Source organism: Flavobacterium endophyticum (genome assembly GCF_003634455.1).
In the GTDB taxonomy this organism is placed as follows: Bacteria; Bacteroidota; Bacteroidia; order Flavobacteriales; family Flavobacteriaceae; genus Flavobacterium; species Flavobacterium endophyticum.
Genome location: NZ_RBLC01000003.1, coordinates 1 through 57,671, shown reverse-complemented (window position 1 = coordinate 57,671; position 57,671 = coordinate 1). Strand labels below are relative to the sequence as shown.

Below are 57,671 nucleotides of genomic sequence, written 5' to 3'. Positions count from 1 at the left end.
GGAAATGTCTACAACAGGAAAACCGACTGAAGCTTCTGAGGCTTTAATTGATGAAGCAATCGTTACTTTTGATTCTTTGATCGCAAAAGTAAATGCAAAAAATGTAGAAAATAAAAAAGCGCATTTCAAGCAAATCCATACAGAATTAGAACAAGCTGCTAATCAATTGGTTGCTAAAATCAACGCTTTGTAGTCGAAAAAAGATAAAAAAAAGTGCAGATTTTTTTTGGAAAATTAAAATTCAGAACTATATTTGCACCCGTATTGAGATGCCGGTGTAGCTCAGTTGGCTAGAGCAGCTGATTTGTAATCAGCAGGTCGTGGGTTCGAGTCCCTCTATCGGCTCAATAAAAAACCATTTGTTAATTCAGATGGTTTTTTGCTTTTAAGGATTTTCCAAATTATAAAATGGATAAAAAAAACGTCTTGAATTTTCAAGACGTTTTTTTGTTTACTCTCCGCTCTTTTTTCTGTCGGCTATATATTTCGTAAGCATCTTTCCATATTTGGATTGGGCTACTTTTGGAGTCATCGATTTGTTGATCGTATCCAAGTATTTAATGTTGGCGTCATAAATGTCAGCCAAAGCAATATAAGGAGCGACTTCATGGTCTTTGTTGTTTAGCGCAAAGTTGATGGCAAACAGGTATTTCTTTTTGATGTTTTCGTCGTTTTTCTTTTCGATGTCTGCAGGGGCTTCGCGATTGAACTGCAAGGCACGCAGCTTCTGCTCGGTTAACGCGAGCTGGTTGCTCGTAAAGCGGCTCATGATCTTTTTGTAGTCTTCAAACAGCTTTTGGTTTTTAGAACCGGTTATCTTGGCATTAGCAAAGAAAGAAGCTAATGTAGTGTTTATGGTCATATTGCCAGGCTCGGCAAAAAACATCAGGTTGTTGTCGATACTGTTGGTTTCTCCGCGGTCTAGAAAAAGATAGAGCATTTCTGGCGAGTCGATCTGCAGGTGGCTTTCAAAATTGGAATTTCCTTTGATGTTAATCGTGTCGACCGGAACTAAGGTACTGTCGCCCATCTTTTGGATATAAAGCGTTCCTTGTGTGAGTCCTTCTACATTACCTTTGATGTGGAGATTTCCTGTTGCTTTTTTCTCTTCCTTACAAGAGATGATGGCTAATGCTGCTAAAGCAAACACTATTTTTTTCATAATTGGTCTGGGTGTTTTCTTATGGACAGCCTTTCAGGCAGTTTCCAAAATTTCTAATTCGCGGCAAAATAATAAAAAAATCCCCAATCTAGATTTTAAATTGGGGATTAGTTTTCTGACAGAGGCTAAATTATCCTTTTAGCCAAGCCTCTCTAAGTTTTGCCTTGCTGGCGTCAGTAGCCTGAAAGCCTTCAATTTCATCATGCGGAAGCTTTACGGTTCCTTTTAGCAGCATTTCTTTGCCGCCGCGCTTTATCTTTACTGTAATCGGGTCGTTTTCTTTCCACGCGATACTGCCAATAATCATGTCGTATATGTTATCGAGATTGTATTTGGTACCGTTGATTTCGCTTATGATATCGTTGGGCTTGATGCCTAGGCTTTTGTAGAAATCAAGATTCTCGGCACCTGGAAGGACATAGATTTCTTTGGTCTGCGGATTTATCGAGAAATTTGGCTCCTGTCCTTTGAGGAATACATTGCCGGCAACTTGGGTCATTGCTTTGGTAACGCCCATTTTGGCAAAATAAACATCGTACGGAATCGGTGTCGGTCCCGCTACATAGGTATCGAGGAACTTTCTTACTTCAGGAGAAGTCAGCGATTCGATCTTGTCGAAAAGTTCGGTGTCGTCAAATGCTTTTTGAGTTCCGTATTCGTTAGAAAGCTTCTGCATCAGGTCAAGAATGCCTCTTTGTCCGTTGCTATCTTGGCGAATCTGTATGTCAAGGCACATGGCAATCAGCGCACCTTTTTCATAGACGTTCTGGTATTGGTCTTTGTAAGGCTTTTGCAATACTGATGAGCTCATTTTGGTAAATGGCATCGTATCGTCCATAGTCGAAGCATTGGCAATCTTGGTAGCCATCCTTTGGTAAAATTCGTCTTCTGTAATCAAGCCTTGGTTGACTTGGAACAGGTTAGCAAAATATTCGGTAACGCCTTCATACATCCACAAATGTTCTGACATTTTTGGATTGTTGTAATCGAAAAACTGTATTTCTTTAGAGTGTATCGTCAGCGGAGTCACGATATGGAAGAATTCGTGCGAAACGACATCTTTCAATTGTTCTGCCAATTGTTCTTTTGGCATGGCTTCTGGCATTACCACAGTCGTAGCGGTAGGATGTTCCAGCGCTCCAAAACCTTGGGCGTCTTTTCGTGACGTATCTGACAAGTAGATCAGCACGCTGTATTTTTTAGTAGAATTGAATTTTCCTAAGAAATTTTTCTGGGCCGTCATCATCGTCTTCATTTCCGGCGTGATGCTTTCGGCTGTAAACACGCCATTTGGAGAATAAACAGCAATCAGGATTTCCATACCATTTACGGTAAACGTAGTGTAGTCTGGTTTGGAATACATAATTGGGTTCTCTACCAGCTCAGAGTATCTGGAAACCGTGAATACGTCGTTGGTGTCTGCAGCATCCTTGTCGGTCATCGATGTGGCGCCCCATAAGGTTGCCGGATGCGCAATGCTTACTTGGTAAGGTGTTTCTACAAATTCTTTGAAATAGCCGACGAAACCGTGGGTGTTCAGCATGATATTTTTTCCTGCCTCGATGTTGGTTCCGGCTGGCGAAAAGATATCGTGTGTTCCTTCAATATCATAGGTGTCATTTACCCAATAGGTCAATTTGGCCAGTTTTTTGGCATCGCTGATCGTCCATGAGTTGTCGTCTACTTTGGCTACAACCAAAGTATTGCCTTTGGCGTCGTAGGCTTTTACGTTTTCTAGGAACTTCCCATAATCATCTTCAGAATAGGTTCCTGGGATTATTTTCGGAAGATGATAGGCTATTTTTTCAGATTTAATCGCTGGCGGCGTGACCGTGACCATTACTTTATCGTCTTTGATATTGGTAAGGTCGATCTGTACCTGGACTTCATTTTTTGCAGTATTGGAAACTACATTTTCAGATGGCTTGCAGCTCCATAGCAATGCGGCAACGGCCAGTGAATAAACTATTTTTCTCATTATCTTTTATTTTGTCCTAGATAAGTGCCTTGAGCTTGTCTTTTGTTACAGCTTTAGGTTTTATTTAAGAAAGAATTACACTTTTTTGAGAAAGATAGTAATTTTTTCAATAAGTTCGGGCATCACCGGAAGGTCTGGATTGGTATAGCTTTGCATGTTTTCCGTCTCGTCTCCCTTGATTTCTTTAAAGATATGGTTCATGTTTTCGATTAGTACCAGTTCTGATTTAGGATTGGCTTTGTGCAACAGCTCGGCATCTTGAACCGAAACTTGAATGTCTTTGGTTCCGTTGATAATCAGAATAGGAATAGCAAGTTTTTTGATTTCTTCTTGCGGATTGTGTTTTAGCCAAGAAATCATATAAGGCTGTACGCTTTTTCTGAAAAGGCCTGCCAGCATTGGGTTTTTGGATTCAAAGGTTTCTCCTTTTTTGAGCAGCTCAAGGCTTTTGGCGGTTTCTTCTTTTAGCATAGGAGCCCTCTTTCCGATCTGTTCTACCAAAACCTCGTCAATAGGTCTTCCGGCGCCTGCCAGTGAAATAAAAGCATCGGTGTTGGCTGTGGCTGCATTCATCCCGATTAGTGAGCCTTCGCTATGGCCGGCAATGATAATCTTCCTGAACTGTTTTTTGGCCTTGAAATAGGAAACGATATCCTTTACGTCTTGGATCTGGATGTCAAAATTGGATTTGGACTCGTCAAGGTTTCCTGACTTTATTTCGGCAATCACTCTTTTGTCAAAACTGTAAACGGCGTATTCTTTTTTGGCCAATCCTTCGGCTAAAAATTTCAGGGAATTGCTTGAAGCTCCAGGCTGGTTTCCGTCCCTGTCTGTCGGTCCAGAACCTGCAATTAGGATGATAAGGTCTGTTTTTTTGGATGCCTTTTCCGGTTTGTATAAAGTTCCGTTAAGCATAGTACTGACAGCGATTTCTTCTGTTGTGAATTTGCTTTCTTGAGAAAAAGCAGCAATGGCCGAGAATAGGGCAAAGCTAAATGCAAGTATTTTTTTGATCATGATCTAATAGTTTAAAAGTGAGATGGCAATTCCGGAAATGATTTCTGCCGCAAGAATCGACAGTGCAAAATATACTTTATGCAGGCTTGTCTTGCTGTTGGCCGCAATCTTAAAGCCGTTGTACAGCAGGATGACAAACCAGATGATGCAGATAATGGCAAGCAGTGAAAACAGGGTGAGCATTAAAACACTTGAAGGCGCTATGTCTATATCAGTCGGCATATTTTTTAGGTCTATCTTTTCAAGCAGGCTTTCTGTGATGTCGGAAATAAAGCTGTTGAAGTTTGTAAGCGTCAATAGGTAAAAAGGCACACGGGCAATGAGCACCGGATTCAAGATGTCGATAAAACGGGTCTTTTTGTTGATTAGCTTTCCGGTAAGAAACAAGGCCGATGCTAGGCAGGCAATATTGATCAGGTTGTCTAGAAAAGGCTGTAATAAGGTTACGGTTCCGGTAAAATGGAGATCGATAACGCCGTCGTATCTTCCATTGAAAAGATAGGCGAGATAGCTTCCAGCAGCTGTCAGTGCTAATCCAAAGAAAAGAAGTTTTGTTTCGGAAGTATTTTCAAAAGGATTGAGTAGTAGTTTTTTCATGGGTTTTCAGATTTAAGTTTTTTTATCTTTTCAATAATATCGTCTAGCTTGTTCCTGACAGTGGGGTAGCTATTGCCCATCTGTACAGCCATTTCTTTAAGGCTGCCGCTGGTCAGGAAAAATTGGAGGATAAAGTTTTGTTCTTCTTCCGAAAGCTGGAGATAGAAGGGAAGCGAGTAGTGGCCCGAAACGGTAGTCTGGCAATTCTCGCATTTGAGCTGGGAGACCGAAAGGGAATCGCTGCAGCTGGGGCAATGAATAGGAAGCTTTGGCGTCATAAAACTAAAATTAATTAATATAAATATTAACTTTATTAATGCAAACTTAAATAAAATTAATTTTAGTTTCGAATTATTTTGCGATAAGGCAAAAAAAATATTCCGAAAAGGAATATTTTTAAGGGTAATATATGTTAATCAAATTTATTCTTGATGTAGTATTTGCCATCTAAATCATCGTCAAAATCATCAATTTTGGGCGGTTTTGGTTTTGGTTTGCTGGCCATTGCTTTCTTCTTCCACAGCTCGAATTTATCTGCGGTAAGTTTCTTTTTCATAATTTCGATTACCTCTTTTTCGGCTAATCCTAACTCTTTTTTAATAATCTCAAAAGGATTTCTTTCTTCTAAAGCCAATGTAACAAGCTTTTCATTTTCCTCCCAAGTCAGCTCAATGTTTTTGCCTTTCTTCATTACATGAAAATTAATTCAGATAAAATAGTTGTATACGTTTTTTAATTGTTAATCAATATTAAGAAAAAAAATAATTACTTTTTCAAGCAGGCATAAATTTTTTTATTTGGGATTGTTTTGAGGCGACCTGTGCTTTTGGAACGGGATTTTGATCAAATTAGAAAGACGGTTGTTTTCGGATGGCTGCATGTGCGTATCGACGCCATAGATGATCTCTTCTTTCGGAAGGGAGGTGAAAGTGCCGAAAAGCCTGTCCCAGAGAGAAAAGATATTGCCGTAATTCGAATCGGTATAAGGCAGCATATAATGGTGGTGCACCTTATGCATGTTTGGCGAAACGATAATATAGCTGATGTATTTGTCTAATTTTTCAGGCATCGAAACATTGGCATGATTGAATTGCGAAAAGACGACAGATAGGGATTGGTATAAAAAAGCAAGCCACATCGGAGCACCTGCAACCAAGACAGCCAAGGCGGTAAATACAAAGCGGATAAAACTTTCGCCGGGATGGTGCCTGTTGGCAGTAGTAGTATCTACCCAGGTATCTGTATGGTGTATGAGATGGAAATGCCACAGCCATCGGGTCTTGTGCTGTACTAAATGGGCAAGGTAGGCGCCGATAAGGTCTAGCAGCAGAAGGCCGATCAGCGTATAGAGCCAAAGCGGCAGTTCTGGTAGCCATTGCAAGACGCCAAAATCATTCTTTATGGCCCATTCTGAAGAAAGCAATAATATAAAAGCCAGGATGAAGTTCACGACGATCGTGGTCAGCGTGAAGAAGATATTGATTCCTGCGTGCTTCCATTTTTTATAATCGAACCGAAACAAGGGAAATGTGTTTTCGATCATCCAAAAGATAGCAATACCTCCAACGAGAATAAGGCCTCGGTGCAGTGAAGGAATAGTTGAAAAATAACTTACGATATCATTCATAGGCTGCAGTATTTAGTTTTTAGGTACCAAACATAACGGTAAACGTGGTGCCGATATTGACTTCGCTGGCTACTGAGATTTTTCCTTTCATGCTTTCTATCTGTGTTTTCGTCATGAAAAGCCCTATGCCTTTGGCTTCGGGATGGTTATGGAAAATCTGGTGCATGCCAAAAACTTTGTGGCCGTTCTTGGATAAGTCAATTCCGAGTCCGTTATCGATGACATAAAGATAAACAATATTATTTTTTCTTTCAGAACGAATCGTAATTTCGGGAGTCCTGTCTTCTGCTCTATACTTGATCGCATTGCTGATCAGGTTGTGGAAGATACTTTCTAGGTAGATTCTGGAATACGCAATTTCTTGAACTTCTTTGAAATCGGCCTTAATGATCGCGCCGGATTTCAGGATTTCGCCTTGAAGCGATTCGGTAATCTTGGAGAAAATTTCTTGGAATGCCAATAGTTCTTTTTCGACAATCTTATTTTTTTTGATATGGAGCACTTCCATCAATTGATTTAGAGAATCGTTCAGGTTTTGCGCTACTTTCTTGAGCATATCGAAAATCATTCGGTATTCTTCAACCGGACTGTTTTCTTCGATGGTAGCAATCAGGGCAGTAATGTTAGAGGCAGGCGATCTTAGGTTGTGCGAAGTGATGTTGGCAAAATCATTCAACTGTTGGTTCTGTATCGTAAGTTCGTCCATCAGATTTTCTTGGATAATCTTATCCAGAAGAAGCCTTTGCGTAGTCTGCCGGATTTTTATGTAGGCAAAAATCAAGATGATAAAAGTGATGCCTGTAAACAAAAAGAAATTATTATTTCGGGCCTTTACGTTTTCTTCTGTCTGGCTTAGATTTTCAGTCAATATCAAAACCGCTTGGTTTTGATAATCGCGTATGGACTTTCGGATTGAATCCATGACCTCCTTTCCACGGCCTTTTTTTACGATCTCTGCGGCCTTTTCCATTCCAGATTCTTTTCGGGCCTGGATGACCATTGCGCTGATCTTTTTCTTGGAATCAATCAGCTTTTCAAGCGTATCGAGCTTTTTGATCTGTAGTTCATCAGTTTCGTTCATGGAACGTAGCGAATCAATCCAAATTTCAAGATTTTTATGTCCGTGATTGTAAACTTCCAGATAATTCTCATCACCCGTAATGGTATAGCCGCGTGTTCCTGTTTCGATGTCTATCGTGCTTGAAAGTACTTTTTCTAATACGCTGTTGATGTTGCTGGTATGGTTTACAATAATTCTGTTTTGCTTTACAGATTGAGATCGGTTGTGGATGGAGTAGGCCAACATTGCAAAGCAAACGACAATAACGAGGAACGTTATGTCAATAGTGGTTTTTAGAGATAGTCTTCTCATTTTAAACGGTTTGTGGTATTTTTTTTTCAATTGGGGCGGCACGGTAAAATGCCACTGCAAAATAATGGAATTATTTTGTTGTATACGTTTAAAAAAGCAGGAAGGTTTTAAATATATAAATACGCCCAATAGATCAGCAGGAATTGCAACGGGATGCGTAGTATCAAAACCCATTTTGGCAATCCGAAACTAGCCTTTCTGTCTTGTAGCATGTGGATATGGGCGGGAAGGAAGACAATAAGCAAAAAGATGATACCGCAAGCTCCATACGTGGAATAATCAGGCAGGCATAAAAGCAGTCCGAAGCATATTTCTGCCAGTCCACTCAAGATATTTAGCAGTTTTGGGTTAGGGAAATAGGGAGGAATTATCCTGACATACATTTTAGGGTTTCTGAAATGATTCAGTCCGGCCAAAATATATAGAAAGGCCATCAGGTATAAATGCCAAGGTAAATCCATAAAAGCGTTTTTACGAATTTAGGCAATTTCTGGCTTCAAAAGGATTAAATTTCTTTCTTCTTGAATTTGACGTTCATGATGACGATTGCCAGAATGATAAGCACGATGCCTATCCATTGCAGCAATACGACTTCTTCATTCAGCAGGAAGAAGGCCATAAGCACAGAAACTGGAAGTTCTAGCGATGACACGATACTTCCCAATCCGATTCCCGTAAGCGGAAAACCCGCATTCAAAAGCATGGGAGGAATTATGGTACCAAATAGGGAAAGGACGATTCCCCATTTTAAGAATATGCTGACATCGAAAGGTGTATTTTGTGTAATCAGTGCAAAAGTGAGCACGATGATACCGCCTCCCAAAAGCATGTATAAGCTTCTTTGGGCCGAAGATATTCCTAAGGCTACTCGGTTTGCCGTAAACATAGTGGTCGTGAAAGAGGCCGCAGCCATTAATCCCCACGCAATACCGCGCCAGTCTAGGGTAGCTTCGGTATTGATAAGATTGGTTGCCAACGCAGTACCCGCCAAGACGATAATTACTGCTATTATTTTTGTTGTTGAAGGCAACTTTTTTTCTAGAAACATTTCAAGCAAAACGCCCATCCAGACCGTCTGCATAAGCAATACGATTCCGATTGAAACGGGAATGTAGCGAACGGCAAGGTAATAGAAGATGCTGGTCAGTCCTGTAGAGGTACCGGCAATCATCAGGTGGGTGATATTTTTGCGTGTCGCTTTGATAACGACATTGTCTTTTCTTGATTTTTGGAAAGCGTTTATGATAAGAATTCCGATAATCCCGAACAAAAACTGAGACGAAGTAACCTCGGCAGTCGTATAGCCTTGGTCGTAAGCCATTTTTACAAAAGTTGCCAGCATTCCGTAGCTTGTAGCGCCTAGGCCTACAAGAAAAACTCCTTTCAATACTTTATTTCCAAACATTCTTTCAATTTTTAAAAGCGGGCAAAGATAAAGCATAGTTTTTTGCTAAAAGTTTTTTTGCGATTAAAAGATACTATTTTAACAGGATTTTAGTTAATAGATAATAATGTACTTTCAACTTAAAAGCCCCCAATTTTGTATGATTCACAAAATCCTCTTGTTTGTCGCCTTGCAATTTATAAGCTGTGATAAATCTTCGGTAGCAGTTTCGGAGGAAATTGTCAAGAAGCGCGATTATGCCGCGTTTCATAAAGAGGCTAGGGAATTCTGCAAGGATAAAAAATTCAATGAAGGTTATTATTTTCTGATCGACTTGAGCATTCATTCTGGCAAGAACCGATTTTTTGTTTATGATTTCAAGACCAACCAAATCAGCAATGAGAATCTCGTCACGCACGGCAGCTGCGATGTCAAAGAAGATAACGATACTAAATGGGAAAAGGCAAAATTCAGTAATAAAGACGATAGCCATTGCTCTTCAAAGGGCAAATATAAAATCGGCAAAAGGGATTCTAGTACTTGGGGAATCAAGATTAAATATTGGCTGCATGGATTGGAAGAAACCAACAAAAATGCAGTAGATAGGGTGGTAGTGCTGCATTCTTGGAGCGCTGTTTCAGATAAAGAAATTTACCCAAAGTATGCTCCCTTAAGCTGGGGCTGCCCGGCAGTTTCGGATGATTTTATGAGGGTTTTGGATAAAAAGCTGCAGCAAACCGACAAGCCAGTTCTACTTTGGATTATTGAATGAATCACTTCTGGTTTGTTCATCTTATTTTGAATTAAAACCAAGCTAAAAAGAAAAAATCACAAACCTATTTTTATAAGTTTTATATTGAAAATGAAACAATTATAGTGGCTTCCTAGGCAACTATCGTGTTTTTTACAGTAATTTAATTTTAGACGACATATTGCTTTGTTTTGACTGTAATTTTAACTTTTTTGTGATTATAATTCTTATTGTAGGTTTTTGAATAAAATGTAGTTTTTTTTGATAAATAAAAGAATTAGTTTCGAGTAAATTAACTAAAAAGATGATAATTACAAGTCTTTATGGTTGATTTTTAATTCTTTCTTCAACCTAAACTTCTTTTTATGAAAAAAACTTTACTATGTCTTTCCTCCCTCTTTTTGACACTGTTTTCTCAAGCACAAGAATTTGTTGCCTTTCAGGTGAATTCAGGGTTTAATGCAGATGTTATAGCAAACGGAATAGGCTTATCGACATCCTCAACGACTATTGCGGTAGATAATGCAAATTTTGCCTTTATTACCGCAGATTTTCAAGCAACGGCTGCAGGAACTCCTTTGGCAACGGCTTTGCCAATCAATGGTTTGATAAACAGTACGGCAACTGCAGGCTTGCAATTTCAGATGGCTTCCTATTCGGCTAATAATGTGTTGCGAATTCCGACACAAAATGAAAGCGGTACTCTGGTTTTTGCAAATCCGCTTAGAGGATCTCGACTATTTTTACTCCTGACTTCTGGCAGCGGTACGGCGACAATTTCTGGAACAATTAACTTTTCGGACAATACAACCCAAGCATTGAGTCCTTCCACAGTTCCGGATTGGTTTAATTCATCTGCATTGCCTGTAGCAATTTCGGGTATCGGGAGAGTAAATTTGGCCAATGACGTTGTTGAAAGTCCCTCTGGAAATCCAAGACTCTATCAGATGGAAGTAGCCATCTTGCCTGCAAACCAGTCGAAGCAGATTTCTGGAATTACGATTACTAAAACTTCAATTGAAGAGGGTGTTCTCAACTTATTTAGCGCCAGTGCCGAAATACTGCCAACATGCCCATCTCCGACAGGATTATCAGCTGTAACTACAGCATCGGGAGCGACAGTTTCGTGGACGGCTCCTCCATCTGTGCCAAGCAATGGATATGACTATTATTATTCATTGACAGCTACTGCTCCAAATAACGATACGGAACCTACAGGCAATGTGGCGTCTACTCAAACAAGCGTGACGCTTAACGATTTAACCATAGGACAACTGTATTATTTTTGGGTGAGATCCAATTGTGGTGCAACAGACAAAGGAGTGTGGAGGCCTACTAGTTTTACGACAGGACAGCTCACTACAACCTATACCACTGGGGATATTCTTACGGATAAAACAACCAGCACAACCATTACTGTTTCCTCAAATACTGCCTGCCCTGGGGTAATGACTGTGAATGTTCCTGCTGGTTATCAAATTGCCTCTGTAGCGACTTCTTATTCTATGCAGACAGCTGCGGATGGATTTATGTCAGAACAGCGTTCCATCTTAGTGTGTAATACAACTGGTTTGAAAGAAGCTGCCATAACAAGTGGTGCGGGAGATACTTCAGGGACCTATCAATACAACCGCTCTAATCTTACTATTGCAAACGGAGCGACTGGTGCGGTACAATTTGAGCTAAGAGCCTGGAGAACGTATGGAACGACAGGCTGTAACGGAATATACAATCGCGTAGCGAACAATACGTGGAAGGTAACAATAACCTATCAGGCGGTTGTTTTAGGGACGGATGAAAAAGACGCCATCAAGTTTAAAGCTTATCCGAATCCAGTGGGCGATGTCTTGACGGTTTCTGGGGAGGCTGTTATTTCTGAAATAATGGTTTATAATTATTTAGGACAGAAAGTAATGCAACAAGCCGGAGATAGTAAGTCGGTTGACCTAAATACTTCTCAGCTTTCAGCAGGCAGTTATCTGGTAAAAGCAAGAGATACTGATGGAAATCAAAACACTTTAAAAATTGTAAAAAAATAGTTAGTTAAATTTCTTTAAAAAGGGCGTTCAGTTGGTTGGACGCCTTTTTTAATGTGTTAATGTAAGCAATAAAAAAACCTGCAATTTTACTTGCAGGTTTATTTTTTATAAGTAATCTAAAAACTATTTGATCAGTTCGAAACTTCTCTTTACAAAAGCGGTCAGCTCTTCGCCTTTTAATAGGTTTTGAGATAGTTTTGCCAAATCTAGAGCTTGTTTCACTAAAGCTTCTTGGTGCGACTTGTCAGTAGAATTTAAAATGTTAGAAGCCAATTCATGGTTGGTATTGACCACCAAATTGTACATCTCCGGCATATTGCCCATTCCGAACATACCGCCACCTCCAGTTTGGCTCATTTCTTTCATACGGCGCAGAAATTCTGGCTGCGTGATTACGAATGGTGCCGACTGGCTGTCTAAAGCTTCTAATTGTACAGAATATTTCTTGTCTGAAATAACGCTTTCCAATTCGGTTTTTAATTTTTCTTTTTCTTCCTCAGAAAGCTTAGAAATCGTTTCTTCGTCTTTCTTGATCAAGTTGTTGATATGATCAGAATCCACGCGTGTAAACGTCAGCTTTTCATTGTCAGCTTCCAGCTTTTGGATCAAGTGCGAAATAATCGGCGAGTCTAAAAGCAGTACTTCATAGCCTTTGGCTTTGGCCTCGGCAATATAGCTGTGCTGCGCGTCTTTGTTAGAGGCATAAAGAATCACAAGATTTCCGTTTTTATCGGTCTGGGCATCTTTTGTCTTTTCTTTTAGTTCGTCAAGCGTGAAATACTTGTCATCTACCGTAGGATATAAGGCAAATGCGCCAGCTTTTTCATAGAATTTAGGTTCAGAAAGCATTCCGTACTCCAATACGATCTTGATGTCGTTCCACTTTTGCTCAAAATCCTCACGGTTTTCAGTGAATAAAGATTTTAGCTTGTCGGCTACTTTTCTAGTGATGTAATTGGAAATCTTTTTTACTGCGCCGTCAGCCTGAAGGTACGAACGCGAAACATTCAGCGGAATGTCTGGCGAGTCGATAACGCCTTTCAGCATCGTCAAGAATTCAGGAACGATTCCTTCTACATTATCCGTTACATAGACTTGATTTTGGTACAGCTGGATTTTATCTTTCTGAATCTGCAGGTCGCCTGTCATTTTTGGGAAATACAAAATTCCTGTCAGGTTAAAAGGGTAATCTACATTCAGATGGATGTTGAAAAGCGGCTCTTCGAATTGCATCGGATACAATTCTCTGTAGAAATTTTTATAATCGTCTTCCGTAAGGTCGGTTGGCTGTTTTGTCCAAGCCGGATTCGGATTGTTGATGATGTTGTCCACTTCAATAGTTTCAGCTACATAATCTTCTGGAGCATCTTCTGGTTTTGGAAGCGTTTCCGTTGTTGTCCCGAATTTAATCGGAATTGGCATAAACTTGTTGTATTTCTGCAACAGTCCAGAAATTTTCCCTTCTTCTAAGAACTCTAGAGAATCTTCGGCAATATGAAGGATGATTTCTGTTCCGCGAGAAGTTTTGTCAGCAGGTTCAAGCGAGAACTCTGGACTTCCGTCGCAGGCCCAATGCGCGGCAGGCTCGTCTTTAAAAGATTTGGTAATGATTTCGACTTTTTCTGCCACCATAAATGCAGAATAGAATCCAAGACCGAAATGTCCGATGATTCCTGAATCTTTGGCAGAATCTTTATATTTTTCAAGAAATTCTTCAGCACCGGAGAAAGCCACTTGGTTGATGTACTTTTCAACTTCTTCCGCTGTCATTCCCAAACCTTGGTCGATGATATGGATTTTCTTTCCTTCTTTGTCGATTTTTACTTCGATAATCGGATTTCCATATTCAACTTTCGCTTCGCCGATGTTTGCCAGATGTTTAAGCTTCAAGGTAGCATCGGTAGCGTTCGATACTAGTTCGCGCAAGAAAATCTCATGATCGCTATAAAGAAACTTTTTGATAAGCGGGAAAATGTTTTCTACCGAAACATTAATTTTTCCTGTTGTCATAAACTATTGATATTAATATTGTTAATTATTTTCGAGATTTTTATTTTCAAATAGGATACCAAATAGTATTGGAATGACAAATTGGCTGAATTGTTAATTTTAAGATAATAAAATTGAAATTTTAACATTTCAAAATCATTCCATTGTATATTTGTACTATAATAAACTTTAAAAATACCAATCTATGAAAAAATTAATCTTATTAGGAGTATTTGCCGTGCTATTTGCATCCTGCAAAACTTCATCGATAACAAACACCAAGACGGATAGGTCTTCGCAAGTTGCGATAAAAGGAAATTGGGTTATTAGCTCTGTCAACTATCCGGGCTCAGAATACATTAAGGTAAATTCATTCCAGCTTGCAGATTCTCAATGTTTTGTAGGAAGTACTTGGAAATTTATCTCTAATAATAATAAAGGAGAAATGGCATTGACCAAAACGGGATGTCCAGCATTCAGTTCGCCAATCACATGGTTCGTTAACAAAGACGGACAATTTGTCCTTAAGGTTCTTGACGCTGGCGAAAAAGCAAAAAAAGTCAGAGACGGTTATGTATTGGCAGTCGCAAACCAGACTGAAAGTTCATTCCAATTGATTGACAAGATTGACGTAGGAGGAAAATTGACAGATGTCGTATATCAATTTACAAAAGTAAACTAACCCAAAAACAATAATCGATATGAAAAGAATTGCAATATATTCATTGGCATGCCTATTTGCTGTAGGTACATTTTTTACGAGCTGTGAGTCTGTAAAAAACACAAATAATACCCAAAAAGGTGCTGGAATCGGTGCTGTGGCAGGTGCCGTAATTGGTGGTGTCTTAGGGAACAATTTAGGTAAAGGCGGGAATACGGCTCTTGGAGCTGTTCTTGGAGGCGTTGTCGGTGGAACTGTCGGTGGCGTTATCGGAAACAAAATGGACAAACAGGCAAGAGAAATTGATAATGCCCTGCCAGGTGCTGAGGTAGAAAGAGTAGGTGAAGGAATCAAATTGACATTGAATGAAAATGCTGTGCGTTTTGATACGAACAAATCTACTTTGACAGCAACTGCAAAAGCTAATTTGGATAAATTGGTATCTGTGTTTAACTCATACCCTGACACGAATATCCAGATTTATGGTTATACAGACAGTACTGGTCCAGCGGATTACAATTTGAAATTGTCTGGAGAAAGAGCAGCTTCTGTAAAAAATTATTTAACAAGCAAAGGAATCTCGGCTTCAAGATTTAATACTACAGGATTAGGAATTGCCGATCCGATTGCGACAAACGATACTCCTGAAGGAAGATCACAAAACCGTCGTGTGGAATTTGCCATCACGGCAAACCAAAAAATGGTACAAGATGCCCAAAATGAGGTGAAAAACTAAATTTTGAAATCATAAATTTTAAAAGGCTGTCTGTAAAGGCAGCCTTTTTTATGCCTTAATCTATTTGGTTGTGAAATGAATAGTTCATTTTTTTTGAAAGATATTTAACAGATGTTTATATGTTTCAGAAATAATTGAAATGTATCTTTACTGTACAATTTAAAAGATAAAAGAATCATGGCAACAGCAAAGAATCCAAAGTCAAAAAAGCAGCTTATTGATGACGATCAATTGATAGAACTCTATATGAATGCTGTTCTAGAAAAGAACGAGGCTCCAAAAAATGTGTACCTTTTTTGCAAAGAACATGCGATAGAAGAGGCCGATTTTTACTCCTTTTTTAATTCGCTAGATGCTGTAAAAGAAGCTATCTGGGTCAAGTTTTTTGATAACGTAGTCGGTATGCTGCAAAAGGATTCTAATTACGCAAGCTATGAAAACAGGAATAAACTGCTGTCGCTTTATTTTACGCTGTTCGAAATTCTGACGCTGAACAGGAGCTATATTTTTTATACATTGAAAGACAACAAAGAAGGTCTCCGCAATTTAAAACAGCTGGCATCGCTTCGAAACCATTTTAAAGATTATATCGTAGATATATTAAAGTCAGGTGAAACCGAAAAAGACAGCAAGGTGAAAAAAATCACAAGGCCGGTTTTTTCTGAAGGTGCTTGGCTTCAGTTCTTGTTTATATTGAAATTTTGGCTGGAAGATACTTCAAAAGGATTTGAAAAGACCGACATCATGATTGAAAAAGCGGTAAAAGCAACTTTTGACATATTGGATACGACGCCGCTAGAAAGCCTGTTTGATTTGGGAAAATTTATCTGGAAAGAAAGAGCATAAAAACATGAAAACATTAGACAAGATACCTGTAAATAAGATCGAAAGGGCCGGACAGCTGGTCAAAACCGGATTCAAAGTGGGGGGCAACTATATCGCTTATTATGGCGAAAAAATCGTAAATCCTTCCCTGACGAAAGAAAAGCTGAATGAAAATAACGCAGAAGATATTTATGATGGCTTAAAAAACTTGAAAGGAAGTGCCTTGAAAGTAGCGCAGATGCTGAGTATGGATAAAAATATCATGCCAAGAGCTTACGTGGAAAAATTTTCATTGGCACAATTTTCTGTACCGCCATTGTCAGCTCCGTTGGTACGAAAAACGTTCAAGAAATATCTGGGCATGTTTCCCGAAGAATTGTATGATTCGTTTACGCCAGATTCAGTAAATGCTGCAAGTATTGGCCAGGTGCATAAGGCTGCAAAAGACGGCAAAAAGCTGGCTGTAAAAATCCAGTACCCGGGCGTAGCGGATAGCATCAGTTCTGATTTGGCAATCGTAAAACCATTTGCTATCAAGATGTTTAATCTCCAAGGCAAGGATTCTGAACGCTATTTTAAAGAAGTAGAACATAAGTTGCTAGAAGAGACCGATTATGAATTGGAACTGCGACAAGGCGTTGCTATTGCGGAAGCCTGTAGTGAGATTGTTAATTTGAAATTTCCGAAATACTATCCCGAACTATCTTCAAAGAAAATCATTTCGATGGATTGGATGGAAGGCGAGCATTTGTCAGAATTTGCGGCTCATAATGAAGATAGAGCTAAAGGCGACAAGATCGGGCAGGCGCTATGGGATTTTTATATGTTCCAAATGCACCAATTAAAACAAGTTCACGCCGACCCGCATCCAGGAAATTTTCTGATTGATGGAGAAGGCAATCTTATTGCAATTGATTTTGGCTGTATAAAACATGTTCCAGAAGATTTTTATGTTCCTTATTTTGAATTAGCGAAGCCTGAAATTATTGATAATCCGGTGCTTTTCTTAGAAAAATTATATGAATTGGAAATCTTGCGACATGATGATACAAAAGAAGAGATAGCCTATTTCTCTCAATTGTTCCACCAATTGCTTCATTTGTTCACGAAGCCTTTTCAAAGAGAAGCCTTTGATTTTTCTGATGAAGAATTTTTTGGCGAAATGACACAGCTTAGCGAAGAATACAGCAAAGATTCGAAGCTACGAAAAATGAATGGTAATCGAGGCTCGAAACACTTTTTGTATATCAATAGGACCTTCTTCGGATTGTATAGCTTGCTGCACGATTTGAAGGCCGGAATCGATACTGAGAATTATAAAAAATACATGAAGAATTAGTTTTTGTTTTTAATGGTTGGTTAGGTGGTAAGAGCGATTCTCCAAATTGGGAAATCGCTCTTATTTTTTTATGAAAAATGTAACTTTTTCTTCTTAGAATGTGTTTATTAGACGATTTTAATAGTAATAAGTAGGTTTAATCTTACTTAATTTTTTTATTTTCTATCCAAAAATTAAAAAAACTTATCAACAGGGAGAGGCAAATATTGTAGTTGAACGATACGGAAATGTAGTTAATCGTAATTATTGTGAAAATGCTTTTGTGGGTTTGAATTTATGTTAAAAACATTTGGTTTTATTATAAATTTCGATGTTAAACCACTATACCATGAAAAATAATTACAAAAAAATATCAAATGATAAATTTGAAATAAGATACGCATTAAGGAAATTTAGAACCAAGGCTCTTTTGTTCTTTTTGATTGCATTTGCCTTTTTGATGAGCTCAAAAAGTTTTGCTCAAGGAGCTTCTTGTTCGACTGCAGTGACGCTAACGGTTGATGCAGCAGCAGTAACAGGTACGGTTGTAGATAATACAATTGAAGCGCCGACGACATTGACAACATGCTCAGGAGCCATGTCAAGAGATGGATGGTATCGATTTGTGGCTACAGGTACTGAAGCGAATGTAATTGTAAACTCAAATAATAGGCAGCTAGTATTGGCGGCATATTCTGGTACTTGCGGTTCGCTAACCCAAATTGGCTGTGCAAACAATAACACTACTGCAGGTGGCCAGACAGAATCCATGAATTTGACAGGATTGACAGCAACAACCACCTATTATATAAGAGTCATTAATTCTACAAATAATAATCTAGACATCAATTCGATAAGAGTCATAACGCCACCGGCAAATGATAATTGCAGTGGAGCTGCCAACTTAACTGTAAATGCTACGACAACATGTACGACATCAACAACGGGTAATTTACAGAATGCTACCCAAAGTATTTCTTCTATAACTTGTGCCGGTTCGACTTCCTCTACAGCATATGATTTGTGGTATCGGTTTACCGCAACTTCAAGTACTCATGTTGTAACAGTAACACCAACATCGGCATTTGATGCGGTAATAGATGTTAGGAGCGGTGCCTGTAATGGTTCTAATATAGGCTGTGCAGATGCTCAGGGCAGTTCAACGACGGGAGAATCTGTAACGCTAACTGGTCTGACGCCATCTAGTGTATATTATGTGAGAGTTTATGAATACGGAAATGTTACTACGAATTCTAGGCCATTTACAATCTGTGTAACATCATTGCCGTCTCCTGCAATTACAAACCTAAGTGCAACCAGCGGCTGTGTTGGAAGTTCGTTAACAATTACAGGGACAAACTTGTCCAGTGCTTCTAGTGTAACTATTGGCGGAACCGCTGCAACGATTACGAACAATACGGCAACTTCGATTACCGTTACAATAGGTACAGGAACAACAGGTAATGTAAGCGTTACCACGCCAGGAGGGACAACGACCTTCGGTACGGCATTTACAGTAAATGCTTTGCCTGCTAATCCAGGAAACCCGACGAGCAACTCTCCACAATGTACTTCTCCTGGAGTCACATTGACAAGATCAGGGACCCCTCCGGCCGGACAGACTTGGTATTGGCAGACAACAGCAACAGGGACATCTACTGCAAACAGCGGTAATACGTATACTGTAACGACTGGTGGAACGTATTATATTCGATCCCAAAATAATGCTACGGGTTGCTGGAGTACAGCATCAGGAAGTCTGGCTGTTACAGTTAATAGTTTGCCAGGAACTGCATCAGGACCATCGCCAGCTAATGCCGCTACTGGTGTTTGCTTTTCAGGAACAGGAGCGACAACTGCTATAACATGGACTGCTGTGGCTGGCGCTACTTCTTATGATGTTTATTTTGGTGCAGGAAGCTTACCGGCTCTTGTAACAAGCAATGTGACAACAAACAGCTATAGCACAGGCACATTAGCAGCGTCGACTACGTATTACTGGAGAATCGTGCCGAGGAATGCTTGCGGAGCTACAGCTGGATCGCCAACGACTTGGAGTTTTACTACTAGTGCTACCATGTGTTATTGTGCTTCAACATCGACCAACAACAACGAATATATTTCAAGAGTAGTTTCCGGAGGATTTACCAATACGACAACACAGTCAAATTATGCGGATTATACTGGTTTGGGGTCTATTGCTTCTGTAATGCAAGGAACAGCTACCTCGACAATTAGAGTGACAACTTCAAGCGGCCATAATAATGATGGCATCTACCTTTTTGCAGATTGGAATCAGGATGGCGACTTTGCCGATGGAGGAGAAGTCGTAGCGGGACCAACTGCCGCTGCAGGAAGTGGCACCTATAGCTTGACAATTACTGTTCCGGCCGGCGCAACTATTGGCACGACTCGATTGAGAATAAAATTGGCAAGAAATGCCAACAATAATCCGTGCCAAGCTACTTTCAACAATGGAGAAGTAGAAGATTACCTGATTACCGTAATCCCGACCTGTACGCTTACGGTTACAGCGACTTCTGGGCAACATTGCGGTCCCGGAACAGTAACTTTGACGGCTGTTGGAGGTTCGGGTACAACACAATACAGATGGTACGAATACATAAGCAGCGGTAGTCCCGTTGCAACCACAACTACAGGTTCTTTTGTGACGCCTTCATTGATAACTACAAAAACCTATTACGTGTCGGCCTATAATGGAATTTGCGAAAGCCCTAGATTTCCGGTAAATGCCTTTATTTATTCTTCCCCAGCGTCTTCTGTAACTCCAGCTGCTGCGAATTTATGCGACGGCGTAATCGAATTGGTAGCAACTGGAAGTAACTCTGGAACAACAGATACGCTTTTCTACGAAGATTTTGAAGTGTCTGCATCTACGCTTATGATGCTTCAAGATTATGGATCTTCAGCAAATGGATATTGGTATATTGAAGAAAGTCCAAGTGAGTATATAAGCTATGAAACAGTAAGTTCGGGAAGCAATTTTGGAGCAATTGATTCTTTTTATGATTTATTTGGTTATTCTAATAACGCCCTGACCATGAGCGGTGCTATCAGTACGTATAATTATACTTCTTTGGCTCTTAACTTCAGGCATTACTACGAATATGTGAATGATGAGGCACCGGACCGAGCTATTATTGAAGTCAATACCGATGGAGATTTAGATGGAGTCTGGACTGCATTACAGACCTATACAAGCGATCAAGGAGCTCCGACAAATTTTTCCACAGTGAATATTGATTTGTCAGCTTATATCAATCAGCCTAATTTAAGAGTCCGATTCAGGTATTATTCGGGTTGGAATTATGGTTGGAATATTGACGATATTCGAATCACCGGAATTTCTGTTCCTTCACCAGTAGCATGGACGCCTGTTACAGGATTATACACAGATGCAGCGCTTACGACTCCTTATACAGGAGGAAATAGTGCTACGGTCTATGCTTATCCTGATACGGCGCAAACCTATACTGCAACTGTAACAAACGGTTCTGGCTGCCATGCAACTGATACCTCCATCATTTCTGGAAATTCTAATATATGGAATGGTACTTCGTGGAGTACTGGAACCTCGCCGATAACCGGTACAGAGAAGATAATCTTTAACGGCAATTATAGCTCTACAGGAGATCTTTCGGGCTGTCTTTTACAAGTAAATAGCGGCAATGTTGTTATTAATGCTGATAATACGATTACCATTGCAAATCAGGTAAGGATAAAACCGGCGGCTACCTTTACTCTCGAAGATACCGCAAGTCTTTTACAGACAGCAGGAACGGCTAACACAAACATCGGAATCATCAAGGCAAAACGCAATACACAGCCGATGAAAAGGCTTGACTTTACGTATTGGTCATCTCCAGTTGCAGGACAGACGCTACACAATTTGTCGCCTACTACCTTAGCAGACAAATATTATAGCTGGAATCCAGTGAGCCAAGCTTGGGTAACCCACATGAATGGCAATACCACAATGCTTGATGCTAAAGGATATATCGTAAGGGCACCGCAAAGTTTTTCTACTACGGCAGCTATACCTTATATTGCGACATTCGAGGGGATTCCTAATAATGCAAATATTTCAATTCCGGTTTACGGAAATACGAGTATACTGCCAGCCGATTATAAATGGAACTTGATAGGAAATCCATATCCATCTGCTTTAGATATAGATGAATTTTTATCGCATCCGGATAATATCGCGGCTGTCGACGGAACGATTTATTTATGGACGCATAATTCAGCACCAAGCAACGCAATTCCTGGCGACCAGACTTACAATTATACGGCTAATGATTATGCAACGTATAATCTTTCGGGTGGTGTTGCCACTTCGCCTGCGACTCCAGATCCGTTGCACCCTGAAATCAGCAATAATTTCAATACTACAACGCCGACAAAATACTTGGCTTCTGGCCAAGCCTTTTTTGTAAGAGGTCTTGGGAATGTTCCAGTCAGATTTATAAACGACATGCGTGTTCAAGACGAAAATAATCAGTTCTTTAGAAACCCGAATCCTCGTGGCAATACCACTCATTCAGGAATCGAAAAGAACAGGTTTTGGCTAAACATACGAAATAACCAAGGCGCATTTAATCAGGCTTTGATAGGCTATATAGAAGGCGCTACAAATGGCTTGGATAGAGGTTTTGATGGTAATTTATTCGGAGGCAATTACGTTTCTATTTATTCGCTGAACAATGCCCAAAAGCTAACCATCCAAGGACGTGCACTACCATTTGATGAAGCTGATAGTGTAGATCTGGGCATCAAGGCTACTATTGCAGGAACCTTCACAATCAGCCTTGACATGTTAGACGGATTATTTGTAACTCAAAATATCTATCTAAAAGACAATCTTCTGAATATTATCCATGATTTAAAATCAGGTCCTTACAGTTTCACATCTAACATAGGAACTTTTGATAGCAGGTTCAAGATTGTGTATCAGAATGATGCTTTGGGAGTTCCAGAATTTAATGCAGAAAGCATTATTATCTATAAAAAAGACAAAAGTGTTGTGGTAAATGCTGGATTAGCCATAATTGGGGAAGTCAAGGTTTTTGATATTCAAGGAAGGCTATTATTTGATGGCCAGAAGATCAATACTACGGAAACCATTATCAAAAGCTTGCCTCCGACAGAACAGGTACTTATTGTTCAGGTAGTCACTGCTGAAGGAGCAAAAGTGGCCAAGAAAATAATTTATTAGACCTCAAACTAATTAAAAAGAAAAGCCTTTGGAATTTCCAAAGGCTTTTCTTTTATAGCTTTCTGATTGTATTAGAACTTATATCCAATACCGATTTGAAAGACAGAGTTTTTTACGTCAGCATCTTCCACAATGTCGGTTACGCCATAAATGTATCTTCCAGTTGCGAAAAGTCCCATGTCAGTTTGAAAAGTAAGACCGCCGGCAATTCCGAAATCAAAGTCTTTGGCTTCATTTAAATCTAAATCGCCACCGTCGTCATTTGCATCGGAATCGATTTCTTCGTTTACCTTAAAGCTGAACTGTGGTCCGACTTCAAAACTTAAACCTCTCGTAGCGTAAATTTTCGCTAACACAGGCACATTAATATAATCAAGTTGGTATTCTACTTTTCCATCGCCGCCTATAAGCCCTCCGTCAATATCAGACTTGAAACCTTGCCCAGAATATAATGCTTCCACCTGAAGCGAAAGAATATCTGCCAATGGTAATTCTCCAACAAGACCTACGTGGAAACTTGTTCTAGAGTCTGGACTGTCAAAATCATCTCCAGTAACGGTGGCAAAGTTTACACCACCTTTTACGCCCAAGCTAGGTTGTCTGCTCGTCGTGTTGTCTGCTTCTTGCGCGTTTGCTGTCATAGCCGTCAATAAAATTGAGCCTGCTGTGATTAATTTTAATAGCTTCATAATCTTCTTTTTTTAATTAAGGTTTGTAAGTCAAATTTAGATTTAAGAATGGTCTTAAAATTCTAAATATTTCATAATTCACAAAAAATTAACTATTTTAAGTATAAAAGTTTATTATTTATGGTTATTATGTAATATTTTTTTGTTTAGATATAAACTTTTGATTATTTTTTGAATCTCATACTATCTAAACTTGGCGGAGAAATGGGAAATGTTAAAATTTATATCCCAATCCGAATTGTATAACGGAGTTTTTAGCATCAGAATCTTTGATAACTTCATTAAAACTGTGATTGTACCTTCCATTAATGAACAAACCTCCGTCAAATTGGAAAGTCAGGCCGGCTGCCAATCCCATGTCGAAATCATTTACTTCATCCAAATCATTTCCTTCATCGTCGTCGCCAGCATCCAAATCAATTTTCTCATTAATCTTGAATCCGAACTGAGGACCAGCTTCAATACTAAATCCTTTTACGATGTACAGTTTTGCCAATACCGGAACATTGATATAATCCAATTGGTATTCCGCAGTATAATCGCTTCCTAAAAAAGAATAATTCCTTTCAAAACCCTGTCTTGAATAAATAACTTCGGGCTGAATCGAAAAGGAATCATCTATCAGCGGAATTTCAGCCGTAGCACCTACATAGAAACTCGTCCTTGCATCAGGACCTTCATCAAAGTCACCTTTTGTAATCGTGGCGTAATTCAGACCGCCTTTTACTCCAAATCCAGCTTTATTAAATGAGCCATCAGATTGGGCCTGTGCTTTTTGAGTCGAAAAAGATAGCATTCCGCCAATCAAAAGCACATTTGTCGAAATAATTTTTAATAGCTTCATAATTAGATTATTTTTGTTAGTAGACAAACAAGTACATTTATTATGCCAGCATAGTAATTCGGCAACATTCAGCAAATGGCAAACTGGGAGACATACATTAAAAATTTCCAATCTTTTTTAAAGATTGAGCGTGGCTTGTCAAAAAATACGATTGACAATTATACGTTTGATATAGAAAAGATTGTGTTATATCTTTCTGTAAATCAGATAAATGTAAGTCCTGTTGCTATTTCTGAAGAAGTGATACAGCAATTTGTTTACGATATTTCGAAAACGGTAAATCCTCGTTCCCAAGCAAGAATCATTTCGGGATTGAGAAGTTTTTTCAGTTACATGATTTTTGAAGATTATAGAAATGATAATCCGATGGAACTTGTAGAAATCCCCAAAATAGGCAGAAAACTCCCCGATACATTGTCAACGGATGAGATTGACAAGATCATTGGCGCGATAGACTTGTCTTCCAACGAAGGCGAAAGAAACCGGGCCATGCTGGAAACGCTTTACGGCTGCGGATTGCGGGTTTCGGAATTAGTGTCTCTCAAAATCTCGGACCTGTTTTTTGAAGAAGGTTTTATAAAAGTAAAAGGAAAGGGCGACAAGCAGCGTTTTGTCCCAATCGGAAATCTTACGCAGAAGTATATCGATATGTATAAGACTTCGATACGATCGCATCTTTCCATTCAAAAAGGTCATGAAGACACGCTGTTTCTCAACCGAAGAGGAAAACAGCTGACAAGGGCTATGATTTTTACAATAATCAAAGACTTGGCGGTAAAAATTAATCTCAAGAAAACAATCAGCCCACATACATTTCGGCATTCTTTTGCTACCCATCTTTTAGAAAATGGAGCAGACCTTCGGTCAATCCAATTGATGCTTGGACATGAATCGATTACAACTACAGAAATTTATGTACACCTCGACAGAAGGCATCTTACCCAAGTTATGAATGCATTTCATCCAAGAAAATAACCGTTAAACGATTTTGTGTTTTTCCTATATGGATTTGACATTTTGGTATATACTTTTGTGCCACCTAACCAATATGTTAACCTTTAATGCCATTCGAGAATTACGTAAATTCAGATGAATCTTACACTTCGAATCAATTTTATGAAAAGCTTCTGAAAGAAATTCCAGATCTGATTTTTCAGTTTAAAATTGAAAAGGATAATACTTACAGTATGCCATTTGTAAGCCACTCCGCTATGGAGATTTACGGGTTCGAAAAAGATTATCTTGAGCATGATGCCGGAGTCGTGATAACAGATCGCATTCTTAAGGAAGACGTAAAAGGATTTTTAAAATCAGTCCTAAAATCAAGGGATACCTTAACAAGATGGAACCATGAATATAGGGTTCTGCTTCCGAAAAAAGGAATCCGCTGGCTGAAAGGCTCGGCAAAACCAGAAGCTTTAGAAGATGGGAGTGTCGTATTTTATGGACGTATTGCCGATGTTACGGCAAACAAAGAACAAGAATTACGACTGATTTTATCCGAAAAACGCTTTGAATTTGCGCTAGAAGCTTCTATGGGTGGTGTTTGGGATTGGAATCTTCAAAACAATACGGTTTTCTATTCTGAACAGTCGATGAAAATCCTTGATCTTGATGAAGAAGAAGGAATCAATTCGTTTGAAAACTGTACCTCAAAAGTGCATCCTGACGACAGGAAGGAATATCTTTCGGATATCGACATGCATTTAAAAGGAGTGACCGCAGTTTATGAAAATCTGCATAGGGTACAAGGACGAAAAGGAACATATAAGTGGATACTCGACCGCGGTAAGGTAATTGAACGCGACAAAGCCGGGAAGCCGTTAAGGATTATAGGAACGCATACCGATATTTCTTCTCAAAAAGAAAGAGAAGATGAGTTGAAAAAAACGCTTGATATCGTAAGCGAACAGAATAGCAGGTTGTTGAACTTCGCTCATATCGTTTCGCACAATTTGCGTTCGCATGCTGGGAATTTTACGATGCTTCTTGATCTAGTTGACGATATTCAGGATACTCAAGAACGCGAAGAAACGCTGTTGCACCTGAGAACAATTTCGAATGAATTGACGCAGACAATAGAACATCTGAACGAATTGGTCAGCATACATACAGAAATAAAGATTGCTCGAGAAAACCTGAATCTGAATGAGTTTTTTCAGAGAACGCTGAATGTTCTGAGCGAAAAGATAAATAAGCATAATGTAAAAATCATAAGCTTGATTCCGGATGACGTGTATATAAATTATAACCCGGCTTATTTGGAAAGTATTCTTTTGAATTTTACGACAAATGCGATCAAATATTCCCATCCTGACAGGCAGTTGGAAATCACCTACCAGCTGACGTATGAAAAAGGGAAAAAAGTACTGACGATTTCAGATAATGGACTCGGGATAGATTTGGATAAATATAGGAATTCGCTTTTTGGGATGTATAAGACGTTTCATCAGCATCCGGATTCTAGGGGAATTGGCCTTTTTATAACAAAAAATCAGGTCGAAGCCATGGGTGGAAAAATTGAAGTTACAAGCAAAGTGGGGGAAGGAACTGCATTTAAAATATATTTTAATGAAAAAGTTTAATGATGTTTTCGTGGTTGATGATGATAAAATCTACCATTTTATATTAAAAAATTTATTGAAAAAGAATAATATAGAGGTCAATTCACGATTTTTTGAAAATGGGCAGGAAGCAATTGAAGGCCTAAAAGAAAATTCCAAAAACGGGACTACGCTGCCAGACCTGATTCTTTTGGATATCAATATGCCAGTAATGGACGGATGGCAGTTTCTGGAAGAATTCCAAAAGATCAAAGGATCGCTGAATAAGGAAACCGTAATTTATATGGTAAGCTCTTCTAACAGTCCTTTCGATTTGAATAAGGCCAAAGATTTTCCTAACGAAGTAAAAGATTATTTCTTGAAGCCTGTCTGTCTTGAAGATATCTGCAGGATATTTCTAAACTAAAAAAAGCTCCTCATTTATTTGAGGAGCTTTTTTTTTAGATGTATTCTGTAAATTATTTCGCAATATTTACAGCTCTTGTTTCCCTGATAACCGTGATTTTTACTTGTCCAGGGTAAGTCATTTCAGTCTGTATTTTCTGTGAGATTTCGAAAGAAAGGTTTGCTGCGTTATCATCAGAAACTTTTTCGCTTTCTACGATAACACGCAATTCTCTACCTGCTTGGATCGCATAGGCGCTTTTCACTCCTTGGAAACCATAAGCAATATCTTCAAGATCTTTTAATCGTTGAATGTATGAGTCTAAAACCTGTCTTCTGGCTCCAGGTCTCGCTCCAGAAATAGCATCACAAACTTGGATGATCGGAGAAAGCAATGATTTCATTTCAATCTCGTCATGATGCGCTCCAATTGCATTGCATACTTCTTCTTTTTCGCCATATTTTTCAGCCCATTGCATACCTAGCAATGCGTGTGGAAGATCACTTTCCGTATCAGGCACTTTTCCTATATCGTGTAATAATCCGGCTCTTTTTGCCAGTTTAACATTCAGTCCTAATTCAGCTGCCATGATTCCGCAAAGCTTAGAAACTTCACGGGAGTGTTGTAATAAGTTTTGTCCGTAAGAAGAACGGTATTTCATTCGTCCTACCACTTTAATCAATTCTGGGTGTAATCCGTGGATTCCTAAATCAATAACTGTACGCTTACCAACTTCGATAATCTCGTCATCAATTTGTTTAGCGGTTTTGGCTACTACTTCTTCGATTCTGGCAGGGTGAATACGTCCGTCAGTTACCAATTTATGTAATGCCAAACGAGCAATCTCTCTGCGGACAGGATCAAAGCAAGAAAGGATAATGGCTTCTGGAGTATCATCAACGATGATTTCAACCCCTGTTGCTGCTTCCAAAGCTCGGATATTTCTACCTTCACGGCCGATGATTCGTCCTTTTACGTCATCCGATTCGATGTTGAATACAGAAACGCAGTTTTCGACAGCTTCTTCCGTACCGACTCTTTGGATTGTATTGATAATGATTTTCTTTGCTTCTTGTTGTGCCGTAAGCTTGGCTTCTTCAAGCGTTTCTTGGATGTGCGACATAGCGCTGCTTTTTGCTTCAGCTTTCAAGCTTTCAACCAATTGGTTTTTCGCTTCTTCGGCAGACAATCCAGAGATAACTTCAAGCTGTTCTACTTGGCTTTTGTGTAATCTGTCTACTTCAGCTTGCTTTTTTTCTAGCGATTCGATTCTGTTAGAGTAATCGTTGATTTTTGCTTCAAGATCATCGGTCGCCTTTTTGGTTTTTGCCAGTTCATTCGATACTTGAGATTCTTTATCTCTTGTTCTTTTTTCTGCTTCTGCTATTTTTTTGTCTCTAGCCAGGATTACTTGTTCGTGCTCTGACTTAAGTTCGATGAATTTCTCCTTTGCTTGCAGGATTTTGTGCTGCTTGTTGGTTTCGGCTTCTGCTTTGGCATCTTTTAAAATCGATGCGGCCTCTTTTTTGGCGTTTTTTATCAGGTTGGAAACGTTGCTCCTTTCCATCACTTTTGCAATAGCAAAACCTGCCGCGATGCCTACGATTCCTGAAATAATTATAATTAATGTACTGTCCATGTTTGTTGAAATTTATATATAAAAAAAGCCTACATTAGATTGCTTGTATAAACTCGTTAAGACAAGTTTTGAGCTAACTCGCTGTTCAAGGATCTGCTCAAGGCAGCTTGCTTTAGTAACGATGATTTGCTCATTTTAATTTGTTAGTGTTGAGTTTACCAAATATGAACTAATGTAGGCAGTATTTTAGTCTATGTTAAAGAACGTTTTTTATTTATCTAGATAGCTTGCTAATAAATCATTAATCTTCTTCAGTCTTTCGTTGGCTTCAACATTATCTGTCGAAGAATCGATTTGTTTCTGCTCTAATTGCGATGCAAATTGCAAGGCGCACATTGCCAAAACATCCTGTTTGTCACGAACCGCATAATTCTCTTCGAATTGCTTAATCATTAAATCAATCTTTTTGGAAGCGCTTCGCAACCCTTCTTCTTGTGACATGTCTACTGTTAAGGGGTAGACTCTGTCTGCGATTGATATTTTAATTTTAAGCTTTTCGTCCATAATTACTAATCTGAAAGCTGTGCTATACAGTAATCAATTTCACGGATTAATGAATTTATCTTAAGCTTTGTATCTCTTTTATTTTCTTCACTGCCTAATAATGAATTGGCTATTCTGAGTGTGTCATGCTGTGATTTCAACGTTTCGATCTCTTTCGACTGTTTCTGCATCACTATTGCGGCCTGATTCAATTCTTGCTGCAGTTCGCGTGATGTTTTTTCCAAACCCTCAATTTTTGCGATGAGTTTTTCAAGCCTGCTTTCAAGAGTATCAATGATTTGCGCAATTTCACTCATTGGAGTCAATATTCATTACATAATTTACAAAGTTACTATTCCTATTTAAATATTGCAATATTTTTCCTTAAATTATCTTTTTAATCGAACCTTTTGTTGTAATAATTTGTAAAATAAGGAGTTATAATTTCGAAAAATTCTATATTTTCTTCATGCTTTTTTTTATATTAGCAAAAACCTTTACTATGCGATTTAGCCTGATTTTTTTATTATTTACCCTCACGGTTTTTGGACAAAACGACTATCCAAAAGATTATTTTCGTTCTCCCTTGGATATCCCACTTTATTTATCTGGAACATTTGGAGAATTGAGAGGAAATCATTTCCATACCGGACTTGATTTCAAGACGCAGCAAAAAGAAGGATTGAATGTCTATGCGGCGGCTGACGGTTACGTATCCCGAATAAAAATTTCTACATGGGGCTACGGAAAAGCTATTTATATCACGCATCCCAACGGCTATACCACTGTTTATGGGCATCTTCAAAAGGCTTCTCCTGCAATCGAGGCGTATATCAAAAAAGCCCAATATGCTCAAAAAGCATTTGAAGTCGAAATGTTTCCTACAGAAAATGAACTTGTGGTTAAAAAAGGGGATATTATCGCATTATCCGGAAATTCGGGCGGATCCGGCGGACCGCATTTGCATTTTGAATTTCGTGATTCAAAAACAGAAAAGATAATTAATCCGATGTTTTTCGGATTTGACATACAGATAAAAGATACTAGGCCTCCTGTAATTAATAATCTTGTGGTGTATCCTATCGGCGACAGTTCTAGCGTAAACCAGATGCAGCGGCCGATGGAAGTCAATCTTTCGCTACAGAAAGACGGCAGCTACATCGCAGAAAAAATTGTTGCCAACGGAAAAATTGGATTTGGTGTCAATACTTACGATCTTTTCGACAACAGTTATAACAAAAATGGCGTGTTTAAAGTGCAAGGATTGTGTAACGGAAAACCTTTTTTCGGTTACCAATTTGATTCTTTTGCTTTTGATGAAGGACGTTACATCAATGCGCTTATTGACTATTCTAGATTTAAGAGGACTGGCCAAAGGGTGCAAAAGCTGTTTATGATCGAGCCGTATCTTTTGAGCATCATAACATCTAACAATACTTATGGGATGGTTGAAGTGCTTCCTAATCTTTATCAGAATTTTCAAGTTGAAGTTTCTGATTTTAATAAAAACAAGAGCATTATCAACATTCCAATTCAATATTCATCCTTGCCGATAACCGTTCCGAAGGAAGAAAAGCGCTCCGGCTTTTTTCTAAAAGCACGAAAAGACAATAGTTATGCAAAAGACAATGTTACTGTTTTTGTACCGGCCGGAACTTTTTATGAAGATTTCTACCTTGATTTTGATGTAAAAGACACGGTGCTGTATCTCCATAATGAAACTGTTCCTGTGCATAATAATATCACCATAACTTTTGAAGATGCAGTTTCTTCCGAGGCTGACAAAGCAAAAATGTTTATCGCTTCCAAGGAAGGAAAACGTCTTGGCTATAATAAGACTTATCGAAAAGGAAATATTTTTACGACGTATACTAAAGATTTAGGTGAATTCGTTTTAGCAAGGGATACGATTGCGCCGAAAATCAGCAATCCAAATTTTGTAGAAGGCAAATGGATCAGCAAGCAGCAATTCCTAGAAATTTATATATCCGATAATATGTCCGGAATAGCAGAATATAACGGATATCTGAACGGAAAATGGATTTTGTTGGAATATGATTACAAAACTAAAAAGCTTTCGTATAATTTTGAGGACAATATCGCCGATGAAGGGCGAAATGATTTAAAAATAGTTGTTTCTGATAATATGGGAAATTCTACTACCTTTGAGTCGCATTTTTTTAGAAGTCAACAACAATAAAAGAGTATAATTTGAAAACAAAGAATAATTTATTTGCAGTCCTTTTTTTCTTTATAGGCTTGGCCGCATTCGCACAGACCGCTAGAATTAAAGGTGTTATTTTAGATGAAAACAACCAGCCAGTCGAAGATGTAGATGTCAGCTATAAAAATACCTCGACGACTTCTAACGAAAATGGATTTTACATACTGACGGTTCCGGCCAACCAAAAAATAACAATTGTTTTTTCGCATTTAGCAAATAAAAGTTCCTCTTTGGATATTGAGTTGAAGCCTAACGAAGATTTTGAATTCAATCCTGTCTTAAGCAAAAAGGTTGAGATGATCGGTACTGTCGAGATTTATAACAACCGAAAAAGAGTAGAAGGAATTACCAATATTGCTCCTCGAGACATAAAATTGATTCCTGGTGCCAACGCAGGTGTTGAGAATCTTTTGAAAACCTTGCCGGGTGTAAATTCTAATAGCGAATTAAGTACACAATATGCTGTCCGAGGCGGGAATTATGATGAAAATTTAGTGTATGTAAACGAAATTGAAGTCTACCGTCCTTTTTTGATTCGTTCGGGCCAGCAAGAAGGATTGAGTTTTACCAATACCGACATGATCCAGAATGTAGATTTTTCTGCCGGAGGATTTCAGGCCAAATATGGCGATAAACTGTCGTCTGTATTGGATATTACCTACAGAAGACCTAAAAGCTTTGGTGCTTCTCTAGAAGCTAGTTTTCTAGGAGGAAGCCTGATGGTCGAAACCGCTTCAAAAAACCAAAAATGGGCCGCGATTACAGGCGTGCGTTACCGAGATAACAGTCTTTTCGTAAACAGTCAAGAAACAGAGACCAATTTCAGGCCTACGTTTGCCGATGTACAGACCTACGTGACCTATAATCCGAATAACAAATGGGAATGGAGCTTTCTTGGAAATATTTCCCAAAACAAATACAACTACGAGCCTTTGACAAGACAGACCAATTTCGGAACAATTGATGATCCGAAAGCATTGTTAGTGTTTTATCAAGGACAAGAAAAAGACCAATACGATACCTATTTCGGGGCTTTAAAAACAACTTTTAAGGCAAGCGAAGATTTCACCTTGAAGTTTATTGCTTCCGCTTATCATACCCAAGAACAAGAATATTTCGATATCAAAGCCGATTATAGCTTTGGTGAATTGGACACCAATATTGGCTCTGGAAATTTAGGAAACATCGTCTATACACAAGAAATCGGTTCTCAGCTAAACCATGCCAGAAATGATCTGGATGCGTTGATCGTAAATGCCGAAGTAAAGGGTTTCCATAACATTAACGAAAATAAGATAGAGTGGGGCTTCAAATATACCCGTGAGGATATTCGCGATAGAATTGTGGAATGGGAAGTCATCGACTCTGCAGGTTTTTCATTAAATCCGCCGATTATTGATTTGCCAATTCGCGATCAGCCGTACAATCCGTATACTGGACCATTAGTGCCATATCAAAATGTAAGAGCCTTAAATTATACAAAAATCGACAGGCTTTCTGGATATGTTCAATGGAGCAAAAAAAGCATGCTTGGAAGCCATGATGTTTGGTATAACTTCGGTGTAAGAGCCCACAATTGGCAAGTTTCTGGAGATGATATAGACGGAAAAAATCAGACGACTTTCAGCCCAAGAGCCCAGTTTGCCATAAAACCTGATTGGGAAAGCGATATGGTCTTCCGCCTGTCGGGAGGTTTGTACCACCAGCCGCCATTTTACAGAGAACTCCGTGGTGCTGACGGTTTGGTAAATCCAGATGTGAAAGCACAGCAATCGATACATGTCGTCTTGAGCAATGATTATAGTTTCAAGATGTGGGAAAGACCATTTAAGCTGGTCACGGAAGCTTATTATAAATCAATGTCAGATGTCAATACTTATACGCTTGATAACGTACGAATCCGATACAGCGCCAATAACGATGCCAAGGCCTATGCTACAGGTTTTGATGCGCGCTTGAACGGAGAATTTGTTCCTGGCACCGAATCTTGGTTCAGTTTCGGATACATGAAAACAGAAGAAAATATAAACGACCGCGGTTACATAGCAAGACCAACAGACCAAAGATTGAAGTTCGGCATCTTGTTCCAAGATTATGTGAAAAACATTCCTAACCTGAAATTATATCTGAACCTTGTGTACAATACTGGCCTGCCAGGCGGCTCTCCGTCGTATGCTGATCCGTATGTATACCAAAGCCGTTTGCGTGATTATCGCAGGGCAGATGTAGGTTTTTCCTATGTCTTTACAGAGAAAAACGAAACAAGACCTGACGGACATTGGCTGAAGAAATTCAAAGATTTGTCTTTGGGATTGGAGATATTCAACTTATTCAATAACCAAAATGCAATAACAAATACTTGGGTTAGAGATGTTTACACGAAGGTGCAGTACGGAATCCCAAATTATATGACCACAAGGGTTTTCAATATTAAGCTGACGGCAAGATTATAAATTGAAATTCTGAAGTTTTATCTTTATATTTGAATGACTATTTAAGCTTAAGAAATGAGAAAATTTCCAATATATATACTAGCAGTAGCAATAGTTTGTTTGGCTAGCTGCGAAGAAAAGAAGGAAACTCCGAAGGTGATTTATGATACGAAGCCTGAAAAAGTTACTGCAAAAGCAGATTCTTCACAGATAAAAATTGCTGATCTTCCGATTCATATGGAAGGCACCAAATATCTGATTCATGCCATTGGCGATGTTCGTATCTATGATGGAAACACAAAGACCTACGGTACGAGCAAGACCAATTCTGTAAGCTATGCGATTTCAAATTACAACCGTTTTGAACTGACGGGGTATTTTGAAAACCTCAAATTCCAGCATATTGATTCTACAGCCTTGAAACCGTTGACGGATAAGAAAATACAAATGCAGACGGTGACTTTCCTAAATACGATTTCAGATAAGACCAAAAAGCAGATTTTGGTTTACTCTTTGGTCGATATGGATACCAATAAAGATGGAAAGTTAGATGCAAACGATATCAAATGCCTTTACATCAGCGAATTTAACGGAAAGCATTTCCACAAACTTTCAGAAGATTACCAAGAATTGATTGATTGGAATATTGTTGAAGCCCAAAATAGGCTGTATTACAGGACTATCGAAGACATTAACAAAAATGGAGCTTTTGATAAAGACGATTTAGTACATTATTATTATGTAGAATTGCTTTCTCCTGATTGGAAAACTGAAAAATATGATCCGATTGGAAACAACGGAGCCTAAATAAAAATCCCCAAGTTAAGTGCTTGGGGATTTTTTTATTCTTAAATCAAGATATCGCTTTCTAAATCTGATTTCTCGATTGTAAAGTCGAAGCCAAGCTGTCCTACGAGCTGAATTACGAGGTTTTTATACCAGTTCTCTGATTTCGGGTGTATGTATATCTTTTCAATTAGTTTGTTGATATCCACGTCTATTTTGACGCCTTCGTTGATGGTCAGGTTATGAGAAGAAAGATTTGAGATGATTCGAACTTCTCTCTCGTACTGAAAACTTTTTCGCTTGAAAAGAAAAGGGAAGAAATCATCATCGAAAGGAATGTATTCTTTTTTATAATCGATATAATTTACTTCACCAATGTGCTGTTCGTAGTGCTTCTCCAAATGCAACGATTCCTGTATTCTCTTGATTGTAGATTGTATGGCTAGTCCTTCGCTGTTTTGGGTAAAAATCTGCCACATGGCAAAAGACTCATATTCATTAATATGCCAGCTGCTGATGACTACATTTTTTCTCTGGGTTTTGTATACGTCTAGAAATTCAGGATTGTTTTCAGAAATTTTCCGGATTTCCTCGAACGTAGGCTCGCTGAAAGTACCTTCATACTGATCCTCAAATTTATCAGAACGTGACATAAAAAGTTTTTTGGACAACAACAGGTCCAGGAACTTAGATAAATCCAAATATTTCCAAACGACTGTGTCGCTATTTTCCGGAAGGCTTATGTTTGGATTATTCTGATACATAATTTAGGGTTTGTTATTCAAAGGACTGCATCATTACCAATTTTTTGTACACTCCGTTTTTGGCTAGCAGTTCGTCGTGGGTTCCTTGTTCTACAATTTCACCTTTCTGCATGACGACAATCTTGTCCGCCTTTTGGATGGTGGATAGCCTGTGTGCGATTACAATTGAAGTCCTGTTCTGCATCATGTTTTCCAATGCAACCTGAACCAATCTTTCGCTTTCGGTATCTAGAGCTGATGTGGCTTCATCCAAAATCATGATCGGAGGGTTTTTCAAGACCGCTCTAGCAATGCTCAATCGCTGCTTTTGTCCGCCTGATAATTTGTTTCCGCTGTCGCCCACATTTGTATTGATTCCTAGAGGCAAATCTTTTACGAATTCATAAGCATTGGCGATTTTCAACGCGTCAATTATTTCTTCGTCAGTTGCGTCTTGTTTGCCTAATTTGATATTGTTTTTTATAGAATCGTTGAATAAGATAGAATCTTGTGTGACCAGTCCCATCAGGTCTCGCAAAGATTTCATAGTGATATCTTTTATATTTACGCCGTCGATTTTTAAAATTCCTTCCTGAACATCATAGAAACGAGTAAGCAAATTGGCAATGGTACTTTTTCCGCTTCCCGATTGTCCGACTAAAGCGACGGTTTGTCCCTTTTTGACATCTAACGAGAAATTCTTGAGGACATTTTCTTTTTCGTACCTAAAATTGATGTTATCGATATGGATGTTGTCCTCGAAAGTACTTTTTTCAATAGCATCAAGTTTATCTGTGATTGCATTTTTTTCTTCCATTAATGTAAAAACACGTTCAGCTGCAGCGAGCCCTGTTTTTACTTGATAAGAGGCTTTTGAAATTGCTTTTGCTGGAGTTAAAATCGTATATGCCAGAGCAATATAAGCAATGAATGTTGTTGGTGACAAAGATTTGTCTACAATAACTAATTGTGCGCCATACCATAATAAAACGGCAATGGTTAGAATTCCTAAAAATTCGCTTAAAGGTGAAGCCAGATTGTTTTTGTTTCCAATGCTATTTGATAAACGTAATAATCGTTTTAAAGACAAATTAAATTTTGATATAAAAACATTTTCAGAATTAAAGCCTTTAACTACTTTCAAACCGCTTAATGTTTCGTCTAAGATTGATATTTGTAGTCCGTTTTCTTCTTGAGCTCTTGTTGATTTAGTTTTTAAATTTTTTCCGACTCTAGAAATGATAAATCCAGAAATTGGAATAAATAAAAATACAAACAATGTAAGTTTAGCACTTATAAAAAACATGGCTGCAATTGAGAATACAATCGTTAACGGCTCTCTAACTACAAGCTCCAAAACTTGAAAAAACGCGTTTTTAACCTCGTTAACATCGCCCAGCATTCTCGACATGACATCTCCTTTTCTTTTTTCTGAATAATAAGAAATAGGAAGATTGATAATTACGAGGTATAATTTTTCCCGTAAATCATTTAAAACGCCATTTCTAAGCCGAGTTATGTGATAGGATGCTAAATAGTTTGTGAAATTTTTTAAAAATGCAGTTACGATGATAATAGAAATTACAAAAATCATGGCGTATTCAAAGCCGCTATTTTCTGTAAATTGGGTAACTTTATAATTTAGATAATCTTCGGAAAATGATTTTAAATTTTCAATTCCTGTATATTCAGGTTTTGTGAAAACTTTTTCGTTAAGCCCAAACAATACATTTAATGTTGGAATCATTGAAACCATTAAGATTGTTGAGAAAAAAGCATAAAAAACGTTGTAGACAATATTTAAAACAATGTCTTTTTTATACCGAAAAGCAAAAGGGATTAACTTTCTTAAATTTGCATCCATTAATTTATTGGTGAATTATTGCAGATGCATTTCTGCAATGATATTTTTTATTTTTTGATCTAGATTTTTTTCCACTTTCTTGGCATCTTCGATCGATTCTAGTGGTTCGTTTACGCTGAAATAGAATTTTATTTTAGGTTCTGTACCGCTTGGTCGAGCGCATATTTTTGTGCCGTCTTCCAGATAATAAATCAAGACGTTGGATTTTGGAATTTCCAATGTTTCTGTCTCTCCAGAAAATAAGTTCTTTGCCGTTGAATTCTCGTAGTCTTCAACCATCAGCACTCTTTGCCCGTTGATTTCTTTCAAAGGATTTCGACGCAGCTGTAGCATCATAGTTTGGATTTCTGCAGCGCCTTCAATTCCTTTTTTGGTTATTGAAATTAGATATTCCTTATAAAACCCAAAATCTACATATAAATTCAAAAGTTCTTTATAAAGTGAGCTTCCATTGGCCTTTGCTTGAGCAGCAATTTCGCAGACCAATAAGGTTGCGGCTACGGCATCTTTATCGCGAACAGCATCGCCGACCATAAATCCGAAGCTTTCTTCACCACCGCCGATAAATTTCAGCTCTGGAAAATCCTTGATCATTTTAGCAATCCATTTAAATCCGGTCAGGCCGATTTTGCATTCTACATCATAGGCCGTGGCCAATTCCATCATCATTGGCGTAGAAACAATAGTCGATCCGATAAATTCTTTTCCAGTAATCTTACCTGCTTTTTGCCATTGCTCCAATAAAAATGCAGTCATCAAGACCATTGTCTGGTTTCCGTTTAGTAAAATCATCTTGCCGTCATTGTCTCTGACAGCTACGCCAAGACGGTCAGAATCGGGATCTGTACCTACAACAAGATCTGCATTTAATTTTTCTGCCAACGCCAACGCCATAGTTAAGGCTTCCGGTTCTTCTGGATTTGGAGATTTTACAGTAGGAAAGTTTCCATCAGGCACAGCCTGTTCTGGAACAATATTGACATTAGTATAGCCGGCTTTTGACAAAACTTCAGGAATTGATTTTATAGAAGTTCCGTGAAGTGAAGTATAGACTATGTTTAAATTTTTCTTGGCTTCAGAAGGAGTGTTGAAACTTGCGTTTTCAATGGTTGACTTCACAAAAGCTTCGTCTATTTTTTTGTCGATATACTCGATTAGGCTCTCATTCGCCTTAAAATTGATCTGGTCATATCCTAAAGCTTCAATGATTTGTATGATTTCAGCATCTTGCGGCGGAACTAATTGGCCTCCGTCCTGCCAATAGACCTTGTATCCGTTGTATTCAGGTGGATTGTGAGAAGCAGTCAGGACAATTCCTGCATGGCATTTCAGATATTTTAGTGCAAATGACAATTCTGGAGTAGGACGCATTTCAGAAAACAAATACACTTTGATTCCATTCGCGGAAAAAACATCAGCGACTACTTTTGCGAGCGTATCGCTGTTGTGGCGGCAATCGTAAGCAATAGCCACTTTTAACTGCTCATTTGGGAATACCTTTTTCATGTAATTAGAAATTCCCTGCGTGTTTTTGCCAAGCGTATATTTGTTGATGCGGTTGGTCCCGACGCCCATGATTCCTCTCATGCCGCCAGTTCCAAATTCAAGGTTTTTGTAGAAACTTTCTTCTAATTCTTTTGGAGAAGAAGTCATCATTTCTGTGATTTCCTTATGTGTTTTTTCGTCAAATACAGGCGAAAGCCAGATGTTTACTTTGTCTAATATATTTTGTTCGATGTGCATTCGGGATTTAAAATTTAAAATTCAACTTTAAATTTAAAGATTTATTTCTTTAGAAACCTTATAACGTTCCTCGTTATTTTTGGTTCTTAGTATTATTTCGCCTAAAAAGCCGGCTAAGAACAGCTGTGTTCCGATAATCATGGTAGTTAAAGCGATATAAAACCAAGGATTGTCCGTAATTAATATGGTAGATTGTTTGTCATAAAGCCTGTAAAGCTTCATGAAACCGATATATCCGGCTGATAAAAAGCCAATCAAGAACATTACGACGCCCCATGCTCCAAACAAGTGCATCGGTCTTTTTCCGAATCGGGAAAGAAACCAGATCGTGATGAGGTCTAAGAAACCGTTGATGAAGCGCTCCATGCCAAATTTCGTGGAACCGTATTTTCGAGCCTGGTGTACTACGATTTTTTCGCCGATTTTTGCAAATCCAGCATTTTTTGCCAATACGGGGATGTAGCGATGCATCTCGCCAGAAACTTCAATGTTTTTGACAACCACTTTTTTGTAAGCTTTCAATCCACAGTTAAAATCATTCAGTGCTACGCCAGAGGTTTTTCGGGCGGCCCAATTGAATAATTTGGAAGGAAGGTTCTTAGAAACGACTGAGTCGAAACGTTTTTTCTTCCAGCCAGAAACTAAATCGTATTTCTGGTCGATAATCATCGAGTATAATTCAGGAATCTCATCCGGACTGTCTTGTAAGTCAGCGTCCATCGTAATGATGACATCGCCTTGTGCTTTTGCAAAACCGGCGTGCAAAGCCTGGGATTTTCCGTAATTCCGCAAAAAACGGATTCCTTTTATGTTTTGGTTTTCTTTTGACAGTTCCTCAATAATTGGCCATGAATTATCGGTACTGCCATCATCAATAAAAATGACTTCGTAGGAGAAATTGCTAGCAGTCATGACCTTTTCGATCCACTGCTGTAATTCTTTTAAAGATTCTTCTTCGTTGAGAAGAGGGATAATAATGGATAGATTCATTTATTAGTAACCTTGCGGCTTGTCATTTTTTAGAATTGCACTAATTATAAGTGAATAAATTAAGCCAAGAAAAGCATACATGGCTACTGTAAAAGGGGCAACAATATACGGTTTAGTGAATTTTTCCATCATTGAAATCGACATGTCTAGTTGCTCTTGAGTCATGTTAGGATTTTTTTCAACCATCACTTCTCTTGTTTTTTCTAAGATTTCTTGTCCGTATTCTGGGAATATCAGAAAGAAGATAATCATAAATACTGCTGATAGTAAACCTGCTATTGTAGTTACTGAAACTCCTGCTTTTAATCCTTGACCAAAAGAAAGGAAGCCGTTATTGATGTTCTTTTTGAAATTATTTATTGCTAAACTTATAAATAAAATAGGCAGGACCAAATAATTCAATAGGTTGATTATTAATCCAAGAGCTTGATTTTTTATTAGATCTAGTCCCATTACATAAGGAATCACAAATTCTAAAATTATAATTACTCCAAAAAATAATCCATATTGAACTGCCGATTTAGCAGGAGATGTAATTTCGCTCATTTTTTCTCTATTTAAGAATTAATCTACAAATATAAGAAATCCGCATTTACACTACGCTAAAAATCAATTCATAATACTAGAAAAAAAAAGAGAAGGAAAGATTTGTTTATTGAAAAATAATTGTAAATTTGCAGACTCAAAATAATAAAAGTTTAAAAATTAAAAAGTTATAAGGAGTTTATACCTTTTCAATATGAAAAGCTTCAAGACAAATTATAATTAAATCGAATAAAATCAAATAAGATGAAAAAAGGAATTCACCCAGAGAATTACAGATTAGTTGCTTTTAAAGACATGTCTAACGAAGATGTTTTTATCACTAAATCTACAGCTGAAACAAAAGAAACAATCATTCACGAAGGAGTTGAATATCCGGTTGTAAAAATGGAGATCTCAAGAACATCTCACCCTTTCTACACAGGTAAGTCTAAATTGATTGATACTGCAGGACGTATCGACAAATTCAAAACGAAATACGCTAAACACGCAAAATAATTTTTGCTTGTTTCAAAATAAGAAAAAGCCTTCCATATCGGGAGGCTTTTTTATTTGCAATTTATTCTTTTTACTTTGTAACTTTGGGGAGTTAAGGTTCTAAGAGACTAAGATTTTAAGGAGCAAAGTTCCTAAGGTCTTGAGTTCCTAAGTCTAAAATCAAAAATCCAAAATCACAGATTTAAAATTATCAACTAATAACTATCAACTATAAACTAAACAAGATGAACTACATACTTTTTGACGGAACCGTTCGAAACGCCTTATTGCCTTTTACATTTACCCGCCCTGTTGCCGATATTCGTGTAGGGATTCTGACCATTCGTGAAAAGTGGGAAAAATACCTTGGCTATACGACCACCAGCCTGACGGAAGAATACTTGATGGAAAAATTCCCGATGGTAGAAATGGAGGAAAACATCATGATCAATGCCTCTTTTCTTCCTAATGAAGTTTTGGCCGAAATGGTAAAGTCGTTAGAGAAAAATCAGGCTATTTTTAAAGGTGAAGAAGTAATTGCTTTTTTTTCCGAAGACAGCCAAGAAGAAGTTGATTTTGACAATTACGAAATAATAGAATACAACGACGATTGCCTTACAATCGAGCATACTTGGGATATTTTCAAGAAAAATGATACCGCAATCCGTGAGGATTTTGAACTGCTGACAGAAGATAGAGTTTCACAGCCTATCCCGAAAAGCGTCAATGTAATTTCGCCAGAAAATATCTTTATTGAAGAAGGAGCCAAGCTGGAATTTGTCACTCTAAATGCTTCTACAGGACCGATTTATATCGGAAAGAACTCTGAAATCATGGAAGGTTCTGTCATTCGAGGGCCATTTGCCTTGTGTGAAGGAGCTCAGATAAAGCTAGCTTCTAAAGTATATGGAGCTACAACTGTAGGACCGTTTTCAAGAATTGGCGGAGAAGTCAGCAATTCGGTTCTTTTTGCATATTCTAACAAAGGACATGATGGATTCTTAGGGAATTCTGTCTTGGGAGAATGGTGTAATATAGGAGCTGATAGTAATAACTCCAATCTCAAGAATAATTATGAGGAAGTGAAATTGTGGAGCTACGAAACAGAAGGCTTTGCAAGAACCGGCTTGCAATTTTGCGGACTGATGATGGGCGACCATAGCAAATGCGGAATTAATACCATGTTTAATACAGGGACAGTTGTAGGCGTGAGCGCTAATATTTTTGGTAGTGGTTTTCCAAGGAACTTTGTGCCGAGTTTTTCTTGGGGCGGAGCTTCAGGATTTACGACCTATATTACCAAAAAGGCCTTTGAGACCGCCAAAATAGTGATGTCTAGACGGAATGTCGAGTTTGATGAAAAAGAGGCTAAGATTTTGGAGCATGTTTTTGAAGAAACTAAAAAATGGAGAAAAGACTAAAAAAAGCCGCTAAATACTGTTTAGCGGCTTTTTTTAAATAATTTCACAAGGGATTTGTGATTATGCTTCTATATTTCCCAAAATAAGAGAAAAGAGGATATATTTGTAAAAAGTGTTTTTTTACGGAAAACCTCAATTTAGAATAGGCTAAATGAAAATCTGTCGCCACTATATCTGTTTACTGCTTGCCACGGCAATTTGCTTATGGGGAAATAGTGCCTATTGTCAATCTTCAGCTCAAAATGAAGCTCTACTGGATAAGGCGTATGAGTTGGTGAGTTCGAGTCCGGACGAAGCTTTAAAAATTGGCGAATACCTACTCAGGAATACACAATCCGATGCTCAAAAAACAAAATTTTACCTTCTGATGGCCGAAAGCTATTGGGCAAAAGGCGACTATAACAATTCAGTTATTAACGCATTTGAAGCAGGAAAATACTCGGATAATGCAGGAAAAGATGAAACGATCAAAATATTACTCTTCAAAGCACAGTTATTAAAAACGTTGTATCTTGACAATCAGGCAAAAAAATGTCTTGAAGAAGCTTCCAGAATTATCCCCAATTTAAAATCAAAAGAAGACAAAGGTTTTTTTGAAGCCAAGATACTGATCTGCAATTCTGGGATGTATCTTGACAGGCAGAGCTACCAAAAAGCACTCGAGCAGCTACACAAAGTCGGGAGCAAATACAAATCCATTTTAGAAAAAGACAGTTCCTTGCAACAAGACTTTACTATTGCAAAAGGAAAAGCATATGTCGGTCTGGCCGAATTAGATTCTGCATCGTATTATCTAAAAAGAGCGCAACAATTGCCAAACAAAGTAGCAAATCCTAATCTTCTAAATGCAATAACAATACTCAATGAACTGAGTCTTGTCTATTTTCAAGAAAAGCAGCACGCAAGAGCTATCGATACGTTGATGCAATCTATGAAAATGGCAAAAAAACTGCGTAATGATGCCCTTCTCAAAGTAATAGACAGGCAGCTGAGCATCAATTATTTGGCGCTGAATGATAAAGAAAATCATCAGTTAACGGATAATGAATTCCTGAAACTGCATAGCTATGTAGAGAATACTGAGCAAGAAGCTGTCAACTCCGCTTATAATTTAATCAGTCAAGAACAGGAAGCCGAATTTCAAAAAGCAAAGAATCGACATGCAGATTATTTTTATGTAGCTATAGGTCTCTTCATTTTTGTTTTGATTGCTGGGTTTTTACTTTGGCTGAAGGGCAACATCAAGAAAAAACGTTTAAAAGAAATTATCAGCTATCTAGAAATAAGCACGAATAATACGGTCAAGCTGCATCCGGAGAAGAAAGAAACGAACAAAAAAATTGCCATTCCAGTGGAGACCGAACAGATTATACTGGCAAAATTAAAACGTTTCGAGAATTCCGTCAGATACACCAATAAAGAAATGTCGCTCGCTGTCTTGGCAGGGCAATTTGATACGAATACCAAATATTTGTCGGAGATAATCAACAAGCATTACCAAGACAATTTCAATACGTATATCAACAAACTGCGTATCAATTTTATTATCGAAAAGCTGAAAGGAGACCCAAATTACATGCACTATAAAATCAGCTATTTAGCTGAAAAGAGCGGTTTTTCATCCCATAGCAGCTTTGCTACGGTATTTAAATCGATCACAGGAATAGCGCCAGGAACTTTTATCGAGCTTTTAAAAGAAGAAACAGAAGCCAAAAAACAAGAAAAAATAAATAGCCATGCATAACCGCTACTCTTTTTTTACCTTTCTTGTAAGCATGGTTACGCTATGCTGTACTACAGTTGTGGCGCAGACCAAGAACATAGACAGCATCGTCAAGGCCAGTACTTTGGAAATCTATGAAAATCCTGATAAAGCTCTGTTGGTCGGTAAATCGATCATAGCCAATTCTAAAGACGATGTCAAGACGAAGATAAAAGGGCTGATGTTGGTTGCCGATGCTTATTCTTCAAAAAGAGACTATCAGAAATCATTAGAATATGTAATCCAGGCAAACCATCTGTCCGGCCAGATCGACGACCCGATCTTGAAAATTAAGATTGTCAATAAAATGGCAATCCAATACCAACAGTTGATGATTTATGATGAGGCCATACAATACCTGAATGAAGCGGAAAAGCTGTGTCTGGCTTATCCAGTTAAAGATTCGGTGCGGCTCCATCTCGGAAGAAATTATATCGTGAGAGGATTTATTTATAAAGAAAAACTGAATTGCGACATTGCCATTAATTTTTTTAATAAAGGGATAGCGGAACTTGCTAATGTGAAGAATTCCATAGTAAATGCCAATTTAAGCATCGCTAATTATAACAAAGGAAACTGCTATATTCTGCTATCAGACAATGAAGCCGCGAAGAAAAGCTTTTTAGAAGCTATTGTAATCGCAAAAGGCATAAAAGCTAAAAGTCTTCAGGCCTTCGCTCAAAAAGGCTTGGCAGAAGTCTATACTTTAGAAGGTAGGTATAGAGATGCCATAAAAGAACTTGAAGAAGCGCACAAAATATCACATGACGTCGGAGATTTAGTCCTGAACAGAGGAATCTATAATGGTCTTGTAGAAAATTATCTGGCGGTTAATGATTGGGAAAACTACAAGATATTTCATGCTCGTTATTTAGAAACACAATTAAAGGTCAAAGAATCAGAACGAAAATCCATCAATAATCTAATTACTGAAGGATATAAAACTCAAAATAAAAATCTTAAAACAGAAATTTATAAATACAATTATTATATCCTAACAACTTTAATAGTAATAATATTAGTTGTTATATTTTTCATTATATTACTTAGAAAAAACAAAAAAAATATATTAAAATTAAACAAAACTATTGAAAATCTTCAAAACTCAAGAGTAAAATCTGTTTAGGCGAATCATTTGAATTTTTATAGTTAATTGTTTGATTTATAATATTTTAAATTTTGTTTTAGCCTTTCAAATTTCGGTAAATAGCAAAGACATTTTTCAAAATACGTTAGTAAGAGTCCCTATTTTTATGACGAAACACTAACTGAAAAATGTAATGACTTATGAGAAAAGAATTACTATTTACCTCGATAATATGTCAGCTTCTGTTGCTGATTAATCGTTATCGATCCTATTCCAAAATTCAGAATTGGCTAATACATAATAGTATTAGAAAAAGAACCGTTATCCCCTTGCTTTTATTCTTTATGTCGATGGGCAGCTATGCTCAAATGGCTACAGAGACATTTGAAAGCGGCATGCCTATCCCGCCATGGCAATCTTTTAGGGTCAACGGTACATTAAATTGGGGCATTACCTCAGATAGCTATCAAGGAACGAAAGCCGCTTTTATAGACCCAAGCTCAGAAAATATCGGAGCTGGTACTACGGCGCAATATTTTTTAGCGACTCCACCTGTTCCAATTCCTGAACATGGAGAGATACGTTTTTTTACAAAACAATCAAGTGCCGTAAATAACGGGGCAATCTATCAGATCAGGTTATCCACGGCGTCTCAAAACGATCCCGCTGGATATTCGGTAGTATTAAAGTCATGGACGGAAGCGGATCTTAATGTTGGTTCGCAGACTGCCTACGAAGAAAAAATAGTCGAAATCCCTTCAGATGTGCCTGTCGGATTGCCTGTATACATCGCATTTGTAGTTATAAACACGCAAACAGGAGCAACGCCTAGTGGTGATGCCTGGTTTATAGATAACGTTAGGGTAATTGAGTCGTGCCTAAAAGTAAACCAAACTGATTTTTCGGCAAGCAATATCACCTCAAATAGCGCAAACCTGTCATGGACGCATCCGACGGCTACCGATTTTGAAATCCAAGTCGTGTTACAAGGAACTACTCCTGCAGCTACTGGCGTAAGCGTTTCGAATTCTTATTCGCCGCCTTCACTTGCTGCTGATACTTCGTATGATGTTTATATCAGGGCTATTTGTGATGCCAATACGGCAAGCTCATGGGCCGGACCTTTTACTTTCAGGACAAAAATATTAGGATTGTCTTGCAGTACGCCGATAGTGATTCCTTTTACTACGACACCTTATACGCTTTCAAGCAATCTAAATCTTTTTGCAGATAATCCGACAAGTTATACAACTCAAGGCACAGGCTGTTTGTCGCCTTCAACAACAGGAAACTTCCTTAATGGATCAAAAGCTTTCTTTTCGTATACGCCGACTCAGAATGGTTTGGTCAATATAAAACAACTTACGCTTCCGTATTCGCAAGGATCAGGATGTTTTGGAAATGCAATTACAGGAGTATTTGTCTATGAAGATTGTGCCGATGTAGGTGTAAGCTGTATCGCAGGATTGAATACTACCGAAACAAATGTTCCCAAATATATTTCTAATTTATATGTAGAAGCTGGGCATACGTATATTATCGTGATTTCGACAACATTCGATTCAGATGCAAGTGTGTGCTTCACTTTCGAATTGAGTTTTGCTACCTGTGCACCACCTGCTACATTTACCCTTGAAGACCTGACAACAGATAGTGTTTCGGTATCTTGGGATAATGTAGGTAATTTGGCAAACTCATGGGAATATGTGGTACGAGACGCAGGAGCAGGTATTCCAACTGGTTCAGGAACGTCAACGAATACCAATATTGACAATCTGATAAATAGCGGATTAGCTGCAGGAACATCGTATGATTTGTACGTCCGTTCTGTGTGCGGTGGAGTTCCGAGCAATTGGAGTAATCCGTATCGATTTGCTACTCAATGTTTGTTCAATACTCCGTATGTTGAACCATTTACTGGAGCTAGAGCAGCTAGCCCAGTGCCATGTTGGATTCCTTTAGATATCAATAACGATGGCAGCAAATGGACAGGATCGTTCGATAATATTAGGCTAAGAGCAGGAGACAGACAAGGAGAAAACAATGATATGATGATTTCTCCTATCATTAACCTTGGCACGACTCCTAAAAGACTTAAGTTTAAATATTCAACTTCAGGTGGGGCGGTACGCTTTTCTGTGGTTTTATCTACTTCAGGAATAGCACAAGGAGATTTTACCACGGTATTATTGCCTTCGCAAATAATCGATACGGATAACGATCAGCTGGAAAAAATCATCAATATACCAGAATCGATAACAGGAAATATAAATTTTGCATTTTATGTTCACCCAGAAATAGGAGAAACGGCATATAACTTTTTTATAGATGATGTTGTAGTAGAAGATAAGCCTGAATGCTCGGATCCTATCCTTCTAGTAGCAGAAAATATTACTACAACTACAGCTGATCTTTCATGGACTGCTGGCGATGCAGAAACACAATGGCAGATCGTAGTACAGCTAAAAGACACAGGCATACCAACTGGAACAGGAGAACTTATCGATGATCCTGAATATACAGCCGAAGATCTTACCCACGCAACACAATATGAATATTACGTAAGAGCGTATTGTTCATCAACACAGCAAAGCAATTGGGCCGGGCCATTTTATTTCACTACAGTATGCGGTGTTTTTGATACGCCTTTTTACGAGAGCTTTGATATTACAGATGCAAACGCGCACAGATCATGCTGGAGTTTTGCTGATGCTAATTCAGACGGTACTACTTGGCGTTTAGACAATACAGTAGCCGCAATTCAAGGCAGGGGCTTTCCTTTTCCTACGGCATCCTATGATGACTGGCTTATCTCTCCAGCGATCAATGTTGTAGGTACAAAAGCGTTAAAGTTCAAATACAGAGCAGCTTTGAGTCCTTTCTTCCCAAATCCGAGATATGGAGTAGAAGTCTTGATGTCTACTACAAACACAGATCCAGCGAGCTTTACAGTTGTCATGCCGCTGATGGAATTTACAAATACCGATTTTATCGAAAAATCTCTTTATATCAATGCCAACGGTCCTGTATACATCGCTTTCAGGGTACCGCCATCGTTCTCCATAGCAGGAGGTACCTCAGTAATGCATATTGATGATGTAAAAGTGGAAGATGCTCCGGCATGTCCAGCTCCATCAGAACTTAAAGCCATTAATATTACACAAAATGCAGCTGTTTTAACTTGGACTCCTGGTTATGAAGAAACTCAGTGGCAGGTTGTGGTACAAGCCGCAGGTTTGGGTATTCCAACAGTGAACGGAGACCTGACAAATACCAATACTGCGTATGCCACAGATCCATTACAGCCTAATACACAATATGAATATTACGTAAGAGCGTATTGCAGTATCACTGAACAAAGCGAATGGGTTGGCCCTTTTGTATTTACGACTTTATGTACAGCCTTTACCACGCCATTTACTGAAACATTCAACCCAGGTTCTCCATCAGAAGAATGCTGGAGAGTAGTCAACGGCAATGCCGATACTTTTGAATGGAACCTTAACATGACGCTAAATCCTTACGAAGGCGAGCATGCAGCGGTAATGTTTACAGGTTCTAACGGTAATAACAACGATTGGCTTATTTCGCCTACGATAACAGTGAGAGCTGGCCAGCGCCTGCGCTATTACTATAGAGTTCTTGGATCAGATTTTCAAGAAGACCTTGCAGTAAGGCTGTCGACTACTGGAATTGAGCCTGCTCAGTTTACAACAGTATTATACGAAGTAGATTATGAAGATGTTCCGCCGCTTAACAATCCAGAATGGAAGGAAAAAGTAATAAACCTTCCGGCTGGTGTTACAGGCAATATAAATATCGCATGGCATATTCCTCAAAAAGACCCTAATCCATGGGGTTATAGAGGGCAGATGCTGGTATTAGACAAAGTGGTTATCGAAGATATACCATCATGTCCAGCACCTAACAATCTTGCGGTTAGCGATATTATCGATACCGAAGCTAAGATTTCATGGGATTCTAACGGTACGGAAACATCTTGGGATGTATATGTTCAGCCAGAAGAATTGCCAGCTCCTGTTGGTGACGGAGATGCACAATATTTGCACAATACATCTTCAAACCCTTATACAGCGACAGGCCTTACGCCAGCGATAAGATATGAGTACTATGTAAGATCTGTATGTAGTGCTACTGAAAAAAGCGAATGGATTGGACCATTTGAATTTAACACAAGATGCAGTTTCGAGAATCTCTGCGAATATACAATCACTTTAAGCGGTGCCGGTTCATCAGGTGTTGGCGGAGGAATTGACGTAATGCAAAACGGAGTGAAACTCCAAACGCTTGAATTCCCAACCGGGCCATGGAACGAAACTCCTGCTCCTGTAGATTTTACGGTATTCTTATGCACTGGAGTTGAATTTTCATTGTTCTGGGATTCAGTTGGTACTGCTCCTGGCCAATACCCTGGTGCTTTAGTTGAAGTAAAAGATTCAGAAGGAAATACAATCTGGACAGGTGACTTAGGAACTATAACACCAAGAAGCACCATATATAGAGGTTTGGCAATTTGCGGAGTAATTACCTGTCCGCAACCAACAAACCTTGCAGTAAGCCAAACAGGCGTACTTTCTTGGACAGCTGGCGGTACAGAAACACAATGGGAAGTAGGCATACAGCCACTCAATAATGGTACGCTGCCACAATCTGGAACAGTAGTTACCACGACTTCTTATACACCACTGGCCTCTGATTTCGCCAATTTGACAGCTGGTACGTACGAATTTTTTGTAAGAGCTGTCTGCGGTACTAATAACACTAGTTACTGGTCAGGACCTAAGAAATTTGTAAGAAACGACGATGCTTCAAGAGCAATCACTATACCTGTAAATGCAACTGCAGCTTGCGGACAATCGGTTACTAAAGCCAGCTTTATCGCTGCAACGGTTTCTGCCGAGCCAATGAGCTGTAGCGGTGTCAATAGAGGAGATGTCTGGTTTGAGTTTGTGGCTACTTCAAAAGTACATGTACTAGAACTAAGTAACTTCTCAGCAAAAAACCGTTATCAATCGGGTAATAACGCAGATGAGGTGTCGCCAAAAATTACGTTGACATTATACAAAGTTGGAGGTACAGGTTTAGAAGAAATGGTTTGTACTTACAATAATGTAATCGTGATGGCTTACAGTACCGAACTGGAAGTAGGAGCAACTTACAAAGTAAGAGCAACGTTAAACGATATAGCGCCTAATGCTTGCACATTTGATGTTTGTATCACAACGCCACAGGATCTTTGCGCAATGGACATTGTCAATGGAGGTTTTGAGAGACCAGAAGCCGATTTCGGATTGGGTAATTTCTACTCCCAAAATATGGTACCGGCTTGGAGAAGCAATTTCACAGAAGAAGATACAGAACTCTATACTGACTTTTTCTTCGGAAATGCATTAGGAATAGACGGTTATATGCCTTACGAAGGTGGTCAGGTCATCCAAGTGCTTGGACCTGACTCCGATGAACCTACTAATCCTTCGGATCTTGTAAATGTCAAAGGAACGTTCCAAGATCTTGACAGTTCAGAGATTACGCAGTTTAAATATAGTTATGCGCATTCTGCAAGAGGTAGCAACAGTTCTTTACAATTGCTTGCAGGTCCGCCTTCAGGTCCGTTTGTATTGGTTGAAGACCATTTAGGTACGCTTTCATGGAATTTTTATGAAGGAACCTATGATGTTCCTGCTGGCCAAGAAGTAACGCGATTTGTTTTCAGGTCAAAAGATAATGCGATCGGAAATATTTTAGATGCCGTTAGTATTGTTGCAAACACCAATATAGAAACCGAATCTGTTACGCTTGCCTGCCACGAAACTTCTACATTATTAGAGGCACAAGGCATTGGTTCATGGTCTGCAGCTGAAAATAATCCTGCACAAGCGATTATCGAAAGCCCGAACAATAAGTCAACAACAATTTCAGGATTTAATACGCCTGGAACCTATACATTCTATTGGAAAACAAGATATTGTGATAAAAGCATAACAGTTACTTATAATGGATTCAGCGACGTACCAACAGTCGTAAGTCCAGTTGAGTATTGCCTAAACGCTGTTTCTCAACCATTGACTGCTACGCCGACTGAAAACTATACATTAAAATGGTATACAGACGAAGTAGGCGGAACAGGTACTTTAACGGCCCCTACGCCAGAAACAGATGTTGTTGGAACAACGACCTATTATGTGAGCAATGTTGATACTAACGGTTGCGAAGGTCCTAGAGTTGCAATTAATGTAACGGTAAGCGAAAGAACGGCTGCTGAAGTCGGATTCTTATATGATGATACAAGCTATTGTATTCTTGGAGCCAATCCGATTATTACTTTGAATCCAGGTTTTACAACAGGAGGAACTTTCGACGCTACGCCAGAGGGATTAAGTATCAATACGACAACAGGAGAAATAAACCTGAGCGCAAGTACATCAGGAACGTACAGTGTTAAATACGCTATCGGAATGATAGGCTGTACAGATGCTGGAGAAAACACAGTCTCTATTACGATTGAACCAGCTATAGCTCCTGGAGTTGATTTTACATACCAAACACCAGTATGTTTGAACAATACAAATCTTTTGCCTGCATTGGGTACAGGTTTTACTGCAGGAGGTACATTCGGATCGGAAACACTTTCTGTAAACCCGCTGACAGGAGAAATCGATATGGCAACAGCAACAGCTGGAAACCATACTATAACTTATAACTTGAATTCAGATACCGCTACGTGTACAGATGCAGGAAACAGTAGTTTCCAAGTACAAATAGACCAGAATACAGTGCCAGTGACAAACTTCACCTATCAAGCTTCGTATTGCAAAGCCGAAGCGAATCCACTGCCAACCTTGGCTCAGGATTTCTATGTAGGAGGTGTTTTTGAGGCTACTGGAAGCTTGGTTATAAATACCACTACCGGAGAGATTGATTTGGCAAATAGCCCAGCAGGAGCGTATAGCATCACATACAATGTTACTCCATCAGGCTGTAATACAGGCGGAAGCCATACACAAAGCATTACGATAAATGCTTTAGTGGCGCCGCAAGTAACATTCAGCTATGATAATGCTTGTATCAATTCAACTGCAAATCCGTTGCCAGTATTGCCAACAGGATTCAGTACAGGAGGTACATTTGCTTCGACTACAATTACGGTAAACCCAACAACTGGTGAGATCAGCCTTGCTGGAGCTACAGAAGGAACACATCAGATTGTATATACGTTAGCTCAGAACACGGCAACTTGTACAGAAGAAGGAGAATTCACAGCAACTATTGTATTGACGAGTGGAACCACTCCAGTGACAGGCTTTACATATAACGAAACCTATTGCTCTAGTAATAGTAATGATTTGCCAGAACTGGCGCCAGGATTTACTTCAGGAGGTGTTTTTAGAGCCCTATCAGGATTAGTAATCAATGCCGTTACAGGAGAAATTTCGATTTCACAAAGTACGCCTGGAATCTATCAGATTACGTATGAAATAGCATCAAATACAGCTACTTGTAATCTTGGTGGTAGCAGTAATTTTACGATTACAATTACCGAAAATATCCAAGCCGAAGTAACTAAAGAATGCGTAGATCAAGTATTGTGGCTTACTGCAGTGCCTGTAAACGGTTCTTTCAATCCAGATACGGCAAGTTATACATGGAAAGATGATAACGGACTTACGGTAGGCGGAAATTCAGACAGATTTAACGTAAACGAATATATCGAACAGCATCCAAATGCAACGATGCCGATGGAATTTACAGTAGCTGTAACATCGGGTTCTTGCTCAAATACAGCTAGTCTTACGGTTGATGGTACTTCATGCAAGCTGATACCAAAAGGAATCTCTCCTAATAACGACACCTTCAACGACAGTTTCGACTTGAGCGGAATGGGAGTGAGACATATCAGCATCTTCAATAGATATGGTAAAGAAGTCTACAAGTTTAAAGGAAACTATACCAACGAATGGCATGGCCAAAGCAGTGATGGAAAAGAACTGCCAGACGCGACCTATTTCTATAGCATCTCAAAACAAGACGGAACTACCGTAACAGGATGGGTTTATATCAATAGAGAATATTAATAATCATAAAAAGTAATGACAGTGCTGCCTGTCTAAAAAATAGGCAGCCTGTTATATCAAAGAAAAATATAGAGAAACATGAAAAAAATATATTTTACATTAGCCTTTGCGTTTATGATTATGATAGACGCCCAGGCACAGCAGGATCCTCATTACACGCAGTACATGTATAACATGAACGTAATGAATCCAGCCTATGCAGGTTCTAAAGAAAATCTCGCCATCGGATTGCTATACCGTGCCCAATGGGTAGATATCGAAGGAGCGCCAAAAACAGGAACCTTATCCATTCACAGTCCTGTCGGAAGAAATGTAGGATTAGGCCTTTCTGCAATTACGGACAAGATCGGTCCTGTAGAAGAAAATAACGTTTATGCAGACTTCTCCTATACGTTAAACTTAGGAGGCGAGCACCGTCTTGCTTTAGGAATAAAAGCTGGAGCCACATTCCATAAAGTTGGATTGTTCAGTGATATCGGTAACGGCCATGTGCCAGATATAAATGACCCAGCCTTTAGGGAAAATTCAAGCAATACCTTTCTAAATTTAGGAACAGGTTTCTTTTATTATACCCAGAAATACTATCTTGCACTTTCGGTACCGAACATGTTGAAAAGCAAGCACCTGGATGTAAAAGACGATGGCAGAGAATATGAATTTGGTTCAGAAACACAGCATTATTTCCTGACGGGAGGTTATGTGTTTGATTTATCAGAAAACACAAAATTCAAACCGTCATTCATGCTGAAATCTGCCTTTGAAGCACCGACATCCCTTGATGTTTCTGCAAACATGATGTTCTATGACCGTTTTGAAATCGGAGCGACCTATCGTCTGGACGATTCATTTGGAGGGATGGTCAATTATGCCATAACGCCAAATATCCGAATCGGTTATGCTTATGACCATATCATTTCAGACTTGAAGTTAACGACCCAGGCATCGCATGAGATAATGCTATTGTTTGATTTGAATTTCCCGAAAAAAGTATCCGTTTCACCAAGATATTTCTAACCTAAAAGAGCATAAAAATGAAAAAAATATACATTGCCGCAGGTTTGTTTTTAACTCTTATGTCGAGCTATGGGCAGAATAAAAGTTCCGAAAAAGCAGACAACCTATACGACAGCTATCAGTACGTAGCTGCGATAGAAGAATATCTGAAGCTGGCCGAAAGCAAGAAAGCAGATAGCCATGTCTACAAACAGCTTGCCGACAGCTACTACAACGTTTTTAATATGGAAGAAGCCTCAAAATGGTATGCCAAGGCAGTCGCGACAAACCAAGACGCAGAAACCTATTATCGTTTTGCGCAGGCGCTGAAATCACAAGGCAAATACCAAGAAGCCAACAAACAAATGGACAAATTTGCAAGCCTGCTTCCAAACGACCAGAGAGCAAAAGACCATAAGGCAAACCCAAATTATATTCCAAGCCTAGCTAGCAAGGACAAGTTATTCGATATAAGCGAGACAACTATCAACAGCAAAGACCAAAGCGATTTTGGAGCTGTACTCTCAAGCGATAACATCTTATACTTTGTCAGTACCCGCAATAATTCGAACAAGACAGACAAATGGGTCAAGCAGCCGTATTTAGATATTTTTCAATCCATCCGAAATGCCGATGGTACGTTATCAGAGCCGAAAACGGTAAGCGAACTGAATACCAGTTTTCATGATGGGCCTGTAACCGTGAGCGCCGATGGAAACACAATCTTCTTTGCAAGAGATGGTCTGAATGACGGAAATTTCGACAAAGACAGAAAAAATAATGTAAAAATCGGACAACAGGGAATATACAAAGCAACTAAAGTTGACGGAAAATGGACCAACATCCAAGCCCTGCCATTCAACAGCAAAAATTACTCTGTAACGCACCCGAGCTTGAGCCAAGACGGAAAGACACTCTATTTTACATCTAATATGCCAGGAGGGCACGGCGATTCAGATATATGGAAAGTAACCGTCGACGGAAATAATTACGACAAGCCGCAAAATTTAGGTTCGAATGTGAATACGGCCGGAAAAGAAGGCTTCCCTTTTATCAGCGACAATACGGTGCTTTATTTCGCTTCAAGCGGAAAACAAGGCTTTGGTGGATTGGATGTTTTTAAAGCTGATATCGCTAAAAACGAAGAAGCCGTCAACGTCGGAAAACCGGTCAACAGTGAAAAAGATGATTTTTCATTCAGCTTTAATACCAATAAAAATGAAGGCTATTTTTCATCCAACAGAAACGGTGTAGATAATATTATCAAAGCAGTTCCAGTCTGCAGGGTAGAAGCCATAGCTGTAGTGAAGGATCGTAAGACGGGCCAATTGCTGCCTGATGCCAGCGTTGCTATTTTGGACAACAAGCGTAATATAATTGCGACCAAGCAGAGCAATTCCAAAGGAGAAGCTTCCTTTGATGTCGAATGCGATACCGACTATGTTTTCCAAGTTTCCAAAAAAGACTATGAGTCTGGGACTTACACTATAGCCAAAGCTAAAGGAGGAAAAGCAACTGTTGAAGCGGCTCTAGAACCAGTAGAAGTCATCATTACCGACAAAGAAGTATTGCTAAAGAACATCTATTTTGAATTCAACAAGAGCAATATCACCCAACAGGGAGCCAGCGAGCTAGACAAGCTGGTTACCGTAATGAACAAATATCAATCGATGGTTATTTTTGTGAAATCGCATACAGACAGTAAAGGTGGCGTTGCTTATAATCTGAAGCTTTCAGACCAAAGAGCACAAGCTACTGTCCAGTATCTGGTTTCTAAAGGAATCGCCAAGGAACGCCTTTCAGGGAAAGGATTTGGTAGTTCAGAGCCAAAAATCGACTGCAAGGCCGATTGTTCTGATGAGCAGAATGCACAAAACAGACGTTCTGAATTTATGATTATCAAAAAGTAAGGCAAAACAGTCTTAAAAAAAATACAAATTCCCTGGCAGCTAATCTTTTGAAATACAAAGATTAGCTGTTGGGTTTTTCAAAAATTGCACCATTTAAAGATGAAAAAGTTTCTGATTATAGGTCTTTTAGTAATTTTCAGCAATTACGTCAGTGCCCAAGAACCGAACGATTGCGTCAATGCAATTACGGTATGCGGTAACGGCAATTTTACGTCAAATGCAGAAGGAATAGGCAACACTCAAGAAGTGTCTGGGTGTGGCGGTCTCGAACACAATTCGATTTGGCTTAAAATTAATATTGTCCAGTCGGGAACTTTAGGGTTTAACTTAAAACCTTTGGATACTGATATTAATGTGGACTATGATTTCTGGGTCTTCGGTCCAAATAGACCCTGCTCCAATCTGGGAAGTCCCATCCGATGCGCGACAACAAATCCAGGAGAGGCTGGATTGACAAGTAACCATACCGGAATGTATGGAAGTACAACAGCTACTCAAGCAGGTCCCGGAGCTAGCGGAAATGGTTATGTGCGATGGCTGAATGTAGTAGCAGGACAATCCTATTATATTGCGATTGACAGGCCGGAAGGCGATGGTGGCTTTGAATTGGAATGGATCGGTTCGGCTATGTTAAATGGAGGCGCCTTTCCAACGCCGCCGCAAGCCAATGCGATTGGAGAAAGAAGAACCTGCAGCATTACGCCTAATGTAGGGATTTTTGACCTCAATACGTACAGAGACCTTATTAACCCTGACAGGACAAACAATACAATTACTTTTCACACAACATTAGCAAATGCTATTGATAAAATATTGCCTTTGCCAGACATTATCAGCAACACTTCTAATCCGCAACAGATTTTTGCGAGAGTGACAAATAATGCTTCCCAATGCTATAGTATTACCGATTTTAGCCTAAGAGTTTATCCCGTTCCGAATGCGACCATAACAGCATCTCCCTCTTCCGCTTGCCTCGGACAAGAAGTAACGTTTACGATTAATGGAATACCAAATGCGGTCATAGATTATAGAATAAATGCAGGGACTGTACAATCAGTAACTCTAGATACAAGCGGTACCTATATTTTTTCAGGTCTCTTGACAGCAACGACTACTTATACATTGGTAGAAGGAAGGATAGTTGGCTCGGATAATACTGTTATCTGCTCACAGTCGCTTTCAGATGGGGCCACTGTTACAGAAAATGTAATAACCGCCCAGATCACTACAGCGGACACACCGATCTGCGAGGGCATTGGCATGACGGTAGACGTCCAGGGTACCCCTGGCGCTATCGTCACGTACAC

The 57,671-nt window shown here is 38.9% G+C and carries 42 protein-coding genes, 1 tRNA gene, 1 other RNA gene and 1 pseudogene (1 of these 45 running past the window's edge); 23 read left to right on the top strand and 22 right to left on the bottom strand.

Features of this window, described 5'->3' with window-relative positions:
* Both CLV94_RS11655 and CLV94_RS11650 read left to right on the top strand, forming a co-directional pair.
* Positions 1 to 193: the 3' portion of a hypothetical protein gene (locus tag CLV94_RS11655; protein ID WP_121376677.1), read on the top strand. Its footprint begins 74 nt before the window's first position; 193 of the gene's 267 nt are visible here — the last part of the coding sequence; its start codon lies beyond the left edge, outside the window; it ends in the stop codon at positions 191 to 193.
* Between the two features lie 78 nt (positions 194 to 271).
* A tRNA-Thr gene (locus CLV94_RS11650) sits at positions 272 to 345 on the top strand.
* A 106-nt stretch (positions 346 to 451) separates the two neighbouring features.
* Here CLV94_RS11650 and CLV94_RS11645 read toward each other — a convergent pair.
* From CLV94_RS11645 to CLV94_RS11595, 10 genes are all read right to left on the bottom strand, one after another.
* Complete coding sequence (locus CLV94_RS11645) at positions 452 to 1,162, bottom strand: DUF4369 domain-containing protein (RefSeq protein WP_121376676.1); 711 nt, start codon at positions 1,160 to 1,162, stop codon at positions 452 to 454.
* A 130-nt stretch (positions 1,163 to 1,292) separates the two neighbouring features.
* Positions 1,293 to 3,140: a M61 family metallopeptidase gene (locus tag CLV94_RS11635; protein WP_121376674.1), complete on the bottom strand. Its 1,848-nt coding sequence runs from the start codon at positions 3,138 to 3,140 to the stop codon at positions 1,293 to 1,295.
* Between the two features lie 75 nt (positions 3,141 to 3,215).
* Complete coding sequence (locus tag CLV94_RS11630) at positions 3,216 to 4,157, bottom strand: alpha/beta hydrolase family protein (RefSeq protein ID WP_121376673.1); 942 nt, start codon at positions 4,155 to 4,157, stop codon at positions 3,216 to 3,218.
* Between the two features lie 3 nt (positions 4,158 to 4,160).
* Entirely contained in the window at positions 4,161 to 4,754 is a 594-nt protein-coding gene (locus tag CLV94_RS11625) for a hypothetical protein (protein ID WP_121376672.1), read from the bottom strand.
* Positions 4,751 to 5,032 carry a DUF2089 family protein gene (locus CLV94_RS11620; RefSeq protein ID WP_121376671.1) on the bottom strand — a complete coding sequence of 94 codons (282 nt, stop codon included), beginning with the start codon at positions 5,030 to 5,032 and terminating at the stop codon, positions 4,751 to 4,753. Before CLV94_RS11620 ends, CLV94_RS11625 begins: the two co-directional genes overlap by 4 nt.
* 134 nt (positions 5,033 to 5,166) lie before the next feature.
* Positions 5,167 to 5,445, bottom strand: coding sequence for a DUF2805 domain-containing protein (locus tag CLV94_RS11615; RefSeq protein WP_121376670.1), 279 nt, complete (start codon positions 5,443 to 5,445; stop codon positions 5,167 to 5,169).
* A gap of 102 nt (positions 5,446 to 5,547) precedes the next feature.
* Positions 5,548 to 6,381: a sterol desaturase family protein gene (locus CLV94_RS11610; protein WP_121376669.1), complete on the bottom strand. Its 834-nt coding sequence runs from the start codon at positions 6,379 to 6,381 to the stop codon at positions 5,548 to 5,550.
* 19 nt (positions 6,382 to 6,400) lie between these two features.
* Positions 6,401 to 7,753, bottom strand: a complete 1,353-nt coding sequence (locus CLV94_RS11605; RefSeq protein WP_170148789.1) for a sensor histidine kinase — start codon at positions 7,751 to 7,753, stop codon at positions 6,401 to 6,403.
* Positions 7,754 to 7,860: 107 nt separating this feature from the next.
* Positions 7,861 to 8,214 carry a DoxX family protein gene (locus CLV94_RS11600; RefSeq protein WP_121376937.1) on the bottom strand — a complete coding sequence of 118 codons (354 nt, stop codon included), beginning with the start codon at positions 8,212 to 8,214 and terminating at the stop codon, positions 7,861 to 7,863.
* A gap of 44 nt (positions 8,215 to 8,258) precedes the next feature.
* Positions 8,259 to 9,158 (bottom strand): EamA family transporter, encoded by a 900-nt coding sequence (locus CLV94_RS11595; protein ID WP_121376667.1) that lies wholly within the window; start codon positions 9,156 to 9,158, stop codon positions 8,259 to 8,261.
* 139 nt (positions 9,159 to 9,297) lie between these two features.
* Between CLV94_RS11595 and CLV94_RS11590 the strand changes: the two genes are divergently transcribed.
* Together CLV94_RS11590 and CLV94_RS11585 are read left to right on the top strand one after the other, a co-directional pair.
* Positions 9,298 to 9,909 (top strand): murein L,D-transpeptidase catalytic domain-containing protein, encoded by a 612-nt coding sequence (locus CLV94_RS11590; protein ID WP_121376666.1) that lies wholly within the window; start codon positions 9,298 to 9,300, stop codon positions 9,907 to 9,909.
* Positions 9,910 to 10,253: 344 nt separating this feature from the next.
* Entirely contained in the window at positions 10,254 to 11,927 is a 1,674-nt protein-coding gene (locus CLV94_RS11585; RefSeq protein WP_121376665.1) for a T9SS type A sorting domain-containing protein, read from the top strand.
* Between the two features lie 123 nt (positions 11,928 to 12,050).
* Here the strand turns inward: CLV94_RS11585 and htpG are convergent, their stop codons facing one another.
* On the bottom strand, positions 12,051 to 13,937 hold the full coding sequence (gene htpG, locus CLV94_RS11580) for a molecular chaperone HtpG (protein ID WP_121376664.1): 1,887 nt from the start codon (positions 13,935 to 13,937) through the stop codon (positions 12,051 to 12,053).
* Between the two features lie 184 nt (positions 13,938 to 14,121).
* On the opposite strand from htpG, the gene CLV94_RS11575 reads away from it, so the two are divergent.
* From CLV94_RS11575 to CLV94_RS11555, 5 genes are all read left to right on the top strand, one after another.
* Positions 14,122 to 14,598 carry a lipocalin family protein gene (locus CLV94_RS11575; protein ID WP_121376663.1) on the top strand — a complete coding sequence of 159 codons (477 nt, stop codon included), beginning with the start codon at positions 14,122 to 14,124 and terminating at the stop codon, positions 14,596 to 14,598.
* A 19-nt stretch (positions 14,599 to 14,617) separates the two neighbouring features.
* The gene (locus CLV94_RS11570) at positions 14,618 to 15,313 is read left to right on the top strand and encodes an OmpA family protein (RefSeq protein ID WP_121376662.1); all 696 of its coding nucleotides are present in this window, start codon (positions 14,618 to 14,620) and stop codon (positions 15,311 to 15,313) included.
* A 177-nt stretch (positions 15,314 to 15,490) separates the two neighbouring features.
* Positions 15,491 to 16,159 (top strand): TetR family transcriptional regulator C-terminal domain-containing protein, encoded by a 669-nt coding sequence (locus CLV94_RS11565; protein WP_121376661.1) that lies wholly within the window; start codon positions 15,491 to 15,493, stop codon positions 16,157 to 16,159.
* A gap of 4 nt (positions 16,160 to 16,163) precedes the next feature.
* A complete protein-coding gene (locus tag CLV94_RS11560; protein ID WP_121376936.1) occupies positions 16,164 to 17,477 on the top strand; it encodes an ABC1 kinase family protein in 1,314 nt (437 codons plus the stop codon).
* A gap of 328 nt (positions 17,478 to 17,805) precedes the next feature.
* Positions 17,806 to 22,692: a GEVED domain-containing protein gene (locus tag CLV94_RS11555; protein WP_170148788.1), complete on the top strand. Its 4,887-nt coding sequence runs from the start codon at positions 17,806 to 17,808 to the stop codon at positions 22,690 to 22,692.
* A gap of 71 nt (positions 22,693 to 22,763) precedes the next feature.
* Here CLV94_RS11555 and CLV94_RS11550 read toward each other — a convergent pair whose 3' ends face one another.
* Both CLV94_RS11550 and CLV94_RS11545 read right to left on the bottom strand, forming a co-directional pair.
* Entirely contained in the window at positions 22,764 to 23,381 is a 618-nt protein-coding gene (locus CLV94_RS11550; RefSeq protein ID WP_121376659.1) for a porin family protein, read from the bottom strand.
* Between the two features lie 214 nt (positions 23,382 to 23,595).
* Complete coding sequence (locus tag CLV94_RS11545; RefSeq protein ID WP_121376658.1) at positions 23,596 to 24,225, bottom strand: porin family protein; 630 nt, start codon at positions 24,223 to 24,225, stop codon at positions 23,596 to 23,598.
* 75 nt (positions 24,226 to 24,300) lie between these two features.
* Here CLV94_RS11545 and xerD point away from each other — a divergent pair, with 75 nt between their 5' ends.
* The 3 genes from xerD (at position 24,301) to CLV94_RS11530 (ending at position 27,195) form a co-directional block, all read left to right on the top strand.
* A complete protein-coding gene (xerD, locus tag CLV94_RS11540) occupies positions 24,301 to 25,200 on the top strand; it encodes a site-specific tyrosine recombinase XerD (RefSeq protein WP_121376657.1) in 900 nt (299 codons plus the stop codon).
* A gap of 86 nt (positions 25,201 to 25,286) precedes the next feature.
* Complete coding sequence (locus tag CLV94_RS11535) at positions 25,287 to 26,810, top strand: PAS domain-containing sensor histidine kinase (protein ID WP_121376656.1); 1,524 nt, start codon at positions 25,287 to 25,289, stop codon at positions 26,808 to 26,810.
* Positions 26,797 to 27,195 carry a response regulator gene (locus CLV94_RS11530; RefSeq protein WP_121376655.1) on the top strand — a complete coding sequence of 133 codons (399 nt, stop codon included), beginning with the start codon at positions 26,797 to 26,799 and terminating at the stop codon, positions 27,193 to 27,195. The genes CLV94_RS11535 and CLV94_RS11530 overlap by 14 nt, the downstream gene beginning before the upstream one ends.
* A 52-nt stretch (positions 27,196 to 27,247) precedes the next feature.
* On the opposite strand, the gene rny is transcribed toward CLV94_RS11530, so the two are convergent.
* From rny to CLV94_RS11510, 4 genes are all read right to left on the bottom strand, one after another.
* The gene (rny, locus tag CLV94_RS11525) at positions 27,248 to 28,813 is read right to left on the bottom strand and encodes a ribonuclease Y (protein WP_121376654.1); all 1,566 of its coding nucleotides are present in this window, start codon (positions 28,811 to 28,813) and stop codon (positions 27,248 to 27,250) included.
* Between the two features lie 49 nt (positions 28,814 to 28,862).
* Positions 28,863 to 28,968: non-coding RNA, 6S RNA (gene ssrS / locus CLV94_RS11520), on the bottom strand.
* Positions 28,969 to 29,023: 55 nt separating this feature from the next.
* Entirely contained in the window at positions 29,024 to 29,317 is a 294-nt protein-coding gene (locus tag CLV94_RS11515) for a cell division protein ZapA (protein ID WP_121376653.1), read from the bottom strand.
* A gap of 5 nt (positions 29,318 to 29,322) precedes the next feature.
* A complete protein-coding gene (locus tag CLV94_RS11510; protein ID WP_121376652.1) occupies positions 29,323 to 29,613 on the bottom strand; it encodes a hypothetical protein in 291 nt (96 codons plus the stop codon).
* A gap of 185 nt (positions 29,614 to 29,798) precedes the next feature.
* Between CLV94_RS11510 and CLV94_RS11505 the strand changes: the two genes are divergently transcribed.
* Genes CLV94_RS11505 through CLV94_RS11495 form a run of 3 tightly spaced genes read left to right on the top strand, consistent with a single transcriptional unit; the run spans position 29,799 to position 34,759 of the window.
* Positions 29,799 to 31,496 (top strand): M23 family metallopeptidase, encoded by a 1,698-nt coding sequence (locus tag CLV94_RS11505; RefSeq protein ID WP_121376935.1) that lies wholly within the window; start codon positions 29,799 to 29,801, stop codon positions 31,494 to 31,496.
* 11 nt (positions 31,497 to 31,507) lie between these two features.
* Complete coding sequence (locus CLV94_RS11500) at positions 31,508 to 33,973, top strand: TonB-dependent receptor (protein ID WP_121376651.1); 2,466 nt, start codon at positions 31,508 to 31,510, stop codon at positions 33,971 to 33,973.
* 54 nt (positions 33,974 to 34,027) lie between these two features.
* On the top strand, positions 34,028 to 34,759 hold the full coding sequence (locus tag CLV94_RS11495) for an EF-hand domain-containing protein (RefSeq protein ID WP_121376650.1): 732 nt from the start codon (positions 34,028 to 34,030) through the stop codon (positions 34,757 to 34,759).
* A 41-nt stretch (positions 34,760 to 34,800) separates the two neighbouring features.
* On the opposite strand, the gene CLV94_RS11490 is transcribed toward CLV94_RS11495, so the two are convergent.
* Genes CLV94_RS11490 through CLV94_RS11470 form a run of 5 tightly spaced genes read right to left on the bottom strand, consistent with a single transcriptional unit; the run spans position 34,801 to position 40,624 of the window.
* A complete protein-coding gene (locus CLV94_RS11490; RefSeq protein WP_121376649.1) occupies positions 34,801 to 35,502 on the bottom strand; it encodes a hypothetical protein in 702 nt (233 codons plus the stop codon).
* 13 nt (positions 35,503 to 35,515) lie between these two features.
* Positions 35,516 to 37,345, bottom strand: coding sequence for an ABC transporter ATP-binding protein (locus tag CLV94_RS11485; protein WP_121376648.1), 1,830 nt, complete (start codon positions 37,343 to 37,345; stop codon positions 35,516 to 35,518).
* A gap of 15 nt (positions 37,346 to 37,360) precedes the next feature.
* Positions 37,361 to 39,088 carry a phospho-sugar mutase gene (locus tag CLV94_RS11480; RefSeq protein ID WP_121376647.1) on the bottom strand — a complete coding sequence of 576 codons (1,728 nt, stop codon included), beginning with the start codon at positions 39,086 to 39,088 and terminating at the stop codon, positions 37,361 to 37,363.
* A gap of 33 nt (positions 39,089 to 39,121) precedes the next feature.
* Positions 39,122 to 40,078: a glycosyltransferase family 2 protein gene (locus tag CLV94_RS11475; RefSeq protein WP_121376646.1), complete on the bottom strand. Its 957-nt coding sequence runs from the start codon at positions 40,076 to 40,078 to the stop codon at positions 39,122 to 39,124.
* A 3-nt stretch (positions 40,079 to 40,081) separates the two neighbouring features.
* Positions 40,082 to 40,624, bottom strand: a complete 543-nt coding sequence (locus tag CLV94_RS11470; protein WP_121376645.1) for a DUF4199 domain-containing protein — start codon at positions 40,622 to 40,624, stop codon at positions 40,082 to 40,084.
* A 243-nt stretch (positions 40,625 to 40,867) separates the two neighbouring features.
* On the opposite strand from CLV94_RS11470, the gene CLV94_RS11465 reads away from it, so the two are divergent.
* The 8 genes and pseudogenes from CLV94_RS11465 to CLV94_RS11430 form a co-directional block, all read left to right on the top strand.
* Entirely contained in the window at positions 40,868 to 41,119 is a 252-nt protein-coding gene (locus tag CLV94_RS11465; protein ID WP_121376644.1) for a type B 50S ribosomal protein L31, read from the top strand.
* A gap of 224 nt (positions 41,120 to 41,343) precedes the next feature.
* Complete coding sequence (locus CLV94_RS11460) at positions 41,344 to 42,519, top strand: GlmU family protein (RefSeq protein ID WP_121376643.1); 1,176 nt, start codon at positions 41,344 to 41,346, stop codon at positions 42,517 to 42,519.
* A gap of 151 nt (positions 42,520 to 42,670) precedes the next feature.
* Positions 42,671 to 44,263 carry a helix-turn-helix domain-containing protein gene (locus CLV94_RS11455; RefSeq protein ID WP_121376642.1) on the top strand — a complete coding sequence of 531 codons (1,593 nt, stop codon included), beginning with the start codon at positions 42,671 to 42,673 and terminating at the stop codon, positions 44,261 to 44,263.
* On the top strand, positions 44,256 to 45,407 hold the full coding sequence (locus CLV94_RS11450; protein ID WP_121376641.1) for a tetratricopeptide repeat protein: 1,152 nt from the start codon (positions 44,256 to 44,258) through the stop codon (positions 45,405 to 45,407). Before CLV94_RS11455 ends, CLV94_RS11450 begins: the two co-directional genes overlap by 8 nt.
* Before the next feature lie 329 nt (positions 45,408 to 45,736).
* Positions 45,737 to 53,461 (top strand): choice-of-anchor J domain-containing protein, encoded by a 7,725-nt coding sequence (locus tag CLV94_RS11445; protein ID WP_211331196.1) that lies wholly within the window; start codon positions 45,737 to 45,739, stop codon positions 53,459 to 53,461.
* Between the two features lie 78 nt (positions 53,462 to 53,539).
* Positions 53,540 to 54,475, top strand: coding sequence for a PorP/SprF family type IX secretion system membrane protein (locus tag CLV94_RS11440; protein ID WP_121376639.1), 936 nt, complete (start codon positions 53,540 to 53,542; stop codon positions 54,473 to 54,475).
* Between the two features lie 17 nt (positions 54,476 to 54,492).
* Positions 54,493 to 56,364: an OmpA family protein gene (locus tag CLV94_RS11435; RefSeq protein WP_121376638.1), complete on the top strand. Its 1,872-nt coding sequence runs from the start codon at positions 54,493 to 54,495 to the stop codon at positions 56,362 to 56,364.
* A 99-nt stretch (positions 56,365 to 56,463) separates the two neighbouring features.
* Positions 56,464 to 57,671, top strand: a pseudogene (locus CLV94_RS11430) (hypothetical protein); the annotation flags it as partial.

Coding starts and splice junctions, on each gene's coding strand:
- CLV94_RS11645 (WP_121376676.1), bottom strand. CDS start 1,162: ATGAAAAAAATAGTGTTTGCTTTAGCAGCATTAGCCATCATCTCTTGT.
- CLV94_RS11635 (WP_121376674.1), bottom strand. CDS start 3,140: ATGAGAAAAATAGTTTATTCACTGGCCGTTGCCGCATTGCTATGGAGC.
- CLV94_RS11630 (WP_121376673.1), bottom strand. CDS start 4,157: ATGATCAAAAAAATACTTGCATTTAGCTTTGCCCTATTCTCGGCCATT.
- CLV94_RS11625 (WP_121376672.1), bottom strand. CDS start 4,754: ATGAAAAAACTACTACTCAATCCTTTTGAAAATACTTCCGAAACAAAA.
- CLV94_RS11620 (WP_121376671.1), bottom strand. CDS start 5,032: ATGACGCCAAAGCTTCCTATTCATTGCCCCAGCTGCAGCGATTCCCTT.
- CLV94_RS11615 (WP_121376670.1), bottom strand. CDS start 5,445: ATGAAGAAAGGCAAAAACATTGAGCTGACTTGGGAGGAAAATGAAAAG.
- CLV94_RS11610 (WP_121376669.1), bottom strand. CDS start 6,381: ATGAATGATATCGTAAGTTATTTTTCAACTATTCCTTCACTGCACCGA.
- CLV94_RS11605 (WP_170148789.1), bottom strand. CDS start 7,753: ATGAGAAGACTATCTCTAAAAACCACTATTGACATAACGTTCCTCGTT.
- CLV94_RS11600 (WP_121376937.1), bottom strand. CDS start 8,214: ATGGATTTACCTTGGCATTTATACCTGATGGCCTTTCTATATATTTTG.
- CLV94_RS11595 (WP_121376667.1), bottom strand. CDS start 9,158: ATGTTTGGAAATAAAGTATTGAAAGGAGTTTTTCTTGTAGGCCTAGGC.
- CLV94_RS11590 (WP_121376666.1), top strand. CDS start 9,298: ATGATTCACAAAATCCTCTTGTTTGTCGCCTTGCAATTTATAAGCTGT.
- CLV94_RS11585 (WP_121376665.1), top strand. CDS start 10,254: ATGAAAAAAACTTTACTATGTCTTTCCTCCCTCTTTTTGACACTGTTT.
- htpG (WP_121376664.1), bottom strand. CDS start 13,937: ATGACAACAGGAAAAATTAATGTTTCGGTAGAAAACATTTTCCCGCTT.
- CLV94_RS11575 (WP_121376663.1), top strand. CDS start 14,122: ATGAAAAAATTAATCTTATTAGGAGTATTTGCCGTGCTATTTGCATCC.
- CLV94_RS11570 (WP_121376662.1), top strand. CDS start 14,618: ATGAAAAGAATTGCAATATATTCATTGGCATGCCTATTTGCTGTAGGT.
- CLV94_RS11565 (WP_121376661.1), top strand. CDS start 15,491: ATGGCAACAGCAAAGAATCCAAAGTCAAAAAAGCAGCTTATTGATGAC.
- CLV94_RS11560 (WP_121376936.1), top strand. CDS start 16,164: ATGAAAACATTAGACAAGATACCTGTAAATAAGATCGAAAGGGCCGGA.
- CLV94_RS11555 (WP_170148788.1), top strand. CDS start 17,806: ATGAAAAATAATTACAAAAAAATATCAAATGATAAATTTGAAATAAGA.
- CLV94_RS11550 (WP_121376659.1), bottom strand. CDS start 23,381: ATGAAGCTATTAAAATTAATCACAGCAGGCTCAATTTTATTGACGGCT.
- CLV94_RS11545 (WP_121376658.1), bottom strand. CDS start 24,225: ATGAAGCTATTAAAAATTATTTCGACAAATGTGCTTTTGATTGGCGGA.
- xerD (WP_121376657.1), top strand. CDS start 24,301: ATGGCAAACTGGGAGACATACATTAAAAATTTCCAATCTTTTTTAAAG.
- CLV94_RS11535 (WP_121376656.1), top strand. CDS start 25,287: ATGCCATTCGAGAATTACGTAAATTCAGATGAATCTTACACTTCGAAT.
- CLV94_RS11530 (WP_121376655.1), top strand. CDS start 26,797: ATGAAAAAGTTTAATGATGTTTTCGTGGTTGATGATGATAAAATCTAC.
- rny (WP_121376654.1), bottom strand. CDS start 28,813: ATGGACAGTACATTAATTATAATTATTTCAGGAATCGTAGGCATCGCG.
- CLV94_RS11515 (WP_121376653.1), bottom strand. CDS start 29,317: ATGGACGAAAAGCTTAAAATTAAAATATCAATCGCAGACAGAGTCTAC.
- CLV94_RS11510 (WP_121376652.1), bottom strand. CDS start 29,613: ATGAGTGAAATTGCGCAAATCATTGATACTCTTGAAAGCAGGCTTGAA.
- CLV94_RS11505 (WP_121376935.1), top strand. CDS start 29,799: ATGCGATTTAGCCTGATTTTTTTATTATTTACCCTCACGGTTTTTGGA.
- CLV94_RS11495 (WP_121376650.1), top strand. CDS start 34,028: ATGAGAAAATTTCCAATATATATACTAGCAGTAGCAATAGTTTGTTTG.
- CLV94_RS11490 (WP_121376649.1), bottom strand. CDS start 35,502: ATGTATCAGAATAATCCAAACATAAGCCTTCCGGAAAATAGCGACACA.
- CLV94_RS11485 (WP_121376648.1), bottom strand. CDS start 37,345: ATGGATGCAAATTTAAGAAAGTTAATCCCTTTTGCTTTTCGGTATAAA.
- CLV94_RS11480 (WP_121376647.1), bottom strand. CDS start 39,088: ATGCACATCGAACAAAATATATTAGACAAAGTAAACATCTGGCTTTCG.
- CLV94_RS11475 (WP_121376646.1), bottom strand. CDS start 40,078: ATGAATCTATCCATTATTATCCCTCTTCTCAACGAAGAAGAATCTTTA.
- CLV94_RS11470 (WP_121376645.1), bottom strand. CDS start 40,624: ATGAGCGAAATTACATCTCCTGCTAAATCGGCAGTTCAATATGGATTA.
- CLV94_RS11465 (WP_121376644.1), top strand. CDS start 40,868: ATGAAAAAAGGAATTCACCCAGAGAATTACAGATTAGTTGCTTTTAAA.
- CLV94_RS11460 (WP_121376643.1), top strand. CDS start 41,344: ATGAACTACATACTTTTTGACGGAACCGTTCGAAACGCCTTATTGCCT.
- CLV94_RS11455 (WP_121376642.1), top strand. CDS start 42,671: ATGAAAATCTGTCGCCACTATATCTGTTTACTGCTTGCCACGGCAATT.
- CLV94_RS11450 (WP_121376641.1), top strand. CDS start 44,256: ATGCATAACCGCTACTCTTTTTTTACCTTTCTTGTAAGCATGGTTACG.
- CLV94_RS11445 (WP_211331196.1), top strand. CDS start 45,737: ATGGCTACAGAGACATTTGAAAGCGGCATGCCTATCCCGCCATGGCAA.
- CLV94_RS11440 (WP_121376639.1), top strand. CDS start 53,540: ATGAAAAAAATATATTTTACATTAGCCTTTGCGTTTATGATTATGATA.
- CLV94_RS11435 (WP_121376638.1), top strand. CDS start 54,493: ATGAAAAAAATATACATTGCCGCAGGTTTGTTTTTAACTCTTATGTCG.